This window comes from Caballeronia sp. AZ1_KS37, assembly GCF_023631165.1.
Classification (GTDB): domain Bacteria; phylum Pseudomonadota; class Gammaproteobacteria; order Burkholderiales; family Burkholderiaceae; genus Caballeronia; species Caballeronia zhejiangensis.
In genome coordinates this window covers 1-57671 of record NZ_JALQDP010000011.1, presented here as the reverse complement: position 1 = coordinate 57671, position 57671 = coordinate 1, and the positions used below count along the sequence as shown (strand labels likewise).

The 57671-nt window shown below is 64.0% G+C and carries 50 protein-coding genes, 1 other RNA gene and 1 pseudogene (1 of these 52 running past the window's edge); 39 read left to right on the top strand and 13 right to left on the bottom strand.

Going from position 1 to position 57671, the window contains the following annotated elements:
- The 7 genes and pseudogenes from NCS00_RS08205 to trxA form a co-directional block, all read right to left on the bottom strand.
- A pseudogene (locus tag NCS00_RS08205) lies at positions 1-1223 on the bottom strand (alpha-2-macroglobulin family protein); it reaches 4796 nt to the left of the window's first position.
- Positions 1224-1318: 95 nt separating this feature from the next.
- A complete protein-coding gene (locus tag NCS00_RS08200; protein ID WP_033536390.1) occupies positions 1319-2680 on the bottom strand; it encodes an MATE family efflux transporter in 1362 nt (453 codons plus the stop codon).
- A gap of 40 nt (positions 2681-2720) precedes the next feature.
- Positions 2721-4484, bottom strand: a complete 1764-nt coding sequence (locus NCS00_RS08195; protein ID WP_008349322.1) for an ArnT family glycosyltransferase — start codon at positions 4482-4484, stop codon at positions 2721-2723.
- A 235-nt stretch (positions 4485-4719) separates the two neighbouring features.
- Complete coding sequence (locus NCS00_RS08190) at positions 4720-4974, bottom strand: type B 50S ribosomal protein L31 (protein ID WP_008349325.1); 255 nt, start codon at positions 4972-4974, stop codon at positions 4720-4722.
- Between the two features lie 141 nt (positions 4975-5115).
- Positions 5116-5952, bottom strand: a complete 837-nt coding sequence (locus NCS00_RS08185; protein ID WP_250439836.1) for a M90 family metallopeptidase — start codon at positions 5950-5952, stop codon at positions 5116-5118.
- 111 nt (positions 5953-6063) lie between these two features.
- The gene (gene rho, locus NCS00_RS08180) at positions 6064-7329 is read right to left on the bottom strand and encodes a transcription termination factor Rho (protein WP_008349328.1); all 1266 of its coding nucleotides are present in this window, start codon (positions 7327-7329) and stop codon (positions 6064-6066) included.
- Between the two features lie 258 nt (positions 7330-7587).
- Positions 7588-7914 carry a thioredoxin TrxA gene (gene trxA / locus NCS00_RS08175; protein ID WP_008349330.1) on the bottom strand — a complete coding sequence of 109 codons (327 nt, stop codon included), beginning with the start codon at positions 7912-7914 and terminating at the stop codon, positions 7588-7590.
- 332 nt (positions 7915-8246) lie between these two features.
- Here trxA and ffs point away from each other — a divergent pair.
- The 10 genes from ffs (at position 8247) to NCS00_RS08125 (ending at position 17180) form a co-directional block, all read left to right on the top strand.
- Positions 8247-8345, top strand: an RNA gene (gene ffs / locus NCS00_RS08170) — signal recognition particle sRNA small type.
- A gap of 143 nt (positions 8346-8488) precedes the next feature.
- A complete protein-coding gene (dnaX, locus tag NCS00_RS08165; protein ID WP_250439835.1) occupies positions 8489-10738 on the top strand; it encodes a DNA polymerase III subunit gamma/tau in 2250 nt (749 codons plus the stop codon).
- 105 nt (positions 10739-10843) lie between these two features.
- Entirely contained in the window at positions 10844-11170 is a 327-nt protein-coding gene (locus tag NCS00_RS08160) for a YbaB/EbfC family nucleoid-associated protein (protein WP_008349334.1), read from the top strand.
- A 51-nt stretch (positions 11171-11221) separates the two neighbouring features.
- Positions 11222-11818, top strand: coding sequence for a recombination mediator RecR (gene recR, locus NCS00_RS08155; RefSeq protein ID WP_034473726.1), 597 nt, complete (start codon positions 11222-11224; stop codon positions 11816-11818).
- A gap of 14 nt (positions 11819-11832) precedes the next feature.
- Positions 11833-12057 carry a DUF1653 domain-containing protein gene (locus NCS00_RS08150; RefSeq protein WP_250439834.1) on the top strand — a complete coding sequence of 75 codons (225 nt, stop codon included), beginning with the start codon at positions 11833-11835 and terminating at the stop codon, positions 12055-12057.
- 25 nt (positions 12058-12082) lie between these two features.
- The gene (locus NCS00_RS08145; RefSeq protein ID WP_008349341.1) at positions 12083-13288 is read left to right on the top strand and encodes a CaiB/BaiF CoA transferase family protein; all 1206 of its coding nucleotides are present in this window, start codon (positions 12083-12085) and stop codon (positions 13286-13288) included.
- Positions 13289-13338: 50 nt separating this feature from the next.
- Positions 13339-14376 carry an ABC transporter substrate-binding protein gene (locus tag NCS00_RS08140; protein WP_034473728.1) on the top strand — a complete coding sequence of 346 codons (1038 nt, stop codon included), beginning with the start codon at positions 13339-13341 and terminating at the stop codon, positions 14374-14376.
- A gap of 3 nt (positions 14377-14379) precedes the next feature.
- A complete protein-coding gene (locus tag NCS00_RS08135; protein WP_008349347.1) occupies positions 14380-15210 on the top strand; it encodes an ABC transporter ATP-binding protein in 831 nt (276 codons plus the stop codon).
- Between the two features lie 12 nt (positions 15211-15222).
- Positions 15223-16047: an ABC transporter permease gene (locus tag NCS00_RS08130; RefSeq protein WP_034473729.1), complete on the top strand. Its 825-nt coding sequence runs from the start codon at positions 15223-15225 to the stop codon at positions 16045-16047.
- 149 nt (positions 16048-16196) lie between these two features.
- The gene (locus NCS00_RS08125; RefSeq protein WP_008349351.1) at positions 16197-17180 is read left to right on the top strand and encodes a glycosyltransferase family 9 protein; all 984 of its coding nucleotides are present in this window, start codon (positions 16197-16199) and stop codon (positions 17178-17180) included.
- Positions 17181-17190: 10 nt separating this feature from the next.
- Here NCS00_RS08125 and NCS00_RS08120 read toward each other — a convergent pair whose 3' ends face one another.
- Positions 17191-18177 carry a glycosyltransferase gene (locus NCS00_RS08120; RefSeq protein WP_250439833.1) on the bottom strand — a complete coding sequence of 329 codons (987 nt, stop codon included), beginning with the start codon at positions 18175-18177 and terminating at the stop codon, positions 17191-17193.
- 48 nt (positions 18178-18225) lie between these two features.
- Positions 18226-19200, bottom strand: a complete 975-nt coding sequence (locus NCS00_RS08115; protein ID WP_250439832.1) for an NADPH:quinone oxidoreductase family protein — start codon at positions 19198-19200, stop codon at positions 18226-18228.
- Between the two features lie 80 nt (positions 19201-19280).
- On the opposite strand from NCS00_RS08115, the gene surE reads away from it, so the two are divergent.
- The 6 genes from surE to rlmD are packed head-to-tail and all read left to right on the top strand — an operon-like array spanning position 19281 to position 25495.
- Positions 19281-20039 carry a 5'/3'-nucleotidase SurE gene (gene surE / locus NCS00_RS08110; protein WP_008349357.1) on the top strand — a complete coding sequence of 253 codons (759 nt, stop codon included), beginning with the start codon at positions 19281-19283 and terminating at the stop codon, positions 20037-20039.
- Positions 20036-21124, top strand: a complete 1089-nt coding sequence (locus NCS00_RS08105) for a protein-L-isoaspartate(D-aspartate) O-methyltransferase (protein ID WP_250439830.1) — start codon at positions 20036-20038, stop codon at positions 21122-21124. The genes surE and NCS00_RS08105 overlap by 4 nt, the downstream gene beginning before the upstream one ends.
- A gap of 5 nt (positions 21125-21129) precedes the next feature.
- Positions 21130-22086, top strand: coding sequence for a peptidoglycan DD-metalloendopeptidase family protein (locus NCS00_RS08100; protein ID WP_250439918.1), 957 nt, complete (start codon positions 21130-21132; stop codon positions 22084-22086).
- A gap of 12 nt (positions 22087-22098) precedes the next feature.
- Positions 22099-23196: an RNA polymerase sigma factor RpoS gene (rpoS, locus tag NCS00_RS08095; RefSeq protein WP_008349362.1), complete on the top strand. Its 1098-nt coding sequence runs from the start codon at positions 22099-22101 to the stop codon at positions 23194-23196.
- Positions 23197-23243: 47 nt separating this feature from the next.
- Positions 23244-24020: a 3'-5' exonuclease gene (locus NCS00_RS08090; RefSeq protein ID WP_008349363.1), complete on the top strand. Its 777-nt coding sequence runs from the start codon at positions 23244-23246 to the stop codon at positions 24018-24020.
- Positions 24021-24079: 59 nt separating this feature from the next.
- Positions 24080-25495, top strand: a complete 1416-nt coding sequence (gene rlmD / locus NCS00_RS08085; protein WP_250439829.1) for a 23S rRNA (uracil(1939)-C(5))-methyltransferase RlmD — start codon at positions 24080-24082, stop codon at positions 25493-25495.
- 76 nt (positions 25496-25571) lie between these two features.
- Here the strand turns inward: rlmD and NCS00_RS08080 are convergent, their stop codons facing one another.
- On the bottom strand, positions 25572-26270 hold the full coding sequence (locus tag NCS00_RS08080; RefSeq protein ID WP_008349366.1) for a Bax inhibitor-1/YccA family protein: 699 nt from the start codon (positions 26268-26270) through the stop codon (positions 25572-25574).
- Positions 26271-26600: 330 nt separating this feature from the next.
- On the opposite strand from NCS00_RS08080, the gene ndk reads away from it, so the two are divergent.
- The 17 genes from ndk to NCS00_RS07995 all read left to right on the top strand — a co-directional run bounded on the left by ndk (position 26601) and on the right by NCS00_RS07995 (position 46116).
- Positions 26601-27026: a nucleoside-diphosphate kinase gene (ndk, locus tag NCS00_RS08075; protein WP_008349368.1), complete on the top strand. Its 426-nt coding sequence runs from the start codon at positions 26601-26603 to the stop codon at positions 27024-27026.
- 147 nt (positions 27027-27173) lie between these two features.
- Positions 27174-28316 (top strand): dual-specificity RNA methyltransferase RlmN, encoded by a 1143-nt coding sequence (rlmN, locus tag NCS00_RS08070; RefSeq protein ID WP_008349370.1) that lies wholly within the window; start codon positions 27174-27176, stop codon positions 28314-28316.
- Between the two features lie 184 nt (positions 28317-28500).
- Positions 28501-29628: a helix-turn-helix domain-containing protein gene (locus NCS00_RS08065; protein WP_250439828.1), complete on the top strand. Its 1128-nt coding sequence runs from the start codon at positions 28501-28503 to the stop codon at positions 29626-29628.
- 131 nt (positions 29629-29759) lie between these two features.
- Positions 29760-31076, top strand: coding sequence for a flavodoxin-dependent (E)-4-hydroxy-3-methylbut-2-enyl-diphosphate synthase (gene ispG, locus NCS00_RS08060; protein WP_008349373.1), 1317 nt, complete (start codon positions 29760-29762; stop codon positions 31074-31076).
- 6 nt (positions 31077-31082) lie between these two features.
- Positions 31083-32432: a histidine--tRNA ligase gene (gene hisS, locus NCS00_RS08055; protein WP_008349374.1), complete on the top strand. Its 1350-nt coding sequence runs from the start codon at positions 31083-31085 to the stop codon at positions 32430-32432.
- Positions 32433-32534: 102 nt separating this feature from the next.
- Positions 32535-33164 (top strand): tetratricopeptide repeat protein, encoded by a 630-nt coding sequence (locus NCS00_RS08050; RefSeq protein ID WP_008349377.1) that lies wholly within the window; start codon positions 32535-32537, stop codon positions 33162-33164.
- 135 nt (positions 33165-33299) lie between these two features.
- Entirely contained in the window at positions 33300-34445 is a 1146-nt protein-coding gene (bamB, locus tag NCS00_RS08045) for an outer membrane protein assembly factor BamB (RefSeq protein WP_008349379.1), read from the top strand.
- A 392-nt stretch (positions 34446-34837) separates the two neighbouring features.
- Entirely contained in the window at positions 34838-36178 is a 1341-nt protein-coding gene (der, locus tag NCS00_RS08040) for a ribosome biogenesis GTPase Der (RefSeq protein WP_008349381.1), read from the top strand.
- A 161-nt stretch (positions 36179-36339) separates the two neighbouring features.
- Positions 36340-36576, top strand: a complete 237-nt coding sequence (gene hfq, locus NCS00_RS08035) for an RNA chaperone Hfq (RefSeq protein ID WP_008349383.1) — start codon at positions 36340-36342, stop codon at positions 36574-36576.
- An 87-nt stretch (positions 36577-36663) separates the two neighbouring features.
- Complete coding sequence (gene hflX, locus NCS00_RS08030) at positions 36664-37932, top strand: GTPase HflX (protein WP_250439827.1); 1269 nt, start codon at positions 36664-36666, stop codon at positions 37930-37932.
- Positions 37933-37992: 60 nt separating this feature from the next.
- Complete coding sequence (gene hflK, locus NCS00_RS08025; RefSeq protein ID WP_008349387.1) at positions 37993-39369, top strand: FtsH protease activity modulator HflK; 1377 nt, start codon at positions 37993-37995, stop codon at positions 39367-39369.
- 10 nt (positions 39370-39379) lie between these two features.
- Entirely contained in the window at positions 39380-40282 is a 903-nt protein-coding gene (gene hflC / locus NCS00_RS08020; protein WP_008349390.1) for a protease modulator HflC, read from the top strand.
- 57 nt (positions 40283-40339) lie between these two features.
- Positions 40340-40531 carry a DUF2065 domain-containing protein gene (locus NCS00_RS08015; protein ID WP_033536382.1) on the top strand — a complete coding sequence of 64 codons (192 nt, stop codon included), beginning with the start codon at positions 40340-40342 and terminating at the stop codon, positions 40529-40531.
- A 114-nt stretch (positions 40532-40645) separates the two neighbouring features.
- Positions 40646-41797: an ATP phosphoribosyltransferase regulatory subunit gene (locus NCS00_RS08010; protein WP_008349394.1), complete on the top strand. Its 1152-nt coding sequence runs from the start codon at positions 40646-40648 to the stop codon at positions 41795-41797.
- 155 nt (positions 41798-41952) lie between these two features.
- Positions 41953-43299: an adenylosuccinate synthase gene (locus tag NCS00_RS08005; protein WP_008349396.1), complete on the top strand. Its 1347-nt coding sequence runs from the start codon at positions 41953-41955 to the stop codon at positions 43297-43299.
- A 100-nt stretch (positions 43300-43399) separates the two neighbouring features.
- Positions 43400-43960: a phosphoribosyltransferase gene (locus tag NCS00_RS08000; protein WP_008349397.1), complete on the top strand. Its 561-nt coding sequence runs from the start codon at positions 43400-43402 to the stop codon at positions 43958-43960.
- A 263-nt stretch (positions 43961-44223) separates the two neighbouring features.
- A complete protein-coding gene (locus tag NCS00_RS07995; protein WP_250434818.1) occupies positions 44224-46116 on the top strand; it encodes a potassium transporter Kup in 1893 nt (630 codons plus the stop codon).
- A gap of 76 nt (positions 46117-46192) precedes the next feature.
- Here the strand turns inward: NCS00_RS07995 and NCS00_RS07990 are convergent, their stop codons facing one another.
- Positions 46193-48529: a Tex family protein gene (locus tag NCS00_RS07990; protein WP_008349400.1), complete on the bottom strand. Its 2337-nt coding sequence runs from the start codon at positions 48527-48529 to the stop codon at positions 46193-46195.
- Between the two features lie 213 nt (positions 48530-48742).
- Between NCS00_RS07990 and NCS00_RS07985 the strand changes: the two genes are divergently transcribed.
- The 3 genes from NCS00_RS07985 (at position 48743) to yoaA (ending at position 52178) form a co-directional block, all read left to right on the top strand.
- Entirely contained in the window at positions 48743-49579 is an 837-nt protein-coding gene (locus NCS00_RS07985; protein ID WP_051996708.1) for a flotillin family protein, read from the top strand.
- 101 nt (positions 49580-49680) lie between these two features.
- Entirely contained in the window at positions 49681-49866 is a 186-nt protein-coding gene (locus NCS00_RS07980) for a DUF465 domain-containing protein (RefSeq protein ID WP_008349403.1), read from the top strand.
- An 83-nt stretch (positions 49867-49949) separates the two neighbouring features.
- A complete protein-coding gene (yoaA, locus tag NCS00_RS07975) occupies positions 49950-52178 on the top strand; it encodes a DNA repair helicase YoaA (protein ID WP_250439826.1) in 2229 nt (742 codons plus the stop codon).
- 77 nt (positions 52179-52255) lie between these two features.
- Here yoaA and NCS00_RS07970 read toward each other — a convergent pair whose 3' ends face one another.
- The gene (locus NCS00_RS07970; protein ID WP_008349407.1) at positions 52256-53089 is read right to left on the bottom strand and encodes an outer membrane protein assembly factor BamD; all 834 of its coding nucleotides are present in this window, start codon (positions 53087-53089) and stop codon (positions 52256-52258) included.
- Between the two features lie 97 nt (positions 53090-53186).
- Here NCS00_RS07970 and NCS00_RS07965 point away from each other — a divergent pair, with 97 nt between their 5' ends.
- Positions 53187-54350: an RluA family pseudouridine synthase gene (locus tag NCS00_RS07965; protein ID WP_081851903.1), complete on the top strand. Its 1164-nt coding sequence runs from the start codon at positions 53187-53189 to the stop codon at positions 54348-54350.
- On the top strand, positions 54347-55183 hold the full coding sequence (pgeF, locus tag NCS00_RS07960; protein ID WP_250439825.1) for a peptidoglycan editing factor PgeF: 837 nt from the start codon (positions 54347-54349) through the stop codon (positions 55181-55183). Before NCS00_RS07965 ends, pgeF begins: the two co-directional genes overlap by 4 nt.
- 478 nt (positions 55184-55661) lie before the next feature.
- On the opposite strand, the gene NCS00_RS33470 is transcribed toward pgeF, so the two are convergent.
- Positions 55662-55832, bottom strand: a complete 171-nt coding sequence (locus tag NCS00_RS33470; RefSeq protein WP_326929444.1) for a hypothetical protein — start codon at positions 55830-55832, stop codon at positions 55662-55664.
- Between NCS00_RS33470 and phaC the strand changes: the two genes are divergently transcribed.
- Positions 55831-57519 (top strand): class I poly(R)-hydroxyalkanoic acid synthase, encoded by a 1689-nt coding sequence (gene phaC, locus NCS00_RS07955; RefSeq protein ID WP_239295303.1) that lies wholly within the window; start codon positions 55831-55833, stop codon positions 57517-57519. The genes NCS00_RS33470 and phaC overlap by 2 nt on opposite strands.
- The last annotated feature ends 152 nt before the right edge of the window (positions 57520-57671 follow it).

Sequence of the window (57671 nt, the reverse complement as noted above, 5' to 3'; positions counted from 1 at the left end):
GCGACGTGCCCGAATGGAGCCCTTGCACATGCAGGTCCGCTTCGACATGACGCAGCGTGACCGGCAGCATCGCCGGCATGCCGGGTTCCGCGAATCGCTCGATGATGCCGAACGTGCCCGACGAGAATTTCGCGAGCGGCGGCATCGCGGCGGTCGCGGTCTTGAGCGGGAAAAGGTCGGCGTTGGCGAGCGTGCGGCCGCTCACGTCTTTCAGATTCGCGGGCGCCTCGATGGTGAGACTGGCGCGCTCGGGCAGCGGCGCGGCGAACTCGATGCCGCTGACTTCCGCATCCTTGTCGCTAGGATTCGAAGTGAGGCGCGGCGCTTCCTTTCGGACCGCGCAGTGCGAACTTCTGCGCATCGGCGCGGCTGATCGGCGCGGAGAACGTGAGGCGCATCGGCCGCAGCGGCGTGCACGGTGCGTTGGCGTTTTCGCGCTCGCAGGAGAAACCGGCGGTGAAGGGCTTGCGCACGTCGAAGTTGAAGCGCTTCTCGACGTCATTGGCGATGCCGCTCGGTCCCGTCACGCCCGTGCCGTACACGAGCTGCATTTTCGTCGCGGACGGCAACGTTTGCTGGCACGCGAGCGTCAGTACGCGATCGCTCTCTTTCTCCAGGCGGAAGTGTTTGAGCAGCGCGGCGCGCGTGGCGTCGTCGACGGCGCGGACCGGAATGCGATTGCCGAGCGCGCTCGATTCGCACCAGACATGCTGCAGCACGGACGCCTGCGTCGCCGGGCCGTTCAGACGCAGCACGAAGGCCTGATTTTCTTCGATGTCGCCGTAGCCCGGCATGATGCGTGTGACGAACGGTCCGCCCGTCTGGAACGCGAAGTGGCGCGGGCCGGAAAGCGCGTTGCCGGCCGTGGATTTGAGGGTGTCCGAGAGATCGAGCGCGCAGCGCACGCCGGGCGGCAGATCGTGCTCGAAGTCGAAGGCCCAGGTCTGGGCGTCGATCCAGCGGCCCGAGCCCGCGGTAGCCGATGCGCCCGCGCCGCTACAGGCGATCTTGCCGGGCGCGGCGGCGGCCGCATTGCCGAAGGCGGTCATCGGTTCGTCGAACTTGGCGACGACCTGCCGCACTTGCGCGACCTTGCCTTGCGGCGACACGCTCGTGATGCGCGCGGCATCGGCCCGATGAAGCGCGGCGCTTAATCCCAACGCGGCGATCAGCGTGGTTGCGGCCAGAATCCATTTTTTTTGTGACGTTGTTATGCGGCTCATCCACTCGCTCCGAGTTTTCCTCGACGCGAAATTCTACTGGAGCCTTACGTCGATCTTTCGTCGGCTGCGCTCGGGCGACGCTTTTTAACGGAAGATCAATCTGCGTGCACGTTCGGCAGATGCCGCGAACTCACGCGCCGCCAATACACGAACAAGCCGACGCCCGCGACGCCGAGGCTCGCCGAATTCGCGATCCAGAAGCCGCGCGCGCCCTGCAGCCATTCGGGCACGCCGCCGCCGACATCGAAGCCGAGCAGATAACCGCCGCCAAGCCCGATGCCCCATAGCGCGATCGCGTAGATCACGGTCGGCACGAGCGTCACCTTGTATGCGCGCAGGATGAACGCGGTGGTGATCTGCAGCGCATCGCAGAAGTGATAGAAGAAGATGATGAGCACGAGCGGCATCGCGGCCGCGATCACGTTCGCATCGGGTGTGTACGCAGCGATCACGAGCGGACGCGCCGCGAGCAGGAGCACGCCGTACACGAGCGCGAGCACGCACGCCATGCCGATGCCGTGACGCGAGATCGAGCGGGCGTCGTCGTAGCGTTGCGCGCCGAGCGCCTGCGACACGAGCGTCGACGACGCGATGCCGATCGCGAGCGGCGTCATGTACAGCACCGCGCCGAGATTGCCCGCGATCTGATGACCGGCGAGCGTCGTCGTGCCGAAGCGCGAGATAAAGAGCGCCATGAACGTGTACGACGTGACTTCGATCAGATACGAGAGGCCCATCGGAATGCCGAGCCGCAGAAGCGCGAGCTGACGCCGCCAGACCGGCCAGCAGAAGTGCGAGAAGATGGCGAACGGGCGGAAGAACTCGACCTTGAGGAGCACCGTCATGCCGACCGCCGCCAGCACCCAGTTGATGAGCGTGCTCGCGAGCGCGCAACCCGGACCGCCCAGCGCCGGCACGCCGAATCCGCCGAAGATGAACCACGTGTTGAGCGGAAACTTGAGCAGCAGGCCGCCGACCTGCAGGAACATCACGAGGCGCGGCTTGCCGACCGCGTTCGTGAGCGAGCTATAGACGCGAAACGCGAGGCTCGCGGGCAGGCCGAACGACAGAATGCGCAGATAGTCGACGGTGCGGTCGTGCAGCGCGGGCGGCGTCTTGGCGAGCGACAGAAGCGGCTCGGGATGGAACAGCAGCACGAAGCCGATCACGGCGAGCGCGGCGGCGAGCCAGAACGCCTGACGCGTCTCTTCGCCGATTTCGCTTTCGCGGCCCGCGCCGAAGAGCTGGCCGGCAATCGGCTGCAGTGCGACGAGAATGCCCGTCAGGCCGATATACACCGAGATATAGACGGAACCGCCGAGACCGAGCGCGGCGAGATCGGTGGCGGAGAAGCGGCCGACCATCGCGGTGTCGATCACGCCGAACGCGATCACCGCGAGCTGGCCGATCAGCACCGGCCAGGCGAGCGCGGCGATCTTGCGCACATCGCTCAGCATGCCGGTCGTACTCGCGGAAGTCGGTATCGCGCGCATCGTATTACTGCGCGCGGCGCAGGCTCTTCGGGCGCAGCGGTTTCTTCGCCGGCGGCACGGGACGCTCGATGCGCACGTAGAGACGGAACCGCTCGTCGCGGTCGGCGACGCGCCGGCCTTCCCAGACGAGCTTCCACTGGAACGCCGACATCGACGACGGCTCGCCGTAATCGGCCGGATCCTGGCGCAGGATCACATCGCAATCCTCATCGAACGCGAAATGCATGCCGCCGAAATACGCGAAGGTGGCGATCTGCGCGTCGCCGAGGCGTACGGGCGAGATGCAGGTGTAGTCGGGCGGCAGATGATCGGCGATTTGCTCGGCCACGTCGCGATACGTCCGGCTGTAGTTCACGACCGGCAGCCACAGCGTCATGAGCAGGACCCACATGAGCGTGGTGCCCGCACTCGACAGCACGACGCTGCGCCACAGCACCTTCGGATGACGGGCGAGCCGCCAGCGCGCGAGCAGGAACCAGCAGACGGTCACGGCCACCGCGCACACAAAGGAAATCAGCTTGAACTCGGGATGGAAACCCGGAGCGAGACGCGCGAGATTGCGGGCCATCGCCGAGGGGAAGCCGAACATGCCGGCGGTCCACACGAGCCACACCAGCGAGCCGATGATCGTGAAACTCAGCATCGCGAACCAGTCGATCGCGTTGATCGCGCCGCGCTTGAGGGTAGGCAGCGCGAACGTCGCGAGCACCGAAAGCGGCGGCAGAAGCAGCATGAATAGCCGGTTGGTCTCGTGCGCCTGCAGCACGACCAGCACGAGCAGCGGCCCGATGATCGACAGCGGCACCCCGACGTGCGGCGAGCGGCGCAGCCCGCCCCAACTGACGAACGCCCACACCGCGAGCGGCCACGCGGGCCACGTGAAGAGCGGCAGGTTCTTGATCGCGTAGCCGAATATCGAACCGGGCGTGCCGGAGAAGAACGAGAAGCTGTTGCGCCACCATTGGCGCAGCCACCATTCGCCGTCATCCGGGAAGTAATGCAGTGTCGGCAGCACCCATGCGCCGATCAGCAGGATCGCGACCGGCAGCCCGAAGATCAGGAGCGGCGCGGAGCGGATTTGTTTGACGACGATCGTCATCGCGAGCGTGCAGAGCAACAGCGCGAAGACGAGCACCGGCGAGCTCGACAGGCCGACTACGCCAAGCGCCGCGCCCCACACGAGACCACCGTGGATCGGCTTGTCGAGGCTGCGCACGAGGCCGTAGAGGAGCATCGCGGTGCCGGCGAACTGCGCAAGCTGCGGCGTGGTCTCGTGGCCGCGCTCGGCGAGTCCGAAGCACGCGAGCAGAATCAGCAGTGCGCCATCGGCGAGCGTGCGGCCGTAGTCGCGCGGCTCCGGTTCGCCGCCGAACGCATATTTGAAGGGCTGGGCCTCGTCGCGCCGGCCGAGCAGATAGGCCGAATACCAGACGAACGCGCAGGCGAGACAGAAGAGCAGGCCCGTGACCACGCGCGATGCGTTGCTCGCATCGACCCACGGACTCAAAAGCCGAATCGCCGATGCGCCGAGCCAGTACATGAGCGGGCCGTCGGCGGTCGGCGCCTTGCCGACCAGGTTCGGCAGCAGCCAGTCGCGCGCGTCGCCATTGGCCATCGTCCACATGACGCCGAAGCCGCCCGCATCTTCGTTCTTCCACGGATCGCGGCCGAACAGCCCGAACGACGCATAGGTGATGCAGATGGCGAGCAGAAGCCAGCGCGGCAGGGCGCTGGTAGCGGAGGCGGTCAGACGAACGACAGATCGCATGCGTGAAGGCTTGATGGAGAGCGGCCCGCTGATTCGCGCTGGATGCGCGACGGGGCCAAAGCAACCGGCATTGTAGTCGCGCGGCGGCGTAAAGGGCGGTTCATCGAAGCTCGCCGTAACCCCGCGCAACAATGCATGCCGGATGCAGCAAGGGCGGTGCCGTGGCATGCGCCAAGCTGCCGGCGACAAAAAAGGGCAGCCGAAGCTGCCCTTTTCGCTGAAGCCGAAGCCCGACTTACTTCTTGGTGGAGAAGCGCGCGAACTTGTTGTTGAACTTCTCGACGCGGCCCGCCGTGTCCATGATCTTTTGCTGACCGGTGTAGAACGGGTGCGATTCCGACGACACTTCGATCTTCGCGAGCGGGTAGGTCTTGCCGTTGAATTCGGCGGTTTCGCGCGTCTGGATGGTCGAGCGGGTCACGAACTTGAAGTCGTTCGACATGTCGACGAACAGGACTTCGCGGTAATCCGGGTGAATGCCTTCTTTCATGGTCTTTCCTGGTATCTGGCGGTAGCCAACCCGTTGCACTCTTTTTTTAGTGCCGCGCGAGTCACTTGCCTAGGGTCGAAAAACGGCGATTATGCCAGAAAATCAGTCGGTTGACATCTTTTTCGGAGGCCGCGGCGCAACTCATGCAGCCGGCGCGACGAGCGCCCCAACGCCCGCCGGGTCTTGCCGGTAATAGCGCGCGAGCAGCCGGTAAAGCTCGGGATATTCGGCTTCGAACAGCTTCGGCGTCACGAAAAGCGCCTCGCTGCACACCGCGAAGAATTCCGACGGATGATCGGTCGCGTAAGGATCGATCAGCGAGTCGCGTTCGAACCGCGCCCAGCGGCGCTCCGGCACCGCATCGACGCGTGCGCAGAACTGGTCATAGGCGTTGTCGAAAATGTCGGACCACGTGGTCGAATCGAGCGGCGCGTGCCAGCGCCGGTAAAGCGGCGGATGACCGTCGGCCTCGCCCGTCACCATGTCGATCTTGTGCGCGAATTCGTGGATGACGACGTTGTAGGCGTCCGATCCGTCGGCCATCTGCGCGTCTTCCCACGACAGGACGACCGGGCCGCCTTCCCACGCTTCGCCGCTCGCATCGTGCTCGACTTCGTGCACGACGCCGTCTTCGTCCTCCACGGTTTTGCGGATGATGAACTCGCCCGGATACACGATCACACCGACCCAGCCGCGATACAAATCGAGATCGAGATTGAGCACCGGCAGACAGGCCTGCGCGGCGATCGATACGATCATCTGATCCGTCAGTTCGAGATCGTGCGCCGTCGAGAATTCCTTCTGCGCGATGAAAAGGCTCGCGGTTTCGCGCAGACGCGCGAGGTCGTTGGCGTCCAGATGGCCGAAGCACGGATACGTGTCGAGCGTGCGTTGCCAGAGCGCGTCGTCGATCGCGTATTTGCGCAGCGCGCGCTCGCGGCGTTGCGCGCCGAACCAGCGGGAGAAGAGGTTGGCCATGCGTTGAATGGGAAGACTGGACTAGTTGCGGATTGTACGCACGGCCCCAATAAAAAACCGCCTGACGATGCAGGCGGTTTTCTGTTCCGAAGCAGCGAAGCGGGACGGGGATCAGCCTCCGCCGCGGCGCATCATGTCGAAGAACTCGGCGTTGTTCTTCGTCTGACGGATCTTGTCGAGCAGGAATTCCATCGCTTCGACTTCGTCCATGTCGTGAATGAACTTGCGCAGCACCCAAACCTTCTGCAGCAGATCGGGCTTGATGAGCAATTCTTCGCGACGCGTGCCCGACTTGTTCAGATTGATCGACGGATAGACGCGCTTTTCCGCGAGGCGGCGCTCGAGGTGCACTTCCATGTTGCCGGTGCCCTTGAACTCTTCGTAGATCACGTCGTCCATGCGGCTGCCGGTTTCGATGAGCGCCGTGCCGATGATCGTGAGCGAGCCGCCTTCCTCGATGTTGCGCGCGGCGCCGAAGAAACGCTTCGGACGCTGCAGCGCGTTGGCGTCGACACCGCCCGTCAGCACCTTGCCCGATGCCGGCACGACCGTGTTGTAGGCGCGCGCGAGACGCGTGATCGAGTCGAGCAGAATCACGACGTCATGCTTCATTTCGACGAGACGCTTCGCCTTCTCGATGACCATTTCGGCCACTTGAACGTGACGCGCGGCCGGTTCGTCGAATGTCGATGCGATGACTTCGCCGCGCACCGAGCGCTGCATTTCAGTGACTTCTTCCGGGCGTTCGTCGATGAGCAGCACGAACAGGATGACGTCCGGATGATTCGCCTTCACCGCATGCGCGATGTGCTGCAGCATCACGGTTTTACCCGACTTCGGCGATGCGACGAGCAGGCCGCGCTGGCCCTTGCCGATCGGCGAGATCATGTCGATGATCCGGCCCGTGACGTTTTCCTCGCCGCGCATTTCGCGTTCGAGCGGCAGCGGCTTGTTCGGATGCAGCGGCGTGAGGTTCTCGAACATGATCTTGTGTTTCGAGGCCTCGGGCGGCTGCCCGTTGACTTTGTCCACCTTCACGAGCGCGAAATAGCGCTCGCCGTCCTTCGGCGTGCGGACTTCGCCTTCGATCGTGTCGCCGGTGTGCAGATTGAAGCGGCGGATTTGCGACGGGCTGATATAGATGTCGTCCGTGCTCGCGAGATACGACGTCTCGGGCGAGCGCAGAAAGCCGAAGCCGTCGGGCAGCACTTCGAGCGTGCCGTCGCCGAAAATCGTGTCGCCGCCCTTGGCGCGCTTTTTAAGAATCGCGAACATCAATTCCTGCTTGCGCAGGCGGTTCGCATTTTCGATTTCGAGGCCGTTGGCCATCTCGATCAGTGCGGAGACGTGCTGAGACTTGAGCTCGGATAAATGCATACGGATTTCCCGCCGGGGAGAGAGGTGCGACAGAAAGATTTGGGAGAAGAGGTGAGCGGAACCGCTCGAGACTTAATACTTCTTGAACTCTTGTGATTCTAGCATAGCACACGCCACAGCGGCCTCGGGTGGGCTTTGGGCGGGGCTCGTCGGCCGATGTTGTCGCGTGACAACATCGGCTGCATCGGCACCACGCCTTGGCGTGTCGTCGATGCAGACGCGAGCGACGGGAGATGCCGCCGCTCGCCGGTGATGCCGTTACAGGTTGCTGTCGAGGAACGCGGTCAGTTGCGACTTGGACAATGCGCCGACTTTCTGCGCGGCCACTGCGCCGTTCTTGAAGAGAATCAGCGTGGGAATGCCGCGCACGCCGAACTTCACGGGCGTCGACTGATGTTCGTCCACGTTGATCTTCGCGATCTGCAGGCGATCGCCGTAATCCTTCGCGACTTCGTCGAGGATCGGGGCAATCATCTTGCACGGACCGCACCACTCAGCCCAGAAATCGAGCAGGACAGGTTTATCCGACTTGACGACATCCTGTTCGAAAGAAGCGTCGCTGATGTGCTTGATTGATTCGCTCATTGTCTGAATACCTCTATTGAATCGAGGCCCGCGTTTGAATGCTCGCCACGATACACCAAAACCGAAAAAATTTTCGTCACCAACGGGCCGGACTTCGGCCCGCGCGCCGTGCGCCAGAATGAACCGCGAACGGCGGCGAATGATCCGCGGAAGGGCGAAATGCACCACTTCCAAGTAATTCACGTGTCATCTTAGCCTAATTCGCTATCCGTTGCCGGATGCTGATAGGGCGCATCTGAGGCCGAAAATACGAAGCACAAGAGGGGCTCGGAAGGGCGTGCGTTTCGCCGACGCCTTCCGGCTGCGCCCGACCCCGTGGTACAATTCAACGTGACGGGCCTCCTCGCATGGTGGCGCGGTCAACCTGGTCAGGTCGGGAACGAAGCAGCCACAGCCGCTTTCCACCAGTGCCGAGGGTCGGGCTCGTCACCTTCCGCTTTTCTTCCGTAGGTCTCCCTGCTGATTTTCCTGGCTTATTCGTGTTCCGCACGCCATGGCGCGTGGCGAGTTCGTGCGCCCGATCACCCCGCTGGAGCGGCGTTTGCGCAAGGTCGTTGCTGATACAATTTCGCGCATGACCTATCAAGTTCTCGCACGCAAATGGCGACCGAAATCATTCGAGTCGCTCGTCGGCCAGGAGCACGTCGTCCGTGCGCTCACGCACGCGCTCGACGGCGGCCGCCTGCATCACGCGTATCTTTTCACGGGCACGCGCGGCGTCGGCAAGACGACGCTCTCGCGCATCTTCGCGAAGGCGCTCAATTGTGAAACCGGCGTGACCTCGAAGCCGTGCGGCGTGTGCCGTGCGTGCCGGGAAATCGATGAAGGCCGCTTCGTCGATTACGTCGAGATGGATGCGGCGAGCAATCGCGGCGTCGACGAAATGGCGGCGCTGCTGGAGCGCGCCGTGTACGCACCCGTCGATGCCCGCTTCAAGGTCTACATGATCGACGAAGTGCACATGCTCACGAACCACGCCTTCAACGCAATGCTGAAGACGCTGGAAGAGCCGCCGCCGCACGTGAAGTTCATTCTCGCGACGACCGATCCGCAGAAGATTCCGGTCACCGTGCTCTCGCGTTGCCTCCAGTTCAATCTGAAGCAGATGCCGGCGGGGCACATCGTCTCGCATCTGGAGAACATTCTTCAGCAGGAGAACATCCCGTTCGAGCCGCAGGCACTGCGTCTCTTGTCGCGCGCGGCGGACGGCTCCATGCGCGACGCGCTTTCGCTGACCGATCAGGCCATCGCGTATTCGGCGAACGAAGTCACCGAGGATGCCGTGCGCGGCATGCTCGGCGCGCTCGATCAAAGCTACCTGATCCGTCTCATCGACGCGCTCGCCGGCGGCGACGGCCCCGGCGTGCTCGCGATCGCCGACGAAATGGCGCTGCGCAGCCTGTCGTTCTCGACGGCGCTGCAGGATCTGGCGAGTCTTCTGCATCGGATCGGATGGGCGCAGTTCGCACCGACGTCGGTGCTGGACGAATGGCCTGAAGCTGCGGACATCCGCCGCTTCGCCGAGATGCTGTCGGCCGAGGAGGTTCAGCTTTTCTATCAGATCGCCACGGTCGGGCGCAGCGAGCTCGGTCTCGCGCCGGACGAGTACGCCGGCTTCACGATGACGCTCCTGCGCATGCTCGCGTTCGAGCCGGCGGGCGGATCGGGCGGCGGCGTCGCCGTGGGTGCGCCTTCGGGCGCGAAGCCCGCGCGCAGCGCCGCGCTCGTGGGTGCGATGGCCGAGCGCTCCGTCGCGCCTGCGCCTGCGTCGGCGTCGGCGTCGGCGTCGGCGTCGGTTGCGAAAGCGCCGGCGCCCGCCGTCGAGACGGTGGTCGTGAAGGCGGTCGAAGAACCCGTCGTCGAAAAGAGCGAGCCCGTGCCGGTAAAAGCCGCGCCGATGCCGAGCGCCGCGCGACAGGCCGTCGATGAAGCCGCGCCTGCCGCGCCGAGCACGTCCGACGAAGCCGCGACTTCGCGCGCGGCAAGCGGCGCGAGCGCGGCGCTTGAAGTCTTGCGCAGCGCGGGCATGCGCCTGTCGTCCGATCGGGGCGCGCGTGGCGCGTCTGCGCAGACGGCGGCTCCCGCTGCGCCCAAGCCCGTCGCGAAACCGGCCGCGCAAGTTCCGGTGCCGACGCCGCGCCGCGCTCCGGCTGCCGCATCCGCCGCGCCCGAGCCGAAGCCCGAGCCGAAGCCCGCGGCCGGCAACGCGAGCAAGTCGAACGTCGTGCCGCCGTGGGAAGAGATGCCGCCCGACGACTACGCGCCGGCCGGATCCGAAGACGCTTATTTCATGCCGCCCGACGACGGCTTCGTGCCAGCCTTCGACAGCGGCCCGGACGACATGCGCTTCAACGCCGAGCCCGCCGCGAAACCGGCGCCCGTCATCGACACGGCGCCGTTGCCGCCCGCCGTGCCGCTCGATGCGCTCGGCGTGTCGATCGAATGGGCGGCGCTCGCCGTCGATCTTCCGCTGAAGGGCGTTGCGTATCAGCTTGCGTTCAACAGCGAGCTCACCGCCTGCGATGCGAATTCCGTGACGCTTGCGGTTCCGGTCCAGATGTACACCGACGCCACGCATGTCGGCAAACTCAAGGCCGCGCTCGCCGAAAAGCTCGGCCGCGCGATCGAAGTCAGCGTGAACGTCGCGCCCGCGCGGCGCACCGCTGCCGCGCTCGACGCCGCCGAACGCGCCCGCCGTCAGCAGGAAGCCGAGCAGGAGATCAAGCAGGATCCGTTCGTGCAATCGCTGATCCGCGATTTCGGCGCGAGCATCGTGCAGGGTTCGATCAAGCCGATTGCCGCATCGGGCGCGAATCCATCGTGAACTGAAGCGCGCGGCGCGGTTTTCGACTTCGCGCCGCCGCACCGAATATCGGGCGCGCGCATCGCGCGTGCTTTTGCCACACGTTTTCCAGTAAGGAGCCGAACCATGATGAAGAACCAACTCGCCGGGCTGATGAAACAGGCTCAGCAGATGCAGGAAAACATGAAGAAGATGCAGGATCAGCTCGCGCAGATCGAGGTCGAGGGCCAGTCCGGCGCCGGTCTCGTGAAGGTGACGATGACCTGCAAGAACGACGTTCGCCGCGTGCAGATCGACCCGAGCCTGCTCGCCGACGACAAGGACATGCTGGAAGACCTCGTCGCCGCCGCGTTCAACGACGCCGTGCGCAAGGCGGAAGCCACCACGCAAGAGAAGATGAGCGGCATGACCGCCGGCATGCCGATGCCGCCGGGTTTCAAGCTGCCGTTCTGATCGCGCGCGCCGGAGCGGATTCGGCGCGCTTCGATGTCAAATGAAGGACACATGAAACAACCTTCCGCCCTGTCGGCGCTCGTCGAAGCGCTGCGCGCGCTGCCCGGCGTCGGACCGAAGTCGGCGCAGCGCATGGCGTATCACCTGATGCAGCACGATCGCAAAGGCGCCGAAAAGCTCGGCAATTCGCTGCTGTTTGCCACCGAGAATCTGAAGCACTGCGAGAAGTGCAACACGTTCACGGAAAGCGATATCTGCGAAGTCTGCAGCGACGAAGAGCGCGATCCGGCTTTGCTGTGCGTCGTCGAGACGCCTGCCGACCAGATCATGCTCGAACAGACGCTCACGTATCGCGGGCTCTATTTCGTACTGATGGGACGGCTCAGCCCGCTCGACGGCATCGGTCCGAAGGAGATTCACTTCGAGCGGCTCATCAATCGCGCGCTCGACGGCGTTGTGCGGGAAGTGGTGCTGGCTACCAACTTCACCAACGAAGGCGAAGCGACCGCGCACTATCTCGCGCAAACGCTCAAGAGCAAAGGGCTCAAGGTGACGCGGCTCGCGCGCGGCGTGCCGGTCGGCGGCGAGCTCGAATATGTCGATGCCGGCACGATCGCGCGCGCGATGCTCGATCGCCGTTCCGTATGAAAGGACTCGAATCGATGACAGAAGCCGAAGCGCTCGCGCTCGCGACGCATCGTCACTACAAGGGCGGGCTGTATCGCGTGATCGGCGTCGCGCGGCACTCGGAAACCGAGGAAGCGATGATCGTCTACGAGCATCTGTGGCCGCATGAACGCGGCTTGTGGGTGCGCCCCGCGGCGATGTTCAACGAGACGCTCGCCGACGGCACGCCGCGCTTCAAGCCGCTCGATATTCCGCTCTGAGAAAACACACAAAGGAGACACGACCATGAGCGCAACGACGGGACCACTCGCGGGCGTGAAGGTACTGGAACTGGGCACGCTCATCGCCGGCCCGTTCGCCGCGCGCTTCATGGGCGAGTTCGGCGCCGACGTCATCAAGATCGAGGATCCGAACGGCGGCGACCCGCTGCGCAAGTGGCGCAAGCTCTATCCGGAAGTGGGCGGCACGTCGCTCTGGTGGGCCGTGCAGGCGCGCAACAAAAAATCCGTGACGATCAATCTCAAGGCCGACGAGGGCAAGGAGATCGTGCGGCGGCTCGCGAAGGAAGCCGATATCGTCGTCGAGAATTTCCGGCCCGGCTTGCTGGAGAAACTCGGGCTCGGTTACGAGGTGCTGTCCGCCGACAATCCCGGTCTCGTGATGGTGCGCCTTTCCGGTTACGGTCAGACCGGTCCGTATCGCGATCGTCCGGGCTTCGGCGCAATCGCGGAATCGATGGGCGGTTTGCGTCATATCACCGGTTATCCGGATTTGCCGCCGCCGCGCATCGGCATTTCGATCGGCGATTCGATCGCCGCGCTGCACGGCGTGATCGGCGCGCTGATGGCGCTGCATCATCGCCAAGTGAACGGCGGCAAAGGCCAGGTCGTCGACGTCGCGCTCTATGAAGCCGTCTTCAACATGATGGAAAGCGTCGTGCCGGAATACGGCGTGTACGGCATGGTGCGCGAGCGCACGGGCGCGTCGCTGCCGGGCATCGTGCCGTCGAACACGTATCCGTGCCGCGATGGCAGCATCGTGATCGGCGGCAACAGCGATCCGATCTTCAAGCGCCTGATGAACGCGATCGATCGCGCGGATCTCGCGGACGATCCCGCGCTCGCGTCGAACGACGGACGCGTGCCGCGCACGCAGGAAATCGACGACGCTATCGCCGCTTGGCTCTCGACGCGCAGCATCGACGAGGCGCTCGCTGTGTTGAACGCCGCCGACGTGCCGGCCGGGCGCATCTACAGCGTCGCCGACATGTTCACCGATCCGCAATACCTCGCGCGTCAGATGCTGCAGCGTTTCCCGTGGCAGGACGGCCGCGAGATCACGCTGCCGAACGTGACGCCGAAGCTCTCCGAAACGCCGGGGGAAACGCGCTGGCTCGGGCCGCAACTCGGTGAACACACGGATGAAGTACTTCAAACGCTCGGGTATGATGCCGACGATATTGCGCGGCTGCGCGCGGCCAAGGTGATCTGAGCCTCGAGCCGAACAGCGCCGACAACGATAAAACCAGGAGACAGACAACGATGAAACGCAGAACGTTCATCGCGAGCGGCGCCGCGCTCGCGGGCGGGGCAATGTCGGGCATGCCGCTCGCAATCGCACAGAACAAGCTGGAGCAGAGCAAGGTATCGGTCGCGGTCGGCGGCAAGAATCTCTTCTACTATCTGCCGCTCACGATCGCCGAGCGTCGCAACTACTTCAAGGACGAAGGGCTCGACGTCGAAATCGCCGATTTCGCGGGCGGCGCGAAGGCGCTTCAGGCGGCGGTCGGCGGCAGCGCGGATGTCGTATCCGGCGCGTTCGAGCACACGTTGCTGCTGCAGGCGAAGAATCAGTACTTCCGCGAATTCGTGCTGCAAGGGCGCGCGCCGCAGATCGTGCTCGCCGTGTCCAAGAAGGCGATGCCGAACTACAAGTCCGTCGCCGATTTGAAGGGCAAGAAAATCGGCGTGACGGCGCCGGGCTCGTCGACGGCGATCATGGCGAGCTTCGTGCTCGCGCAAGCGGGGCTGAAGGCGACCGACGTGTCGTTCATCGGCGTCGGCGCGGGCGCGGGCGCGATCGCCGCGCTGCAATCCGGCCAGATCGACGCCATCGCCAACCTCGATCCGGTGATGACCAAGCTCGATCGCGCGGGCGATATCCGCATCGTGTCGGACACGCGCACGCTCGCGGACACCGTCAAGGTGTTCGGCGGCAACATGCCGGCGGGTTGCCTGTACGCGTCGCAGAGCTTCATCACGAAGAATCCGAACACGACGCAGGCGCTCACCAACGCGATGGTACGCGCGCTGAAGTGGCTGCAGACGGCCTCGGGCAAGGATCTCATCTCGACGGTGCCGGAAAGCTATCTGCTCGGCGATCGCGCGCTGTATCTCGATTCGTGGCAGCACGTGAAGGAGGCGCTGTCGCCGGACGGCCTGATGCCCGCCGACGGTCCCGCGACCTCGCTCAAGACGCTGCAAGCCTTCGACGAAACCGTGAAGGGCAAGCCGATCGACCTGTCGAAGACCTGGACCAACGATTTCGTCAAGAAGGCCCTCGCAAGCGTCAAGGTCTGACCGATGTCGTCGCCATCGAACCATGCGCTCGCGCTCGAGGACGTCACCTGCACGTTCGCGTCGCGCGAGAGTCGCCGTGATCGCTACACGGCGGTCCGCGATACGAGCCTCGCGATCGCGCCAGGAGAATTCGTGTCCGTCGTCGGGCCGACCGGCTGCGGAAAATCGACATTGCTCAACGTGTCGGCGGGATTGCTGGAGCCTTCGTCGGGCACCGTGAGCGTGTTCGGCGAAAAGCTGAAGGGCATCAACCGGCGCGCGGGCTACATGTTCCAGGCCGATGCGCTGATGCCGTGGCGCTCCGCGCTCGACAACGTCACGGCCGGCCTCGCGTTTCAGGGCGTGCCGAAGGCCGAAGCCGACAAGCGCGGCGAGGAATGGCTGAAGCGCGTGGGCCTCGGCGGTTTCGGCGACCGTTATCCGCATCAGTTGTCGGGCGGCATGCGTAAGCGCGTCGCGATGGCGCAGACGCTCATCCTCGATCCCGACATCATCCTCATGGACGAGCCGTTCTCCGCGCTCGACATCCAGACGCGCCAGCTCATGGAAAACGAGTTGCTCGATCTGTGGGCCGCGAAACGCAAGGCCGTGCTTTTCATCACGCACGATCTGGACGAGGCGATCTCGATGTCCGATCGCGTCGTCGTGCTGGCGGCGGGGCCGGGCACGCATCCGATCGGCGAATTCGCGATCGATCTGCCGCGCCCGCGCGATGTCGCCGAGATCCGCTCGCATCCGCGCTTCGTCGAACTGCACGCGCAGATCTGGGGCGTGCTGCGCGAAGAAGTGCTGAAGGGTTATCAGCAGCAGCTGAAGCCCGCCGCCGCCGAATAAGACGATACGACCATGTGGAACAAGCTGCGCCCGAATCGGGCGAATCTCATCGTGTGGCAGTGGCTGTTGCTGCTCGCGTGCTTCGTGCTGTGGTACATGCTGACGAGCCCGACGCTCTTGCCGCCTTTCTATTTCGACGACGCGAACAAGGCCGCCTTTTTCTTCGGCGAGCCGCAGAAGGTGCTCATACGCATCTGGGAATGGTTCACGAGCGGCGAGATTTACATCCATCTGTGGGTGACGCTGATCGAAACGGTGCTGGCGTTCGTCATCGGCACGGTGACGGGACTCGGCGTCGGTCTCTGGCTCGCGCTCGCGCCGATGACGAGCGCGCTCCTCGATCCCTACATCAAGGCCGCCAATTCGATGCCGCGCGTGATCCTCGCGCCGATCTTCGCGGTGTGGTTCGGTCTCGGCATCTGGTCGAAGGTCGCGCTTGGCGTGACGCTCGTGTTCTTCATCGTGTTCTTCAACGTGTATCAGGGCGTGAAGGAAGTGAGCCCGGTCGTGCTCGCGAATGCGCGCATGCTCGGCGCGAATCGCAAGCAGTTGCTGCGGTATGTCTATCTGCCGAGCGCGACCAGCTGGGTGTTTTCGAGCCTGCACACGTCGGTGGGGCTCGCGTTCGTCGGCTCGGTGGTCGGCGAATATCTCGGCTCGGCGCGCGGTGTCGGTTATCTGATCCTGCAGGCCGAAGGCACCTTCGACATCAACACGGTGTTCGCGGGGATTCTCGTGCTGACCGCGTTCGCGCTGGTGCTCGACGGTCTCGTCGCGCTGGTCGAGCGCCGGCTCATGAAATGGCAGCCGAAGAGCGGAGAAACCGAGAAGCTTTGACGCCCCGGTTGTGCGCGTGCCAACACGCCGTCAACGAAGCCGACCGTTTTCGGAATGCCCGTCATGGCACGACACGGTCGACATCGCTATCATGCTGTCCTGGACAGGCCGTTGCACGACGTCCGTCGTGCGATCCCGCGGGACCAACAATGAAACTGCGAACTGACGGTTCGATTGCGGTGGTGTTGCCATCGCCGATCGGCGACAGCCTCATCGGGCTCGTTCTCGTCGACAATCTCATCCGCAACGGATATCGCCCCGTCGTGTTCGGCTGGGTCGTGGAGCAACTCGCCGACTGGTTTCCCCATGTGACGGTAGGGCGTCGCGACGCCTGGCAGGGCGCGTTCGACACCGTGATCGAGCTTCGCCCGACCGACTACGCATCGACGCTGAGCCGCTCGGGCCAGACCATCTGTCTCGCCACGCTGCCCGAATACGGCGGCTCGAAGCACATGGTCGACCGCATCGTCGATATCGCGAAGAACGTGCTCGGTCTCGCCGACGTGACGCGCGCGAACGGTCTCGTCGTGCCGTCCGGCGTCATGCGCGGGCGCTTCGCGAATCGCGTCGTCATTCATCCGACCGGCAGTCATCCTGAAAAGATGTGGGGCCGCGAGAAGTTTCTTGCGCTCTCGCGTGCGCTGACGCGGCGGAGATTGCGGCCGAGCTTTCTCGTCGCGCCTGCGGAGTTCGGCGTCTGGGGCGATATCGCTGAAGAAGGGTGCGAGGTCAATGCGCTGCCGCAACTGGGCGAAGTCGCGGCATGGATCGCCGAATCGTCGTGGTTCATCGGCAACGATTCGGGGCTCGGGCATCTCGCGTCCTGCATCGGCGTGCCGACGCTCTCTCTCTTTATGCGCCAGGGCCTTGCGCGCTCGTGGCGTCCGGGCTGGGGCCCGGGCGCGGTCGTGGTGCCGCCGTCCTTTCTGCCTTTCGGCGGGCTTCGCGAACGCTTGTGGCAACGCCTGCTCACCGTGCGTCGCGTGACATCCGCGTTCAGGACGTTGCACGGCAACCATGCGCGCGCGGCGCAACACTACGCGATGGCCGATTTCGCCGACGCCAAAGCGGCTCAGCCGACCCAAGCAACGCGCATCGGCATGCTGCCGCGCGCGCAATCGCGACGCCTATAAGCGGACGCCTTCACGCCGCGAAGCGCGAATAGACGCGCCAGCAGCGAAGCGCGCGCCACACTTCGCTCGCATTGGTCGCGCCCTTCAGCATCGCGCGAACATACCCCGACTGCAGAAACTGCCGCGCGAAAGGCTTGCGCAGTTCGTCGTCGGTCAGGCGCTTTCTGAGCACATGCAGGAGATGACCGCTTTCGCGGTTGGCTTGGCGTAGCAGAATCCGGCTGAGACTTCGGTCGGTTTGCGGATCGAGCGCGGCGGTCACGAGCGCGTCGATCACGCGCAGATAACCCGCCGCGCGGCGCGCGACAGCGGCCGGCGAGGGCGAGTTCGTGATCGATTCCGGATTGCGTCGATAGCCGTACAACGGTTCGCGCACGAAACCGACGCGCTGTGCGTGAAGCCCGAGCTGCAACGCCCAGATGATGTCCTCGTGCACCACGCCTTCCTCGAAACGCAGGCCGTGTCTCACGACGAGATCGCGCCGCACGCATTGCAGCCACACGCAGACGACCCAGTCGTCGTTCGGCACGGTCCGTTTCAGCCACGCCGTGCCGTCGCAGATGTCGCCCCACGGCTGGCCTTCGTACATCGGTCGAGGATCGGCGGGCGGCGGCAAGTCCTCGAAGCTGAATCCGTTGCCGATCACGACATCGAGCCGATGCCGGCGGCCGTGTTCGATCCACGTGCGCAACGCGCCGGGCTTCATCCAGTCGTCGCCGTCCGCGAACGCGATCCACTCGCCGCGCGCGAGCGTCAGCCCGACATTGCGCGTCGCCGATACGCCGCGATTTTCTTGCGCTACCACACGGATGCGTGCATCGGCCGCCGCCATCGTTTCGAGCATGGCGAGACTGTCGTCTGTCGCGCCGTCACAGATCGCGATGACTTCGAGATCGACGCCTTGCTGATCGAGCACCGAGCGCAGCAGCGCTTCGAGCCAGGCTTCGCAGTTGTAGACCGGCACGATGACGCTGACATCGGGGCATAGACTCGCCATGGCTCTTCGCGGAGTGCGTGAAAGCGCGCAATGGTAGCAGTGCGCGCGTTATGGCTCGATCACGATCTTGCCCGTCACGCGCCGGTTCATCATGTCGTCCAGCGCTTGCGGCGTTTCGTCGAGCGAGTAGCGTTTCGTGACGACAGGGCGCAGCTTGCCCGCTTTGATCCACTCGACCATCGTCGCGAATTCCCGATCGGCGAGCGCGTGTTCGCGCTGCATGTGACCGCCCCAGAACACGCCGACGATGCTCGCGCCTTTCAGCAGCGCCAGATTGAACGGCAGCTTCGGAATCTCGCCGTTCGCGAAGCCGACGACGAGATACCGTCCGCGCCAGCCGATGCTGCGAAACGCGGGTTCGGCATACGTTCCGCCGACCGGATCGAAGATCACATCCGGCCCGTTGCCGTCCGTCAGCGCCTTGATACGCTCGCGCAAGTCTTCGTGCGCGTAATCGATGACCTCGTCCGCGCCATGTTCGCGACAGAACGCGAGCTTCTCCGCGCTCGATGCCGCCGCGAGCACGCGCGCACCGACGATCTTGCCGATCTGGATCGCCGCGATGCCGACGCCGCCGGCCGCGCCCAGCACGAGCAGCGTGTCGCCGGCCTTGAGCTCGCCGCGATCGACGAGCGCGTGATACGACGTGCCGTAGGCGAGCGAGAACGCGGCGGCCTCGGCGAGATCGACGTCATCGGGCAAGACGATGCAATCGGCGGCTTTCGCGCGCGCCTGTTCGGCGAACGCGCCTTGCGCGGTGTAGGCGGCCACGCGCATGCCGGGCGCGAGATGCGTGACGCCCGCGCCGGCTTCGCGCACGATGCCCGCGAACTCCGCGCCGGGCGTGAACGGCAGCGGCGGCTTGAACTGGTATTTGTTCTGGATGATGAGCACGTCGGGAAAGTTCACGCTCGCCGCTTTCACGTCAATGACGACTTCGCCTGCTTCCGGATGCAGGTCGGGCAGCGTTTCGATCGAAAGCGTGTGGGGCAATCCGTGTTCGTTGCATCGTACGGCGCGCATGTTTTCTCCTGGTTGAACTGGGCTCAGTGTATGGCAGTTCGAGTCGTCGTCGCGCCACTTTCCTCGGTTACAATCGTCGGATGCGAATCCTACTCAGCAACGACGACGGTTATCTGGCGCGCGGCATCAATGTGCTGCACGATGTCCTGCAGCCGCTCGGCGAAGTGACGGTGATGGCGCCGGAGCAGAACTGCAGCGGCTCGTCCAACTCGCTTACGCTGTCGCGGCCCTTGAGCGTTCATCAGGCGCCGAACGGTTTCAACTTCGTGAACGGTACGCCGACCGATTCCGTGCACATCGCGCTCACGGGCATGCTCGACGAGCAGCCTGATCTCGTCGTGTCGGGCATCAACAACGGGCAGAACGTCGGCGAGGACACGCTGTACTCGGGCACCGTGGCGGCCGCCACCGAAGGCTTCATGTTCGGCATTCCGGCGATCGCATTCTCGCTCGTCGGCCGCGACTGGCTTCATCTCGACGACGCCGCGCGCGTGGCGGCCGAGATCGTCGCTCATTTCCTCGAACATCCGATGCCGGGTCATCCGTTGCTGAACGTGAACATTCCGAGCCTGCCTTACGATCAGTTGCGCGAATGGAAAGTGACGCGCCTCGGCAAGCGTCATCCTTCGCAGCCGGTGATCCGCCAGACCGATCCGCGCGGCAACCCCATCTACTGGATCGGCCCGTCAGGCGATGCGCTCGACGCGAGCGAAGGCACCGATTTCCACGCGGTCGCGAACGGCTTCGTGTCGATCACGCCGCTGCAACTCGATCTCACTCATACGAAGCTCATGGCGGAGACGCGCGAATGGGCGCGCGCCGGGAGCGCTCGCACATGAGCGACGAGCGCGCCAAGCGCTTTCCGCTGGCGCTCGCGGATCTTGTTCGCGAGCCGCGCAAACCCGCGGCCCGTCCGCAGGATTCGCGCGGCAAGCCAGCCGCCGCTTCCTCGCTGAAGCCGACGCCGACGCCGACGCAGCCGGCAAGGCCTGGACAATCGCGCGCGGCGAACGCGACGATGAAAAATCCCGCGACGGCAGCGGCGTCCGCGAAGCCGGCCACGTCCGTTTTTCCCGTGCGTTCGGGCGCGAAGACCGCAATTGGCGGGGCGAAACCGGTTCCGTCGGCGAGCAAGAGCGCGGCGCAGACGCATCATTCGGCTCATCCGGCGCGCGCGAATTCACTGCGTCCGGCGCCGCGGCCCGGCGAGCGCGACCTGAACGCCGCCGCGATCGCGACGAAAAAAGGCGCGCCCAATGTTGCGCTGGCAAGCACGCAGACACTCACATCGGAACGGGTGCGCGAGCGCATGGTCGAACGCCTGCGCTCGAACGGCGTGACCGATCCGCGCGTGCTCAATGCGATGTCGGTCGTGCCGCGCCACATGTTCGTCGATCCGGGGCTCGCGGCGCAGGCTTACGAAGACGCCGCGCTGCCGATCGGCCATCACCAGACCATCTCGAAGCCGTCGGTCGTCGCGCGCATGATCGAACTGGTCGCGACCGGGCGCGCGTTGAACAAGGTGCTGGAGATCGGCACCGGTTGCGGTTATCAGGCGGCCGTGCTGTCGCAAGTCGCCACTGAGGTTTATTCGATCGAACGCGTGCGTCCGTTGTCGGAGCGCGCGAAGCTCAATCTTCGGCCGTTGCGCGTGCCGAATATCCGGCTGCATTACGGCGATGGCCGCCTCGGCTTGCCCGCGGCCGCGCCGTTCGACGCGATCGTCATCGCGTGCGCCGGCCTCGACGTGCCGCAGGCCTTGCTCGATCAACTGGCGGTCGGCGGCAAGCTCGTCGCGCCGGTCGGATCGCAGGCCGCGCAGTCGCAGGTGCTGACGCTCGTCACGCGCGTGTCGGCAAGCCAATGGCGGGAAGAGCAGCTCGATCGCGTTTTCTTTGTACCCTTAAAATCCGGAGTGATTTGACACCGATGAGTATCCTGCGTGCTTTGCGAGAAGGAAGTGCGGACCAAGCCTTAAGCGCGGCGCAGCGCGGCGTGTGCGTGCTGGCGTTGTCCGCGCTGGCGGCGTGTTCGACGCGCATGGACATGGCGCCGGTCGTCGACAGAACGGGCGCGCCCATCGGCACGACGGCAGCGCAGACGCCGGACAACGGCCCGCCGCCGCCGGGCTATTACCGTGTGAAGCCGGGCGACACCCTATATCGGATCGCACTGGAAAACGGTCAGAATTATCACGACATCGCAGCGTGGAACAACCTGACCAACCCGAACCAGATCGAAGTCGGCCAGCTGATGCGCGTGGCGCCTCCGGGCGCGAATGTCGCGGCGGCGACGCCCGGTGTGGCGACCGCGCCGATCGTGGGCGGCGGCGTGCAGACGCAGCCGTTGAATGGCGCGAACGCGTACGCGAGCCCGCAGCCGGATGCGACCGCGCAGCCGCCGTATTACGGCGCCAACTCGGGTATGGGCGCGGCGCCGGGAACGGCCGGCGCGGCGGCGGGCATGGCATCGGCGCCTGGCGTGCCGGGCGCGGATGCGAACGCGGCGGCGCCAGCGGCCCAGCCGGCGTTCATCTGGCCGGCGCGCGGTCCGATTCTCGGCACATTCAACGAAGCGAGCAACAAAGGTTTGAACATTGGCGGTGCGGCGGGAGATCCGGTCAACGCGTCGGCGGATGGCCGAGTGGTTTACTCCGGAAATGGGCTGCGCGGCTACGGCAATCTCATTATCATCAAACACGACGCAACTTTTCTGACAGCGTACGCACATAACCGTGCTTTGATGGTAAAAGAGGGAGACGCGGTAACTAAAGGGCAGAAGATCGCTGAGATGGGGAACAGCGATTCGGACCGCGTGATGTTGCATTTCGAAGTTCGCCGGCAGGGAAAACCTGTTGACCCACTGAAGTATTTGCCGCCGCAATAAAGCGAAACCATCATGCCAAAAACGAAGCGCCGCCTGCCGCAAGCCGAGACTGAGACGATCAGCCGACCTTTGCAAGTGTCGGTGGAAGACGGTGCTTCGACTCAAGACGAGGACATCGACAATGTCGATGTCGACGTCGATTCGGACGAAGAAGGCAACAGCCGCGGAAAAAGCAGCGACGAAGCAGCGGAAGGCGCAAACGATTCCGCGCCCGACGCCGACGATTTCCGCTCGCTTTTGCAGGCCGAGCTCACCGCCGACACGATCCAGCATTACCTGAACCGCATCAGCGTGAAGCCGCTCCTGACCGTCGAGGAAGAGCAGCGCTATTCGCGACTCGCGAAAGCCGGCGAATTCGACGCGCGCCAGGTGATGATCGAGCGCAATCTGCGGCTCGTCGTCAGTATCGCGAAGGGATATCTCAATCGCGGCGTGCCGTTGCTCGACCTGATCGAGGAAGGCAATCTCGGCCTCATGCACGCAATCGAGAAATTCGATCCGACGCGCGGTTTCCGGTTTTCGACCTATGCCACTTGGTGGATCCGCCAGAGCATCGAGCGCGCGATCATGAACCAGGCGCGCACGGTGCGTCTGCCGGTTCACGTCATCCGCGAGTTGAACCAGGTGCTGCGCGCGAAGCGCCATCTGGAAAAAAATTCCGCCAATTCGAATGACAGCGTCGCGCCCGAACGCCGCGACGCGAGCATCGACGATATTGCGTATCTCACCGGCAAGACGCCCGAGGAAGTCACCGATATCCTCGCGCTCAACGAACACACGGCTTCGCTCGACGCGCCGCTCGACCTCGATCCGGGCAGCAGCCTGCTCGATCTCCTTTCCGACGATCAGAGCCAGTCGCCGGACGCGGAAGTGCAGCATCGCGAACTCGAATCGCTCACGCGGTTGTGGCTCTCGCGTCTGTCCGACAAACACCGGCACGTGATCGAACGGCGTTTCGGGCTGAACCACATCGAGCCCGCGACGCTCGAAGAACTCGCCGACGAAATGGGCCTCACGCGCGAGCGCGTGCGCCAGATCCAGCAAGAGGCGCTCGTGCGTCTCAAGCGCTTTTTCGCATCCAACGGCGTTCGCAAGGACGCCGTGCTTTAACGCTTCGGCGACGCCCTTCGGCTTGGGGCGTCGCGCTCCAGGATTCAATGACACCGATTCTCGTTTTCGACATCGAGACAATCCCCGATGTCGACGGCATTCGCCGTCTCGAAGATTTGCCCGACGATCTCTCCGACCGCGAGGTCGCCGAACATGCGTTCGAAGCGCGCCGCGAGCGCGTCGGCAATGATTTCTTGCCGCATCATCTGCAGCGTGTCGCGGCGATTTCGTGCGTGTTTCGCGACAACAACGGCTTTCGCGTGCGCTCGCTCGGCACGACGGCCGACGGCGAGGCCGCGCTCATCCAGTCGTTCTATCGCGTGATCGAGAAATACACGCCTCAGCTCGTGTCGTGGAACGGCGGCGGCTTCGATCTGCCCGTGCTCCACTACCGCGCGCTCGTGCACGGCATCGCCGCGCCGCGCTACTGGGATCTCGGTCAGGACGACCGCGAGTTCAAGTTCAACAACTACATCAGCCGCTATCACATGCGGCACATCGACCTGATGGACGTGCTCGCGATGTATCAGGCGCGCGCCAATGCGCCGCTCGATGCGCTCGCGAAGCTATGCGGCTTTCCCGGCAAGCTCGGCATGGACGGCGGCAAGGTCTGGGAAGCGTATTGCGACGGCCATATCGACGAAATCCGCAACTATTGCGAGACCGATGTCGTCAACACGTATCTGATGTACTGTCGTTTTCAGATGATGCGCGGCGGCTTCACGCCCGACGAGTACGCCGACGAAATCAACTTCGTCAAGAATGCGCTCGCGCAGGAGACTTCGCCGCACTGGGCGGAGTATCTGGCGGCGTTCGTCGAATGAGAGCGTGACGTTCGTCTACAATCTCGCCTTTGCCCCACGATAAGTCAGGAAGTACGCAGGTGTCCGAAGCCGCTCGAAAAACCCAGCATCGCCGCCGCGCCGCGCCGGCGAAATCCGTCACGCCCGATCCGAACTTCGTCGCGCCCGAAATCGAAATCGAGTCGCTCGACATGGAAGCGCGCGGCGTCGGTCGCACGGTCAACGAAAACGGAGAGCCGGGCAAGGTCATCTTCGTCGAAGGCGCGTTGCCTGGCGAACGTGTCAGCTATTCGAGCTACCGCAAAAAGCCGAGCTTCGAGCAGGCGCAAGTGGTGAGCGTGCTGCGCGAGAGCGTGATTCGCGCGAAGCCGAAGTGCCAGTTTTTCGGTATTTGCGGCGGCTGCTCGATGCAGCATCTGGATGTTCGCGCGCAAATCGCCGTGAAGCAGCGCGTGCTCGAAGACAACCTGCAACATCTGTCCAAACTGCGCGCCGAAACCATGTTCCGGCCGATTCACGGGCCGTCGTGGGGATATCGCTATCGCGCGCGCCTGACCGTGCGGCACGTCGAAAAGAAGGGCGGCGTGCTGGTCGGCTTTCACGAGCGCAAGAGCAGTTACGTCGCCGACATGACGAGCTGCGAAGTGCTGCCGCCGCATGTTTCCGCGATGCTCGTGCCGCTGCGCCATCTGGTGGCGGGCCTGTCGATTCGCGATCGCATGCCGCAGATCGAGCTCGCGGTCGGATCGGACGTCACGGCGCTCGTGCTGCGCATTCTGGAGCCGCTGACCGAAGCCGACGAAGGGCTGCTGCGCACTTTCGCCGATGCGCACGGCGTCCAATGGTGGCTCCAGCCGAAAGGACCGGACACGGTTTATCAGTTCTATCCGCTCGATAGCGAGCTCGCTTACACGCTGCCGGAATTCGATATCCGCATGCCGTTCAAGCCGACCGACTTCACGCAGGTGAATCACCAGATCAATCGCGTGCTGGTGAGCCGGGCGCTCAGCCTGCTTGCTCCGGAGAAGTCGGATCGCGTGCTCGACCTTTTTTGCGGCATCGGCAATTTCACGCTGCCGCTCGCGCGGGTGTCGCGTGCGGTTGTCGGGATCGAAGGCAGCGAAGCGCTGACGGCCCGCGCGTTGGAGAACGCGAAGGCGAATGGCGTCGATGGCCACACGTCGTTCGCGTGCCGAAATCTCTTCGAAGTGACCGCCGACGACCTGCGCGCGCTTGGCCGCTTCGACAAGTTTCTCATCGATCCGCCGCGCGAAGGCGCGCTCGCCGTGTCGAAGGCGCTCGCGGACATCGCCCAGAGCGGCGATGGACCGTTGCCCGAGCGCATCGTCTATGTGTCGTGCAATCCGGCGACGCTCGCGCGCGACGCCGGCCTGCTCGTGCACGAAGCGGGTTATCGGATGAAGGGCGCGGGCGTCGTGAACATGTTCCCGCACACGTCGCACGTCGAATCGATTGCGTTGTTCGAGCGCGACTGATCCGGCTGCGGCGCTTCGCAGGCACAAAAAAACCGGCCCGAAGGCCGGTTTTTCGTTTCTGCCGCGTTTGGCGCGCTTAGTTGCGGTTGCCGCCGAAGATGCCGAGCAGCGCCAGCAGGTTCGTGAACACGTTATACAGGTCGAGATAGATCGCGAGCGTCGCGCTGATGTAGTTCGTCTCGCCGCCGTTCACCACGCGCTGCACGTCGAACAGCATGTACGCCGAGAAGATCACGATGGCGAGCACGGAGATCGTCATCATGAGCGCGGGCAACTGCAGGAAGATGTTCGCGAACGCCGCCAGCAGAATGACGATCACGCCCATGAACAGGAACTTGCCGAGGCCCGAGAAATCGCGCTTGCTGACGGTCGCGATGGTCGCCATGGCCGCGAAGATCACGCCCGTGCCACCGAAGGCCATCATGATCAGTTGCGGTCCGTTCGAGAACCCGAGAATGAAGCTCAGGAGACGCGAGAGCATCAGGCCCATGAAGAACGTGAAGCCGAGCAGGACGACCACGCCCATGCCGCTGTTCTTGGTTTTCTCGATGGCGAACATGAAGCCGAACGCGATCGCGAGGAACGCGATGAAGCTCATTGCCGGGCTGGTAGCCGCGAACAGCGAGAAGCCCGTCGCGACGCCGACCCATGCGCCGAGCACCGTCGGCACCATCGAGAGCGCGAGCAGCCAGTAGGTGTTGCGCAGCACGCGGTTGCGCACCTCGACCGAGGTGACGCTGCCATTACGGCCAAAGCTGTAGGGTGATTCGTTCATGGTTTCTCCTTGCTCCAATTGTCTGTCGTTCGGTCTTCCCGCGACTTCGTCATATACGAATGATAAGGTGCGCGGACTTAAGCCAATATTAGAACCGCTTGGTGCCCGCGCCGCGTGGTTCCGGTTGCAATGCAGCGTTTTGTTCCAATATGGCCCCGGCGCGCGCCGAATTCAATAGCCCGAAAGGTCAGTTCGGCCGTCCGGACAGCCAAGTCCTCGCAGGGTTTGATCCTTACGATGCCGTAAGGTTTCAATCGCAATGATACATTGCTTCGTGCTACAATTGTCGATTCGTTTTAATCCGTAAACCGTTCATTTTTTGGAGTTTTTATGGCGATCGAGCGCACCCTGTCGATTATCAAGCCGGACGCAGTGGCAAAGAACGTTATCGGCCAGATCTACAGCCGTTTCGAGAACGCAGGTCTGAAGATCATTGCGTCGCGCATGGTTCATCTGTCGCGCGCCGACGCCGAGAAGTTCTACGCCGTGCACGCCGCACGTCCGTTCTTCAAGGATCTGGTCGAATTCATGATCTCGGGTCCGGTGATGATTCAAGTCTTGGAAGGCGAGAACGCCATCCTGAAGAATCGCGACCTGATGGGCGCGACCGACCCGAAGAAGGCGGACAAGGGCACGATCCGCGCCGACTTCGCCGACAGCATCGACGCGAACGCGGTTCACGGTTCGGACGCGCCGGAAACGGCAGCGCAAGAAGTTGCGTTCTTCTTCCCGCAAGTGAACGTCTACTCGCGTTAATTTTCGCGTTGAAAGCCGCGATGGCTGTTCGGTCATCGCGGGCATCGCGCCTCGACGCAATAAAAGCGGTACGAAAAGAAGCAGAAATTGGCGCGAACGGTCCCGGGAAGATACCGGGCTTCGCAATCTGAAATGGCAGAACTTGACATGACGAGCAGCACCACCGTCAATCTCCTCGATCTCGACGCCGCCGGGCTCACCGCGTACTGCGCGAGCCTGGGCGAAAAGCCGTTTCGCGCCAAGCAATTGCAGCGCTGGATCCACCAATATGGTGCCGAAGACTTCGACGGCATGACGGATCTCGCGAAATCGCTGCGCGAAAAACTCAAGGGCCGCGCCAACATGGCGATGCCCGACATCATCAGCGACCACGTTTCCGCCGACGGCACCCGCAAATGGCTGGTCGACGTCGGCAACGGCAACGCGGTCGAAACCGTGTTCATCCCCGAAGAGACGCGCGGCACGCTGTGCGTGTCGTCGCAGGCGGGTTGCGCGGTGAACTGCCGGTTCTGTTCCACCGGCAAGCAGGGTTTTTCCCGAAACCTGACGACGGGCGAGATCATCGGCCAGTTGCGCATGGCGGAGTTCGCGCTGCGCAAGTCGCTCGGGCGCGAAGTCGGCGGGCCGGGCAAGGGCGAGCGCGTCGTCACGAACGTCGTGATGATGGGCATGGGCGAGCCGATGCTCAATTACGACGCCGTCGTGCCGGCCATGCGCCTGATGCTCGACGACAACGCCTATGGCTTGTCGCGCCGTCGCGTGACCTTGTCGACCTCCGGCGTCGTGCCGATGATGGACCGCCTCGCGGCCGACCTGCCGGTGGCGCTCGCGGTATCGCTGCACGCGCCGAACGATCCGCTGCGCGACATGCTGGTCCCGCTGAACAAGAAGTACCCGCTGCGCGAATTGATGGCCGCGTGTCAGCGTTATCTGAAGGTCGCGCCGCGCGACTTCATCACGTTCGAATATTGCATGCTCGACGGCGTCAACGACACCGAAGCGCACGCGCGCGAATTGCTTGCGGTGACGCGCGACGTGCCGTGCAAGTTCAATCTGATCCCGTTCAATCCGTTTCCGGAGTCGGGGTTGACGCGCTCGAAGAACGAGCAGATCAAGCGGTTCGCGCAGGTGTTGATCGATGCGGGCGTCGTAACGACCGTGCGCAAGACGCGCGGCGACGATATCGACGCTGCGTGCGGTCAACTCGCGGGCGCGGTGCAGGACCGCACGCGTCTTGCCGAACGCATGGGCCGTGCAGGCAGCAAGACGATCGAGGTGCGGGCGGTCTGACCGGGCGTCCGCATCGAAAAAAGCCGCAGCGGAGGGCGCAGCAAGCGTCTGGATGCGGCGCTAAAAGCCGAACATTTTGTTATAAAGCGGTCTGCAATGGCGCTGCGGTTGTATCGTGCACGGGGTTTTTGGAACCGAACGACGCAACAGCGCTATATAGAAGAATCGATGCGAGGAATTTGGCATGAGTGAGCCGCAGCACCCGACGCCTTTCGGCAGTCATTCCGGCAACAACCGGTCCGGCAGTCAGTACGACGGCCTGGGCGACGCGGAAAGGGCGGCATCGAATGCGAGCCAGGCGGGGAATCTGGACTCGATACAGGCGGTCGGCGCGCGTCTCGCGCAACTTCGCCAGGCGAAAGCATGGTCGATCGACGACGTTTCCGCGCGTCTCAAGGTGTCGCCGCCGAAACTGCTCGCGCTCGAAGCGGGCGATATCAGCCAGTTGCCCGATCGCACGTTCGCGGCGGGCATCGTGCGCAGTTACGCGAAGATTCTCGGCGCCGATCCGGCGCCGTTCACGCAGGCGTTCCGGCGCAGCGGCGATGACATCGCGCAGAATCTGAAGGTGCCGGCGTCGGCGGGCGCGGGTCTGCCGCGCGGACGCGTGTCGGTGCCGCTCGGCAATTCGTCGGGCCGCAAGCGCTCGTGGATGTGGGGCGTGCTCGCCATCATCGTCGTGCTGGCCGTGCTCGTGATGTGGCACACCGGCGGCGATTCGAACAACTGGCTCGCGCGCCTCAAGGCGACGACGGGCATCGGTCTGTCGTCGACGTCCGCGCCTGCTTCGGCATCGAACGAAGCGTCGGGCACGACATCCGCGCCGACGCCCGACGAGGCCGCGGCCGCCAACACCGGCGAAGCGTCGCTGCCCGAAGTGGCGGCCGGCCCGGGCGAGCAGCCGATGCCGCGTCCGCTCGGCACGAACGCGCTGCCGGCTTCGTCGTCGACGCTGTCCGCGGTGCAGGGCGCGAGCGCGCCGGCTGCGGCGGCGCCCGCATCGGCCGCGAAGGCGGCTTCGGCTGTTGCGATGGCGGCGTCGGCTCCGGCCGTCGCGGGCAGCGGTTCGAGCGCGATCGAATTGAAAGTGAAGGAAGATAGCTGGTTCAGCGTGCGCGGCAAGGACGGCAAGGAACTGTATTCCGGACTCGTGCGCGCGGGCAACACCCAGCGCGTGGAAGGCGAGGCGCCGTTCAAGGTGACCGTCGGCAACGTGAAGGGCGTCGAGTCGCTGTCGGTCGATGACGAGCCCGTCGACGCCAAACGCTATTCGTCCGCACGCGGAAACGTCGCGCGTCTCTCGCTGCCTTGAGCTTGCGAGATCGATCTGTCCAGCGCGGCGGACAAGTCGAGGGCGTCACGGTGCAAGCCGTGACGCCCGTTTGAGGTTCCACACACGCGACCGGCGCCGTATCGGCGGCAAGGTTGCCAAAGGGTTTTTCGATGCAATCCGAAGCTCAATCCCTGATCAACAGCAAGATTTGTTCGACCGAGCCGGTCTTCGGCGGTCCGTTGACGCGCCGGTCATCGCATGCCGTCGATGTGCGCTGGGGTGGCCAGCTCGTGACGATCGGCGGCGATTCGCCGGTGCGCGTGCAGTCGATGACCAACACCGACACGGCGGACGCGATTGGCACGGCCATCCAGATCAAGGAACTGGCGCAGGCGGGCTCCGAGCTCGTCCGCATTACGGTGAATACGCCGGAAGCGGCGGCGGCCGTGCCGCATATCCGCGAGCAACTCGATCGCATGGGCGTGACGGTGCCGCTCGTCGGCGATTTCCACTACAACGGCCATCTGCTGCTGCGCGATCATCCCGCGTGCGCCGAGACGCTGTCGAAATACCGGATCAATCCGGGCAACGTCGGCCAGGGCGCGAAGCGCGACACGCAATTCGCGCAGATGATCGAAGCCGCGATCAAATACGACAAGCCGGTGCGTATCGGCGTGAACTGGGGCAGTCTCGATCAGGATCTGCTCGCGCGCATGATGGACGAAAACGCCGCGCGTTCGAATCCGTGGGAACTGCAAAGCGTGATGTACGAGGCGCTGATTCAATCCGCGGTCGGCTCGGCGGAGCGCGCCGTCGAACTGGGTCTCGGCCGCGACAAGATCATCCTGTCGTGCAAGGTCAGCGGCGTGCAGGATCTGATCGCCGTGTATCGCGAACTCGCGAAGCGTTGCAGCTTCGCGCTCCATCTCGGCCTGACCGAAGCGGGCATGGGCTCCAAGGGCATCGTTGCATCGACGGCGGCGCTTTCGGTGCTGCTGCAGGAAGGCATCGGCGACACCATTCGCATTTCGCTCACGCCGGAGCCGGGCGGCGCGCGCACCGGCGAAGTCGTCGTGGGCCAGGAAATCCTGCAGACGATGGGCCTGCGCTCCTTCACGCCGATGGTCATCGCGTGTCCCGGCTGCGGCCGCACGACGAGCACGCTGTTCCAGGAGTTGGCGTCGCAGATTCAAAGCTACTTGCGCAACTCGATGCCCACGTGGCGCGATCAGTACCCCGGCGTCGAGAAGATGCACGTCGCGGTGATGGGCTGCATCGTCAACGGGCCGGGCGAATCGAAGCACGCCAATATCGGCATCAGCTTGCCGGGTTCGGGCGAGAATCCGGCGGCGCCCGTGTTCATCGACGGCGTGAAGGTGAAGACGCTGCGCGGCGAGCGCATCGCCGAGGAATTCCAGCAAATCGTCAGCGACTATGTCGAGCGTACCTATGGGCAGCGCGTCGAGACGTCCGCGGCATCACTCTAAAGACAGATGACTGAACAGAAGAAACGGCTCGAGAAACTGAGCGGCGTGAAGGGCATGAACGACATCCTCCCGCAGGATGCCGCGTTGTGGGATTTCTTCGAAACCACCGTCAAGTCGATGCTGCGCGCATACGGCTATCAGAACATCCGCACGCCGATCGTCGAGCACACGCAGTTGTTCACGCGCGGCATCGGCGAAGTGACCGACATCGTCGAGAAGGAGATGTACAGCTTCACCGACGCGCTCAACGGCGAGCATCTGACGATGCGCCCGGAGAACACCGCGGCGGTCGTGCGCGCGACCATCGAGCACAACCTGTTGTACGACGGCCCGAAGCGTCTGTGGTACGTCGGTCCGATGTTCCGTCATGAGCGTCCGCAGCGCGGGCGTTATCGCCAGTTCCATCAGGTCGGCGTGGAGGCGCTTGGCTTCGCCGGGCCGGACACCGACGCCGAAATCATCATGATGTGCCAGCGTCTGTGGGACGACCTCGGACTCACCGGCATCCGCCTCGAACTGAATTCGCTCGGTCAGGCCGAAGAGCGCGCGGCGCATCGCAAGGAACTGATCGCGTATCTGGAAAAACACGTCGATTCCCTCGACGAGGAAGCGAAGCGCCGGCTCTACACGAACCCGCTGCGCGTGCTCGACACGAAGAATCCGGCGATGCAGGAGATCGCGCAGAACGCACCGAAGCTCGTCGACTTTCTCGGCGACGCATCGCGCAAGCACTTCGAGGGCGTGCAGCGGCTTTTGAAGGCGAACAACATTCCGTTTACGATCAACCCGCGTCTCGTGCGCGGTCTCGACTACTACAACCTGACCGTGTTCGAGTGGGTCACCGACAAGCTCGGCGCGCAGGGCACGGTCGCGGGCGGCGGTCGCTATGATCCGCTGATCGAACAGCTCGGCGGCAAGCCGACGGCCGCGTGCGGCTGGGCCATGGGCGTCGAGCGCATCCTCGAATTGCTGAAGGAAGAGCAGCTCGTGCCGGAAGCCGAAGGCACGGACGTCTATGTCGTGCATCAGGGCGAAGCGGCGGCGGAGCAGGCGTTCATCGTCGCCGAGCGGCTGCGCGACACGGGCCTCGACGTCATTCTGCATTGCAGCCCGGACGGCGCGTCCGCGAGCTTCAAGTCGCAGATGAAAAAGGCCGACGCGAGCGGCGCGGCGTTCGCCGTAGTGCTCGGAGAGGACGAACTCGCGCAAGGTATGATCGGCGTCAAGCCGCTGCGCCGCTCGATCGACGAAACGTCCGGCGGACAAAAGAACGAGCAAGTGAACGTTCGGGCGGAAGACTTGACCGAATACCTAATCAATGCGATGGTTGCAACCGCCGATGACGAGGGTGCCTGAGATTCAGGCGCATTGCCGCGCGCGTGGGCCTGATCGGGGCGATCCGGCATCGTGCGCGGAACTCGTTGAGGGAATTGAAACGCAGGAAGGAATAGCTGGACGATGAGCTATCACGACGAACAAGAATCACTTGAAAGCGTAAAGGCCTGGTGGGCCAAATGGGGTAACACCACGACGTGGGTTGTGCTCGTGGCGCTCGTCATTGCGGCCGGGTACAACGGATGGAATTTCTGGCAGCGCCGTCAGGCCGCCGAGGCGTCGGTGCTTTACGACCATCTGCAGCAGGCAGTGGACGGAAACAATCAGGCGTTGGTCCAGCGCGTCGCGACGGACATGGAAGACAAGTTCGGCGGCACCGGCTACGCGCAGATGACCGCGCTCGCGGCCGCGAAATCGCTCTACATGGCGGGCAACACGGCTGGCGCGAAGGCGCAACTGCAATGGGCCATCGACCACGCGAAGGACGAAGAGTACAAGCAGATCGCGAAGCTGCGTCTGGCGCTCGTGCTGCTCGACGAGAAGAACTACGACGCGGGCCTGAAACTGCTAGCCGAGCAGCCTCTCGAAGCGTTCAAAGGCGTGATCGCGGACCGCCGTGGCGACCTGCTCGCAGCTCAAGGCAAACGCGACGACGCGCGCGCGGCCTACAAGGTCGCGCTGACGGCGCTGCCCGAGAACGACACGTCCGCCCGTCAGCTGATTCAGTTCAAGCTCGACGCGCTCGGCGGCTGATCCGGCTGGTTTCCAATCGGTTCGTCTTCGATCCCTGCCATCAGTCAATCAAGCCGCCCGCCACGGTGTCGCCATGAAGCGACGCGGCGGGCAGCGCCGATCAACCCAATTCACCAATTCATGTTGCGTCCACCGATGACATTTTTGAAACGCTACGCCGTGCCGCTCGCTTGCGCGATGACCGTCTTGTTGACCGCTTGCTCGTCGACCAAGGATGAACGCCGCGTGCCGGTACCGCTCGCGGAGTTCAAGCCGGTGCTGAACGTCAACCAGGCGTGGAAGGCAAGCGTCGGCAAGGCTGGCCGTTATCTGTTCTCGCCGGTCGCGGTCGGCGATTACGTTTATGCCGCGGGCGCGAACGGCTCCGTCGCCAAGATCGACGCGAAGACCGGTCAGGACGTCTGGCGCGTCAAACTGAAGGACGATCTGTCCGCGGGCGTCGGCAGCGACGGCAATCTCACGGCCGTAGGCGGTCTGAAGGGGCAGGTCGACGTGCTCGGCCCCGACGGCAAGCTGCTGTGGACAGCAACCGCGCCGGGCGAGATCGTTTCGCCGCCGCTGGTCGGCAACGATCTCGTGATCGTGCGTACGATCGACGGCAAGGTCATCGCGTTCAACGCGCAGACCGGCGAGCAGAAGTGGATCTTCCAGTTGCGCGCGGTGCCACTGAATCTGCGCGTCGCGGCCGGCATGACGTTCGCGGCCAATCAGGCTGTGCTCGCGGGCTTCCCCGGCGGCACGTTCGCGGCGATCAACCTGCAATCGGGCGATGCCTTCTGGCAAGCGCCGGTGTCGTATCCGAAGGGCGTGACCGAAGTCGAGCGCATCAACGACGTGACCGGCGCGCCGGGACTCGTCGGCGCGCAGACTTGCGCGGTGACGTTCCAGGGCCGTATCGGCTGCTTCGATGCAAATTCGGGCCGCCCGGTTTGGGAAAAGAACTTTTCGAGCGACAGCGGCCTGGCTCAGGACGAGCAGATCGTGGCCGCCGGCGACGACTGGTCGGTCGTCAATGCGTTCCGCGCGTCGGATGGCACGCCGCTCTGGAAGACGGACGTGCTGAAGAACCGCAGTGTCAGCGTGCCGTACATTCTCGGCCGCGCGGTCGTCGTGGGCGATTACAAGGGCTTCGTGCACTTCCTGAACGTGGAAAACGGCGAACTGATCGGCCGCGCGCCGACCGATGGCAGCGCGATCACCGCTGCGCCCGTGATGGCGGGCAACACGCTCGTCGTGCAGACGCATGACGGCGATCTCTACGGTTTCCGTCCGAGCAACTGATCGCAGCCGGACCGCGAGCGAGTCAGGCTTGCTCGCGGTCCTGAATAGCAAGCGCGCCGTCGATGTTGCGCGGCGCGGCAGGCTCGCCACGGCGAGCCGCACGAGAAAGAAGCGCTGCGTCATGCGCGCATCGCGATAAAACCCGCATGCAAAAGCAGGGTCGCAAGAACGAAGCGCGACGCGCGAAGGCGTCGTGCAAGAAGAGCCTCGAACGAGGCGGAACCGGCGAACGACCGCCGACGATCCGGCCGACCAGCGCGCCTCGCGTGCGGCAGGCCGAATCCATGCTAATTTTCGACAAGCGCAGCCATTGCGCGGCGTAGCGGAACGCAACGAGACGGTTGTACCGCCCGTTCCGCGTTCGCCTTGCGTTCAACCTTGAACAAAATCAGATGAAACCCGTGATTGCCCTCGTCGGGCGCCCCAATGTTGGGAAATCGACTCTTTTCAACCGGCTGACGCGCTCGCGCGACGCGCTCGTCGCGGATTTGCCGGGCCTGACGCGCGACCGTCATTACGGCGAAGGCCGTGTGGGCGGCGAACGCCCGTATCTCGTGGTGGACACGGGCGGCTTTGAGCCGGTGGCGAAGGACGGCATTCTGCACGAGATGGCGCGGCAGACGCGCCAGGCGGTGGAAGAGGCCGATATCGTCGTGTTCATCGTCGATGGACGCAATGGGCTCGCGCCGCAGGACAAGGCGATCGCCGACTATCTGCGCAAGACGGGCCGGCCGCTCTTTCTCGTCGTCAACAAGGCCGAAGGCATGAAGTACTCGGCGGTCGCGGCGGACTTCTACGAGCTCGGTCTCGGCGATCCGCGCGCGATCTCGGCGGCGCACGGCGACGGCGTCGTCGAAATGATCAACGACGCGCTGGATATCGCGTACAAGGATCAGCCGGAAGAGTCGGAAGACGAGAAGGCGAAACATGGCGTCAAGATTGCGATCGTCGGGCGTCCGAACGTCGGCAAGTCGACGCTCGTGAACACGCTGATCGGCGAAGAGCGGGTGATCGCATTCGACATGCCGGGCACCACGCGCGATTCGATTTATGTTGATTTCGAGCGACAAGGCCGCAAATACACATTGATCGACACGGCCGGCCTGCGTCGGCGCGGCAAGGTGTTCGAAGCGATCGAAAAGTTTTCGGTCGTGAAGACGCTGCAGTCGATCGCGGATGCCAACGTCGTCATTCTTCTCCTCGATGCGCAGCAGGACATCTCGGAACAGGACGCGCATATCGCCGGTTTCGTGGTCGAGCAGGGCCGTGCGCTCGTGGTGGGCGTGAACAAGTGGGACGGTCTCGATTCGCATGTGCGTGAGCGCACGAAGTCGGACCTGACGCGCAAGCTCAAGTTTTTGGACTTTGCTAAATTCCACTACGTTTCGGCGCTGGAGAAGACGGGCATCGGCGCGTTGATGAAATCGGTCGACGACGCCTACGCCGCCGCGATGGCCAAGCTGCCGACGCCGAAGCTGACGCGCGCGCTCATCGAGGCGGTGGAATTCCAGCAGCCGCGCCGGCGTGGCCCGGTGCGTCCGAAGCTGCGCTACGCGCATCAGGGCGGGCAAAATCCGCCGATCATCGTCGTGCACGGCAACGCGCTCGACGCGATCACGGACACGTACAAGCGATATCTGGAAGGGCGCTTTCGCGAAACTTTTGGGCTCGCCGGCACTCCACTTCGCATAGAGTTTCGATCGAGTCGAAACCCTTACGCGGACAAGGAGTAAGAGCCGCGTGAAGCCTTACGCTTCGGTGCCGCTGGCCATTTGGCCGATCCGGCTACTGAAACGTAAAACAGCGAAAATCAGCTATAGTGTAGCGATTGTCGGCGGATCTCTTTTTCTTCGTCCACAATACTTCCAACCTGCAAAAAAACACGGAGTTTGCTATGAGCAACAAAGGGCAATTGTTACAAGACCCGTTTTTGAACGCACTGCGTAAAGAGCACGTGCCGGTCTCGATCTATCTGGTCAACGGCATCAAGCTCCAAGGGAACATTGAATCGTTCGACCAGTACGTCGTGTTGCTCCGAAATACGGTCACCCAGATGGTCTATAAGCACGCCATTTCGACGGTCGTGCCCGCTCGCCCGGTGAACTTCCACCCGGACGCTGAACCGTCCTAAACCTCGTCGCGGCCGGCGCGAAATTGCCACTTCTAATGCGAACATTAAGCAACTCGCCGGTCGCTTCAAATACTTAAACATATTAATTTGATTAACGCAGCGCTCGTCGGCATCGACTTCGGCAAGATCGATTTCGAAGCCAGTCTCGAAGAACTCAGTCTGCTCGCACAAAGTGCGGGCGCCCATCCCGCCGTCACGCTCACCGCCCGCCGTCAGAGTCCCGATGCCAAGATGTTCATCGGTAGCGGCAAGGTCGAGGAACTGCGTCTGCAGTGCGAAGCGAACGACGTCGAGCTCGTCATCTTCAATCACGCGCTCGCGCCCGCGCAGCAGCGCAATCTCGAAGTCGCGCTGAATCGCCGCGTGGTCGATCGCACGAGCCTCATTCTCGATATCTTCGCGCAGCGCGCCCGCAGTCACGAAGGCAAGCTGCAGGTCGAACTCGCGCAACTGCAATATCTGTCGACGCGCCTCATTCGCGCGTGGACTCACCTCGAACGGCAGAAGGGCGGCATCGGCCTGCGCGGTCCGGGCGAAACGCAGCTCGAAACCGACCGGCGTCTGATCGGCGAGCGCATCAAGGCGCTCAAGTCGCGTCTCGAGAAACTGCGCCGCCAGCACGGCACGCAGCGACGTCAGCGCGCGCGCAATCGCACGATGTCCGTGTCGCTCGTCGGCTATACGAACGCGGGCAAGTCCACCTTGTTCAACGCGCTCACGAAAGCGCAGGCGTACGCGGCGGACCAGCTCTTCGCCACCCTCGATACGACTTCGCGCCGCGTGTTCCTCGGCGAGGAAGCGGGCCATGTCGTCGTGTCGGATACCGTCGGGTTCATCCGCGAATTGCCGCACCAACTGGTCGCCGCATTCCGCGCCACGCTCGAAGAAACCATTCATGCGGACGTGCTGCTGCACGTCGTCGATGCATCGAGCGCGGTGCGCCTCGATCAGATCGATCAGGTGAACGAGGTGTTGCGCGGCATCGGCGCGGACAACATTCGACAGATTCTCGTCTTCAACAAGATCGATGCGGTGCCCGAGCTCGCGGCCCGTGGCGAAGCGGTTGAAAGGGACGAGTATGGTAATATTTCGCGCGTTTTCTTGAGCGCACGCACGGGTCAGGGGCTCGATGCGCTGCGCGCTGCCATCGCCGAAATAGCCACGGCGGAATCCGAAGAAACCGATGCGGGCCTACCCAGCGTGCTCGCCGAATTTCCGGGGCCGCACGAGGCGTCCGAAGCAACGCAATCCACGCAGTCCGGGTCAAACGCCATACACGACACGAACGCGCAGCCGGATGACCATCGGCCGGCCGTCGAGCGTGACAATCAAAAGGTTCCCGAGCACGGACACTGAGTGCCTTCGGAATTGCATCGACCCGGCGTCGACCCCGGCTGTCTAATGGTGAATCACCGAGTGAACGACTACAAAGAGCGGACTAACCGGCAAGCTGAGCCTGCCGTCTTTTCGATCAACGATCCGCGCTGGGGGCGGGGCGACGGCAATGGCGTGAAGAACGACTCGAAGCGTCCGCAGGACGGCAAGCGTCCGAACGGCAAGGACGAAGGTCCGCCCGATCTCGACGAGATGTGGCGCGAATTCAACCGCCGCATCGCGGGCGTGTTCGGCCGGAAGCCCGGCAACGGCGCGCCGCGCGAGAATGGCCGCGGCACGAAGATCGGGCTCGGCATCGTTATCGGCGTGCTTATCGCCATCTATCTCGGCAGCGGTGTGTTCGTCGTGCAGGACGGCCATGTCGGCGTCGTCTCCCAGTTCGGACAATATCGTCAGACGGTCGCGCAAGGCATCCACTGGCGTCTGCCGTATCCGTTCCAGTCGAGCGAAATCGTCGATACGTCGCAGATCCGCTCCGTCGAAGTCGGGCGCGGCACCGCGCTGTCGCAAGGCAACGTGCGCGACGCGTCGCTGCTGACGAACGACGCGGATATCGTCGACGTGCGCTTCGCCGTTCAATACCAGATCAAGTCGCCCACCGATTTCCTGTTCCGCAGCATCAACGCCGACGACAGCGTCACGCAAGCGGCGCAGTCGGCGATCCGCGAGATCGCCGGCAGTCTTTCGACGGACGACATGCTCTACAAGGATCGCGAAGCGCTCCGCGCGCGCCTCATCGAAACGATCCAGCGCTCGCTCGATACCTATCGCACCGGTCTGCAAGTGACGGGCGTCGCCGTGCAAAGCGTGCAGGTGCCGCAACAGGTGCAGTCGGCGTTCGAGGAAGCGGCGCGCGTGCGTCAGGACAACGAGCGCGCCCGCGATACGGCGCAAGCCTACGCGGATCAATTGTTGCCGCGCGCGAAGGCCGATGCCGCCAAGCTGATCGACGAGGCGAGGGCGTACAGCAATCGCGAAGTCACGCAGGCGCAGGGCGACGCGGAGCGCTTCAAAGAGGTGTACGCGGAATATTCGAAGGCGCCCGCGGTCATTCGTCAACGCATGTACCTGGACACGATGCAGCAGATCTACTCGCGCACGACGAAGGTGTTCGTCGATAGCAAGGCCGGCAATAACGTGGTGTATCTGCCGCTCGACAAGCTCGTCGAGGCCAATCGACAGCAGGTGAAGGAATCGGCGGATGCCGCCAGCGGCGCGGTGGCGTCGGGCGCGTCCGAAGCGCCTCAGGCGCGCGCGCAGGGCGCGGCGAGCGCATCGGCGCCGGCCGCGGTTGCGCCGGCCAGCGCGGCCAGCGGCGCGAGCGCCAATGCCGGCGGCGATCCGCTGCGTTCGCGCGATGCGTTCCGCTCCCGCAGTCGTCAAGACGACCTGCAATAAGGAGCGCGACATGAATCGAATTTTTGCGCTCATCGTCGCTGTCGTGATCGTGCTGTTCATCGGATCGTCGATGATCTTCACCGTCGACGAACGGCATGCCGCCGTCGTCGCCGCGCATGGCGAAGGCAATCCGCGTCTCGAAGGCCCGGGGCTGCATTTCAAGCTGCCGCCGCCGTTCCAGACGCTCACGCTCATCGACACGCGTACGCTCACCATCGACGAATCCGGCGCCGATCGTTTCTCGACATCGGACAAGAACGAAGTGCTGGTGAACACGGTGATCAAGTATCGCGTCGCCGATCCCTTGAAGCTCTTCGAAAGCAACGAGAAGAACACGCAGACGGCCGAGGAACGCATCACCGCGCTCACGCGCACCGCGCTCGCGAGCGGCTTCGCGAAGCGCTCGCTGACGGACGCGCTCGGCAATCAGCAGGCCATCGAAACCGACGCGCAAAAGAGCGTGGAAGGCGCGGCCGCGGCATTCGGCGTGCAAATGGTCGATTTGCAGATGACGCGCATCGACTTCCCGCCGGCCGTAGCGGATGCGGTCTACAAGCGCATGATCGCGGCGCGCCAGCAGGCGGCGGCGAACGAGCGCGCGAAGGGCACGGCGGAGGCGGACAAGATCAAGGCCGACGCCGAGCGCACGCAGCAGGCGATTCTCGCCGACGCGTACAGCCAGGCGCAGTCGATCAAGGGCGAAGGAGACAGCAAGGCGGCGGCCATAGCGGCCGATGCGTACGGACGCGATCCGCAGTTCTACCAGTTCTATCAGAGCCTCGAAGCGTATAAGAAGACGTTCAAGCCGGGCGACGTCATCGTCGTCGATCCGAGCAGCGATTTCTTCCGCTTCATGAAGAGCCCGACCGGCGGCGCGGCTGACACGCCGGCTCCGGCCACGGTAAAGCGCTGATCCCGTGCGCGCGCCGCGCGGCCAGCCTGTGCTGGCTGCGTGGCCTATAAAAATCCCTTGGACATGGCCGAGACGTTACTGCTCGCTCTTGCGTTGATGCTGATCATCGAAGGTATGTTTCCCTTCGTTTTTCCGACCGCGTGGCGCGACACTTTTCGCCGCATCGCGGAGCGGCCGACGCACCACATCCGCATCGGCGGGCTGGTCGCGATGGTGCTCGGCCTGATACTGCTCCTGATCGCGACGTGAGCCGCGCCCGGCAGCATCGCACCGTTTCGCCTATCTTGTTTCTATCTTTTCGTCCCTGACCGACGAGCGCCACGCACGAAGCGTCGAGCCTCGCGTCCCGTAGGAATCGCATCGATGTCCACCTGGTTACTTCCCGAGAATATCGCCGACGTTCTGCCGTCGGAAGCCCGCAAGATCGAAGAGTTGCGCCGCCGTCTGCTCGACCGTTTCCGGTCCTACGGCTACGAACTCGTCATGCCGCCGATGCTCGAGTATCTCGAATCGCTGCTGACGAGCGGCGGAAGCGACCTGAATTTGCGCACCTTCAAGCTCGTCGATCAGCTGTCCGGGCGCACGCTCGGCCTGCGCGCGGACATCACGCCGCAGGTGTCGCGCATCGACGCGCATCTGCTGAATCGTCAGGGCGTGACGCGTCTGTGCTACGCGGGCGTCGTGCTGCATACGCGTCCGCGCGGGCTGCACGCCACGCGCGAGCAGATTCAGATCGGCGCGGAAATCTACGGTCACGCGGGACTGGAAGCGGATCTCGAGATCCAGCAATTGATGCTCGACTCGCTGCATCTCGCAGGTCTGACGAAAGTGCGTCTCGATCTGTGTCACGCGGGTGTGCTTGCCGCGTTGCTGGAACTCGAGCCGGCCGCGGCGTCGCTCGGCGAGGCGCTCTACGACGCGCTCGCGAGCAAGGACGTGCCGCGCCTCCACGAACTGACCGCGCATCTCGGACAGGTACCGCGCGAGGCGCTGCGCGCGCTGCCGTCGCTGTACGGCGATGCGTCGGTGCTGCAGATCGCGCGTGGCCGTCTGCCGAATCTGCCGGTGATCGCGCGCGCGCTCGACGATCTCGCGTTTCTCGCGGGGCAAGTCGAAGGCGCGGAACTGATGATCGATCTCGCGGACTTGCGCGGCTATGCGTATCACAGCGGCGTGATGTTCTCGGCTTACGTCGATGGCGTGCCGAACGCGGTCGCGCGCGGCGGCCGGTACGACGACGTCGGTCTGGCCTACGGCCGTGCGCGGCCCGCGACGGGCTTTTCGCTCGATCTGCGCGAAGTGGCGCGCATTTCCCCGGTCGACGCGCGCGGTAGCGCGATCCTCGCACCGTGGAAGCACGACGAGCCGCTGCGCGCGGCGATTCTCGCGCTCCGCGACGCGGGCGAAGTGGTGATCCAGGCGCTGCCCGGCCATGAACACGATCTGGACGAATTCGCGTTCGATCGCGTGCTCGTCGAACGTGACGGCAAGTGGACGGTCGAAACCCGCCCCTGAAGCGGCCAGCGCATACAGTCGCTTGATCGGCAAGGGATTTTGCTTAGCCGATTCCAATCGCGCGAGCGTGACGAAATCGCGAAACGCGTCCCGAAAAACTCGGAACCTTTCGCGAACATAGGTAAAATACGTTTTTAACCAGCTAACGAATCAACATGTCTGCCAGTGCAGTGAATGTGAACCCGGGGCGCAACGTCGTCGTGGTGGGCACCCAGTGGGGTGATGAGGGCAAGGGCAAGATCGTCGACTGGCTGACGGACCACGCCCAAGGCGTCGTGCGCTTCCAGGGCGGTCACAACGCCGGCCATACGCTCATCATCGGCGGCAAGAAGACCATTCTGCGCCTCATTCCGTCGGGCATCATGCGCGCGGGCACGGCCTGTTACATCGGCAATGGCGTCGTGTTGTCGCCGGAAGCGCTGTTCAAGGAAATCGACGAACTGGAAGCGGCTGGCATCGACGTCCAGAAGCGCCTCTTCATTTCCGAAGCCGCCACGCTCGTTCTGCCGTACCACGTTGCCATCGACCAGGCGCGCGAAGCCAAGCGCGGCGCCGGCAAGATCGGCACGACCGGCCGCGGCATCGGCCCGGCGTACGAAGACAAGGTCGCGCGTCGCGGCTTGCGCGTGCAGGATCTCTTCGACCGTGCGGTGTTCGAGGAACGCCTGCGCGAAGCGCTCGACTTCCACAACTTCGTGCTGACGCAATACCTCGGCGCGAAAGCCGTCGATTTCCAGGAAACGCTCGACACGATGCTCGGCTATGCCGACCGTCTCGCGCCCATGGTCACGGACGTCTCCCGCCGCCTCTACGACGCGAACCACACCGGCAGCAATCTGCTGTTCGAAGGCGCGCAAGGCACGCTGCTCGATATCGACCACGGCACGTATCCGTTCGTCACGTCGAGCAACTGCGTCGCGGGCGCGGCAACGGCCGGCGCGGGCATCGGGCCGCAGCGTCTGAACTACATTCTCGGCATCACGAAGGCGTATTGCACGCGCGTCGGCTCGGGCCCGTTCCCGAGCGAGCTGTATGATGCCGACAATCCGCAACGCCAGGAAAAGGTCGGCCTGGATCTCGCGACCGTCGGCAAGGAATTCGGTTCGGTCACGGGCCGTCCGCGCCGCACCGGCTGGCTCGACGCCGCCGCGCTGCGCCGTGCGATCCAGATCAACGGCGTCTCGGGCTTGTGCATCACGAAGCTCGACGTGCTCGACGGCCTCGATGAAGTCAAGCTCTGCACCGGCTACACGCTCGACGGCAAGCCGGTCGATATCCTGCCGCGCGGCGCATCGGAAGTCGCGCGTTGCGAGCCGGTATACGAAACGTTCGGCGGCTGGAAGGAAAGCACCATCGGCATCACGCAATGGGACGGCCTGCCGGAGAACGCGCGCGCCTATCTCACGCGCGTGCAGGAAGTCGCGGGCGTGCCGATCGACATGGTGTCGACCGGTCCGGACCGTGACGAAACCATCCTGCTCCGTCATCCGTTCAAGGTCTGAGCGCGACAAGCGCCTCGACCGCAACCGGACGCTGTAAAGAATGTGGCCGCATCTGCGGCCACATTTCGTATATAACCTAAGCATTTGAAAGAGCCTCACCATGATCGCGATGACGGACCCGCGCAACGACGACAAGAACCTCTGGGTCGGCTGGGATGAATACCACCGGCTGATCGAACTGCTCGCACTGAAGGTGCACGAGTCGGGCTGGAAGTTCGACAAGATCCTATGCCTCGCGCGCGGCGGCCTGCGCGTGGGCGACCAGCTCTCGCGCATCTACGACCTGCCGCTCGCCATTCTCGCAACGAGCTCGTACCGCGAGGCGGCGGGCACGGAGCAGGGCGATCTCGACATCGCGCAATACATCACGATGACGCGCGGCGATCTGTCCGGCAACGTGCTGCTCGTCGACGATCTGGTCGATTCGGGCGTCACGCTCGCACGCGTGCAGGAGCATCTGAAGGAACGTTATCCGGCGATCACGGCCGTGCGCTCCGCGGTGCTCTGGTACAAGGCATGCTCCAAGGTCAAGCCCGACTATCACGTTCAGCATCTTGAAACGAATCCGTGGATTCATCAGCCGTTCGAGGAGTGGGACACGGTCCGTCCGCACAACCTCGGCGCATGGATCAAGCGCGGCACGCAAAACGGCCGCGGCTGAGCGCCACGGCCTGACCGTTCGCGCCGATAACGCCGTTCGCCTGGCACCAAGCCGGGCGCAACGGCGTTTTTCATTGGCTGCAGCGAACAGCGAAGCGCGAAGGATTGTGTCCGACGCGCTTGCCGACGCGTGCGAGGCGCGATGCTACACTCTCAATCGCGTCTCTCGTGGCGCTGCAGCAACACGCGAGACGGCATCTTGGCGTGCGACGTTAGATAGAATGGCGTTCGTTTCTTTCCGCTCTGGACGGATATCTCGCTTTTATGACTAACACGACTCACGCGCACGAGCATAAACAACCATTGCCCTCGCTTGCGCTCGCGGCCATCGGCGTCGTTTTCGGCGACATCGGCACGAGTCCTCTCTACTCATTGAAGGAAGCCTTTAGCCCGTCGCACGGCATCGGCCTGTCCGAGGCGTCGATTCTCGGCGTCATCTCATTGCTCTTCTGGGCGATCGTCATGGTCGTCGCCGTCAAGTACGTGCTCTTCGTCATGCGCGCCGACAACAACGGCGAAGGCGGCGTGTTCGCAATGACGACGCTCGCGCTGCGCAGCGTGAAAGAGGCCGGCAAGGTCTCCGGCGTGCTCATGATGCTCGGCATCTTCGGCGCATGCATGTTCTATGGCGATGCGGTCATCACGCCCGCGATGTCGGTGCTCTCGGCAGTCGAAGGTCTGGAGATCGCGGCGCCCAAGCTCACGCCCTACGTGCTGCCGATCACGATCGTCATCCTGATCCTGCTCTTCTGGATTCAGCGCCACGGCACGGCGGTGGTCGGCAAGCTCTTCGGCCCGATCATGGTCGTGTGGTTCGCGACGCTCGCTGTGCTCGGCGCCGCGCATATCGTGATCGAGCCGCGCATTATCGTCGCGCTCAATCCGTACTACGCGATTTCCTTCATGGCGCAGCACGTATTGCAGGCGTATATCGTGCTCGGGTCGGTCGTGCTGGTCCTGACCGGCGCGGAAGCGCTGTACGCGGACATGGGTCACTTCGGCGTGAAGCCGATCCGTTACGGCTGGTATGGCTTCGTGATGCCGTCGCTGCTGCTGAACTATTTCGGCCAGGGCGCGTTGCTGATGCACGATCCGAAGGCAATAGAGAATCCGTTCTTCCTGCTCGCGCCCGACTGGGCTTTGCTGCCGCTCGTGATCCTGTCGACGGTCGCGACCGTGATCGCATCGCAGGCGGTCATTTCCGGCGCGTATTCGCTGACGAGCCAGGCGATCCAGCTCGGCTACGTGCCGCGCATGAAGATCCTGCATACCTCGGAGCTCGCGATCGGCCAGATCTACATTCCGCTCGTCAACTGGATGCTGCTTTTCATCATCCTGTGCATCGTCATCGGCTTCAAAAGCTCGGAGAATCTTGCCGCCGCGTACGGTCTGGCCGTCACCGCGACGATGTTGACGACCACGATCCTCGTGTCGGTCGTGATGGTGAATCTGTGGGGCTGGAACCGCTGGCTCGTCGGCGGGATGATCACCGTGTTCCTGATGATCGACATTGGCTTTTTCGGCGCGAGCCTGCTGAAAGTCGAGCAGGGCGGCTGGCTGCCGCTGTGCATCGGCGGGGCGCTCTTCTTCCTGCTGATGACCTGGTACAAGGGTCGCATGATCGTGAAGGACCGCACCGCCGCGGACGGCATTCCGCTGATGCCGTTTCTGCAGGGCCTGCTCGCGCATCCGCCGCATCGCGTGTCGGGCACGGCGATCTATCTCACCGGCAGCGATTCGCTCGTGCCCGTGAGCCTGCTGCACAATCTCAAGCACAACAAGGTGCTGCACGAGCGCACCATTTTCATGAACTTCACGACGCGTGACATTCCTTATGTCGACGACGCGCATCGTCTCGAAGTGAAGGACATCGGCGGCGGGCTGTTCCTCGTGAAGGCGGCGTACGGTTTCAACGAGACGCCGGACGTGAAGGCCGTGCTCGAACAGATCACGCGCACCCACGCAATGACCTTCGAGCTGATGGACACGTCGTTCTTCATGGCGCGCGAGACAGTCGTGCCGACGGAACTGCCGGGCATGTCGGTGTGGCGCGAGCGCGTGTTCGCGTGGATGCATCAGAACGCGGCGAAGCCCACCGATTTCTTTAGCATTCCCGCAAATCGCGTGGTGGAACTGGGCACGAAGATCGAAATCTGACGCTGCATCGTTGCGAAGCGCAAAAAGAAAACCCCACGTCGCAAGACGTGGGGTTTTTTGCTGACGCCGTGAGGCTTTATCGTTTCAGTTTTGCGAACGCCGCTGCCATCGCGCCGGCCGGTTCCGGCTCGCGACGCTGTTGCGGACGCTGACCCGACCGACGATCCTGACCGCCGCCGCGCTGCGAACCCGCGCCGCCGCCCGCGCCCGATGAAGCCGGAGCGAAGTCGTCGTCCAGACGCATGGTGAGGGCGATGCGCTGGCGCTTCACGTCTACCTCCAGCACTTTCACCTTCACGACCTGACCGGCCTTCACGACTTCGTGCGGATCCTTGATGAACTTCGTCGACATCGCCGAAACGTGCACGAGGCCGTCCTGATGCACGCCGATATCCACGAACGCGCCGAACGCCGCCACGTTCGTCACTACGCCTTCGAGGATCATGCCCGGCACGAGATCCGAAATCTTCTCGATGCCTTCCTTGAACGTCGCCGTCTTGAACTCGGGGCGCGGATCGCGGCCCGGCTTTTCAAGCTCGGCGAGAATGTCGCGCACGGTCGGCAGGCCGAAACGATCGTCGACGAATTCGGTCGGCGAGAGACCGGTCAACGCTTCGCGCTTGCCGAGCACATCGCCGATATGCTTCTTGATCTTCGCGAGAATGCGCTCGACGACGGGATACGCTTCCGGGTGCACCGACGAGCGATCGAGCGGATTCTCGCCGTTGTTGATGCGCAGAAAACCGGCTGCCTGCTCGAAGGTCTTGTCGCCCAAACGCGGCACCTTCTTCAGATGCTCGCGCGACGGGAACGGCCCGTTGGCATCGCGAAAATCGACGATATTGCGCGCGAGCGTCGCGTTCAGTCCCGACACGCGCGCGAGCAGCGCGACGGAGGCCGTGTTCGCGTCGACGCCGACCGCGTTCACGCAATCCTCGACGACAGCATCGAGCGAACGCGCGAGTTCGCGCTGATTCACGTCGTGCTGATACTGGCCGACGCCGATCGCCTTGGGTTCGATCTTGACGAGCTCCGCGAGCGGATCCTGCAGACGCCGCGCGATGGAAACCGCGCCGCGCAACGAGACGTCGAGTTCCGGAAACTCCTTCGCGGCGAGTTCGGACGCCGAATACACCGACGCGCCCGCTTCCGACACGACGATCTTCTGCAGCTTCAGTTCCGGATGCTTCGCGATGAGTTCGCTCGCGAGCTTGTCGGTTTCGCGCGAGGCCGTGCCGTTACCGATCGAGATGAGTTCCGCTTGCGTGGCTTGCGCGATGCGCGCGAGCTTCGCGAGGGAGCCGTCCCAGTCGCGGCGCGGCTCGTGCGGATAGATGGTGTCGGTCGCGAGCAGCTTGCCGGTGCGATCGACGACCGCCACCTTCACGCCCGTACGCAGGCCCGGATCGAGGCCGATCACGGCCTTCGGACCCGCGGGCGCGGCGAGCAGCAAGTCCTTCAGGTTGCGCGCGAACACGCGAATGGCTTCGTGCTCGGCTTCTTCGCGCAATTGCGTGAGCAGTTCGGTTTCGATATGCGGCTGAACCTTCACGCGCCAGCACCAGCGGCAGACGTCGGCGAGCCATTTGTCGGCAGCGCGTGAGCGGTTCACGATGCCGAAGTGGCCCGCGATCATCGCTTCGCACGGATGCGGAATCTGCGCGTCGAGTTCTTCGCCCAAGCCCAGCTTGACGCTCAGCACGCCTGCGTTGCGGCCACGGAACAGCGCGAGCGCGCGGTGCGACGGCACGGTGCGGATCGTTTCGCTGTAGTCGTAGTAGTCGCGGAATTTTTCGCCTTCCTCGCCTTCCTTGCCGTCCACCACCTTCGACATGACGAGTCCCTGATTGAACAGATGCTCGCGCAGCTTGCCGAGGATCTCGGCGGTTTCGCCGAACTGCTCGGAGAGGATGTCGCGCGCGCCGTCGAGCGCGGCTTTGGTATCGGCGACGCCTTTTTCCGCATCGACGAATTTCGCGGCTTCCGTTTGAGGATCGAGCGTGGGATCGGCGAGGAGCGCCTGCGCGAGCGGCTCGAGACCGGCTTCGCGGGCGATTTGCGCGCGCGTGCGCCGCTTGGGCTTGTACGGCAGATAGAGGTCTTCCAGCACCTGCTTGCTGTCGGCGCTTTCGATGGCGCCGCGCAGTTCGTCGGTGAGCTTGCCTTGCTCGTCGATGCTTTGCAGGATCGCCGCGCGGCGATCTTCGAGTTCGCGCAAGTAGAGCAGGCGCTCTTCGAGCGTGCGCAGTTGCGTGTCGTCGAGATTGCCGGTGACTTCCTTGCGATACCGGGCGATGAACGGGACAGTCGAGCCTTCGTCGAGAAGCTGCACGGCGGCGGCGACCTGGCGCGGCTGCACGGTGAGTTCGGTGGCAATGCGCTGTACGATCTTGAGTGCTACGGTTTCCGTCATGATTCTGCGCTGTCTGCGGCTCGCCGGCGAGATCCGCGCCGTGTGCGCGGCTTCGCGAAAGCGAGGCGCCGCGGGCGGGTGACGCTGTGACGAGCCAGGTTCGGACCGGGTTGCTGAAGCGGGGGATTTTGCCATAAATGGCGAAGCGCTCCGGCGTGCGGTGATAGAATTTGGGCATCGCACGAGCCGTTTTGCGCCTGATTCTTTATCACGTTGCCGTCCATCCATTTGCCCAACTTTCGCCTTCCAAACGTGCCGGTTGCCGCGGCGGTTTTGCTGCTTTGCGCAGCGGGCGCATTCGCGCCGCAGCGCGCGCTCGCTCAAGCCGCCAAGCCCGTCGATCCGGACACGTCCGTGAGTGCTCGTGCCCCGGACGCAGCGGCTCAGCCAAGCGCCGATGATTCCCTCCAAGCCGATTTCGCCCAGCGCCAGAAGGTGCTCGACCGGCGCACCGAGGAAAACAACTACCGCTACGGCGTGAAAGAGCACGACTGCTATAGCAAGTTCTTCGTGAATCATTGTCTGGACAACGCGCGCAACGAGATGCGCGAGACGCGCCAGCAAATCCGCCAGGAACAGCTCGCGCTCGACGACGAGCAGCGCGCCGAGCGGGCGAAGCAACGCGATCAGCAGAAGGCGATCAAGCGGGCGCAATACGAGGCCGAAGCGCCGCAGCGCGCGGCGAACGAGAAAGCGAGCCAGCAGGCCTACGAGGACAGGCAACGTCAGAACGCGCTGGCCGCCGCCCAGCGCGAAGCCGAAGCGCCGCAACGCGCGGCCAACCAGGCGGCGTACGACCGCAAGCAGGCGGACTACCAGAAGCAACTCGACGAAGCGCGCGCGCGCGGCGTGCAGGACGCGCAGGACCGCGAGCAAAAGGCGCAGCGCTACGAGCAGAAGCAGCAGGAAGCCGCGCAGCATCGCGCGGAAGTCGAAGCGCGTCAGAAAGAAGCCGCGAGAAAAGCGCAGGAAAAGGCGCAGCAGCAAGAGCAGCAGCGCCAGGAGCAATTGAAACTGCAGCAGCAGCAACAACAGCAGCAAGGTAAATAGGGCAGTCGGGCTCGTCGAACGGGCCCGCGCCAAGTGGATGAAAGGAGGCGAGCATGCAGCAGCGCTTTAGTGAATCCCCGCGCGCACCCCGACAACCCGCCATGGATGCCGCCCTGCTGCGCGATCGCATCGCGCAGTTGCAGGACGAGCATCACAGTCTGGACACGCTGATCGACAAGATGTCCGGCATCGACGACCTCGAGCTGAGGCGCCTGAAAAAGCGCAAGCTCAAGGTGAAAGACACCATACTCCTGCTGCAATTGCAGCTTGACTCGGACGCGCACTGAACGCCGCGTGCCCGCCGCGAGCGCGTGCTGCGACGGCGCCTCGCGTGCGCGGCCGCGTCGAAACCCGCAGGATTTAGCACGCCTTGAACTCACCCGCACAACACAGTGATGACGCGAACGCGCCGCTCGCGCTGACCGATAAACGCGGCGTCGAGCTGGACGCCATCTTTTCCGCGCAAGGTCTGCTCGCACGCGCGATCGACGGTTATCGGCCGCGTGCATCGCAGATCGAAATGGCGCGTTCCGTCGCCGCCGCGATGGAAGCGTCCGGCCGCGCAATGCCCGAGCCCGCGATGTTCGAGGCGCAGCGCCGCCCCGCGCGCAAGCTCGGCCCGTCCGACAAACCCTATGCGCCCGACGAGCAGCCGGCCGATGACATCGGCATCGCGACGGCGAAGGCGGCTATCGACGGCGGCGAGAACACGCTCATCGTCGAGGCGGGCACGGGCACCGGCAAGACCTACGCGTATCTCGTGCCGGCGATGCTGTGGGGCGGCAAGGTCATCGTGTCGACGGGCACGAAGCATCTGCAGGATCAGCTTTTTCAGCGCGACATTCCGACCGTGCGCGACGCGCTCGCCGTCCCGGTTTCGGTCGCGATGCTCAAAGGCCGCGCCAACTATCTGTGTCACTACTATCTGGAGCGCACCGCGGACAACGGCCGTCTGCCGACGCGCCAGGACACGTCGCATCTGCAGGAGATCGTCCGTTTCGCGAAGATCACGCGCACCGGCGACAAGGCCGAACTCGCGAGCGTGCCGGAGAATTCACCCGTCTGGCCGATGGTCACGTCCACGCGCGACAACTGTCTCGGTCAGGAATGCCCGCACTACAAGGAATGCTTCGTGATGCAGGCGCGCAAGGAGGCGCAGCAGGCGGACATCGTCGTGGTGAATCACCATCTGTTCTTCGCCGATGTGATGCTGCGCGACACCGGCATGGCCGAGCTTCTGCCGACGGCGAACACGATCATCTTCGACGAAGCGCATCAGTTGCCCGAAACCGCGACACTCTTCTTCGGCGAGACGCTTTCGACGACGCAACTGCTCGAACTCGCCCGCGATACCGTCGCCGAAGGTCTGTCGCACGCGCGTGACGCCGCCGACTGGACCAAGCTCGGCGCGGCGCTGGAGCGCGCCGCGCGCGACGTGCGGCTCGCGTTCAAGGAAGATTCGGTGCGTCTGTCGCTCGGCCAGTTGCCGGACGACCATCCGATCTTCGAGGCGCTCGACACGCTCGAGACGCATCTTTCGGCGCTTGCCGCGGCGCTGTCCTCGCATGCGGAACGTGCCGAATCGTTGCAGGCGCTGGTGCGCCGCGCGCGCGAGTTGCAGGATCTGCTCGCGGGCTGGACGACGCCGCCGACATCGCTCGAACGCGCCGTCGTCGCGGATGAGGATGTCGCGAAAGAGGCCGCGAAGGAAGAGCCGAACGAAATGGTGCGCTGGATCGAGGTGTTTTCGCACACGGTGCAGTTGCACGAAACGCCGCTTTCGGTCGCGCCGATCTTCGCGAAGCAGCGCGCAGGCGTGCCGCGCGCGTGGATTTTCACGTCCGCGACGCTCTCGGTGCGCGGCGACTTCACGCATTACGCGGCGCAGATGGGCCTCAACGCGCGCCGTTCGATGACGCTGCCGAGCCCGTTCGATTATCCGTCGCAAGGGCTTTTGTACGTGCCGCGCAATCTGCCGCAACCGTCGTCGCCGCAATTCACCGATGCCGTCTTCGATGCCGCGCTGCCGGTGATCGAATCGGCGGGCGGCGGCGTGTTCGTGCTGTGCACGACGCTGCGCGCGGTCGACCGCATCGCCAATCGCATGCGCGATGTGATCGAGCGGCGCGGCTGGGACAATCCGCTGCTCGTGCAGGGCGATGCGAGCCGCACCGAACTGCTCGACCGTTTCCGCGCCTATGGCAACGCGATTCTGGTGGGCAGCCAGAGCTTCTGGGAAGGCGTCGATGTGCGCGGCGATGCGTTGTCGCTCGTCGTCATCGACAAGCTGCCGTTCGCGCCCCCCGACGATCCGGTGCTGGCCGCGCGCCTCGACGCGCTGACGAAGAAAGGTTTGAGCCCGTTCGCTGTGCATCAGTTGCCGCAGGCGGTCATCACGCTCAAGCAGGGCGCGGGGCGGCTGATTCGCGCGGAGACGGATCGCGGCGTGCTGATGATCTGCGACACGCGGCTCGTCGACAAGCCTTACGGCCGGCGCATCTGGCAAAGCCTGCCGCCGTTCAAGCGCACGCGCGAGCTGGACGTGGTGCGCGAGTTTTTCAGCGATGCCGCGAAGTGGAAGACGGAACTGGCCGAATAAGCATCGGGTTCGCAATTCTCGTCGACATGAAAAAACGGCCGGTGATCAACCGGCCGTTTCGCTTTTTGCTTTCTGGACTACCAGATCTGATACCACGGCTTGTCAGCGCCCGCGCGCCGCTTGCCGGTGACATACGGGCTGTCCGGGAACGTCGCTGCGAGCACGCGCTTGGTGTCGTCGGCGAGTTGCGGCTGATCGAGACGCTCGTACGACAGCATCATGATGTGCAGCGCGTCTTCGGTTGCCGGCGCGTTCTTGTACTCGCGAATGGCGAGCTGCGCGCGATTGATCGCGGCCACATACGCGCCACGGCGATAGTAATAATCGGCGGCGTGCACTTCATGCGATGCGAGCGCGTTCACGATATAGCGCATGCGCTGCGCGGCATCGGGCGCGTACTTGCTTTGCGGATACTTGTCGACGACGACCTTGAACGCGTCGTAGGACTCGCGCAGCGACTTCGGATCGCGCTCGCTCATGTCCTGACCCGAGAAGCGGCCGAAGAGGCCCAAGTCGTCGTTGAAGTGGATCATGCCCTTGAGATAGTACGCATACGCGATTTCGGGATGATCCGGGTGCAGCTTGATGAAACGGTCGATGGCCTGGTCGGCGTTGGCGGTTTCGCCGTCCTTCCAGTTGCAGTACGCGACGTTGATCTGCGCCTGCTGCGCGAAATGGCCGAACGGATCGCGGCCTTCGAGCCCTTCGAAATACTTCGCGCACTTTCCCCAGTCGCTGCCGGATAGCGCGTCCTGGGCCTCCGTATATAATTTGTTGTTATTCCATGTTGCCGTTTCGTCGGTCTTCTCGGGCAGGCCGTGACAGGCCGTGACGATGGCGACGCTCGCGGCCAGCGCCAGATACTTGATCGATTGACGCATCGAGAGATGAATGGTGTTGAAGGCTCGCATCAGTGCTTGCTGTTCCTGGCTGAATCTAGTTGATTCTTCGCTGTTCTAGCTGTTTTTCCGGCGCGGCTGTTCTTCCATGCCGCCGAATCTCGTTCAAATGACCCGCTCAAGTACTCGTCGTACCAAAGACCAACTCAAAGATTATAGCCCATGCGCTACCCCCGACGACGCAGCGCAGGCCGATTCGGGCGGCGGCGCGGCTCGCGAAGCGCCCCGCACGGCCCGCGTGCCCGACGAGCTCGCGGGCGACCGGCTCGACAAGGTGCTCGCGAAAATCTTCCCCGAGTTCTCGCGCAGCCGGTTGCAGGGCTGGATCGAGGAAGGGCGCGTGCTGGTCGACGGCGCGGGCGCGAAAGTGCGCCAGCCCGTCCCGCTCGGCGCGACGATCACGCTCGTCCCCGACCTTCTGCCCGAGCAGCTCGCGTTCGCGCCGGAGCCGGTGCCGCTGCATATCGTCTATGAGGACGAGGCGCTCGTCGTCATCAACAAGCCCGCGGGCATGGTCGTGCATCCGGCCGCGGGCAACTGGAGCGGCACGCTGCTCAACGGCCTGCTGCATCGTTACGGCGATGCCGCCGCCGGGCTGCCGCGCGCGGGCATCGTGCATCGGCTGGACAAGGAAACGTCCGGGCTGATGGTCGTCGCGCGCACGCTCGAGGCGCAAACCGACCTCGTGCGGCAGTTGCAGGCGCGCACGGTGAAACGCCGCTACGTCGCGTTCGTGTGGGGCAACATGCCCGACGAAGGCACGATCGACGCGCCCATCGGCCGCGATCCGCGCGAGCGCACGCGCATGGCGGTGGTAAAGACCGCGTCGGGAAAGCCCGCGCGCACGCATTTCCGCACCATCGACCGCACGACGTGGCACGGCCAGCCCGTCAGCGCCATCCATTGCGATCTGGAAACCGGCCGGACGCATCAGATTCGCGTGCATTGCGCGCATATCCAGCATCCGCTGCTGGGCGACCCGGTGTACGGGCACGCGCGCGGCAAGCGGTCGGTCAAGCCGCTGCCCAACGAATTCGCGCGACAGGCGCTGCACGCGTGGCGCCTCGGCTTGATCCATCCCGCGACGGGCAAGGAAGTGCACTGGCGCGCGGACGTTCCCGAAGACATCGCGACGCTCGCCGCGGAGCTCGGCTTCGGACAGGACGAAGAAGTCGAGTTCGATGAGGACGACGATTTCGCCGAAGTCTATGAAATGGGCGAAGGCGAAGAAGGCGACTGGGACGACGAAGATTACGAGGACGACGAAGCATGACGCGCGACGCTGCGAATTTGCCATCGAAAGACTGTCTCTGGCCGCAATGGAGCGTGTCGCCGCGCGTGCGGGCATTCGTCACGACGCGTAATGGCGGCGTGAGCGATGCGCCTTATGGCGGCGGCGAGCCCGGCGCGGGCGGCCTCAATCTCGGTTTTTCCACGGGCGATGCGCCTGACGCGGTGAAGGAAAATCGCCGCCGCGCGCTCGCGTTGACGGGTTCGCGCGAAGCCGCGTGGCTCGAGCAGATCCACGGCACGGAAGTCGTGGAGGCGGGCGCCGTCATCGAGCGCCTCGCACAGGGCGAGCGCACGCGCGCCGACGCCAGCGTGACGGATCGCGCGGGCGTCGTGTGCGTCGTGATGACGGCCGATTGTCTCCCGGTGCTGTTTTGCGACGACGACGGCCGCGCGGTCGGCGCCGCGCACGCGGGCTGGCGCGGTCTCGCGGGCGGCATCATCGAAAAGACGGGCGAGCGCGTCGCGTCGCTCGCGGGCGTGCCGGCCTCGTCGCTCAACGCGTTTCTCGGGCCGGCCATCGGGCCGCAGGCGTTCGAAGTGGGCGAAGACGTGCTCGACGCCTTCATCGCGGCGTCGCAAGAGGATCGCCGCGACGCGACGAGCGCCGCGTTCCGTCCCGTCGGCGGCGCACCGGCCAAGTATTTCGCCGATATCTACGCGCTCGCGCGTATGCGTCTTGCCGATCTAGGCATCGATGCCGCGCGCGTTCACGGCGGCACGCATTGCACCGTCACGGAAAAAGAGCGCTTTTATTCATATCGACGCGATCACGTGACGGGCCGCATGGCCGCAATGATCTGGCTCAATGAATGACCATTGTCATTAGTGTTGGAACATACCCAACTATCGTTTCTTGCCTATGACGAAACCCCTTGCGAACGCAACATTTCGCATGGGGGAAAACGATAATTAAAAAAATATCGCACTGCGGCAAAATCGGGACGAAGCATTGACATGCCTGACATCCTAGAGCAAGAATGTTCCTGGAATTCAATCAATCGGGCACGGCGTAGCAAGGCTCAGACTTGCCACGCGCATAAGGCGCACCAACACTTGCGCGCTGGTCGAGGAAAGCCCGGCGATGCCTGCATCAGCAATCCAAGTCTTCCGAGACTCACAGGTCAATAGCGGGTATGGCTTCCAAATCTACTTCCTCATCTTCCCGCTCCCGTACCGCCGACAGCACCTCGGCAGAAGCATCCGCCGAAACGACAGGCGTACAGCAGGCGTTCGATCAATGGCTGAACGCGTGGCGCAGCGTCGCCGATCCCGCGCAGTGGTCGAAATTCACTCAGCAGACGAATGGCGCGAATGATGCGGCCGCGGCGGCGGCATCGCCGTTCGCTGCTTTCAGTGCATTCGCCAACGGATTTCCGAACGGATTTCCGTCGACGGCATTCCCGTCGTTTCCGATGTCCGGCGCCATGCCGCAGATGCCCGATTTCACGAAGATGAACGGCATGGCGGAATTCGCCAAGCTCGCGAGCAGCATGCCGGGCTTCGGCGCGGCGATGCAGGGGTTGCCCACGTTGCCGAAGATTCCGACCGCCGCGATCGCGCCCGAGCGTCTGCACGAGTTGCAGAGCAACTATTCGCGCGATGCCGCCGAGTTGCTCAAGCAGGCGGGCGCGCAGAGCATCGATCCGTCGGCGCTGAAGGATCGTCGCTTCACCGACACCGCATGGCAATCCACGCCGGCATATGCGTTCACCGCCGCGTGGTATCTGCTGAACGCGCGCTATCTGCAGGAACTCGCCGACGCCGTGCAGAGCGATCCGAAGACGCGCGAGCGCATCCGCTTCACGGTGCAGCAGTGGGCGGCCGCGGCCGCGCCGAGCAACTTCCTCGCGCTCAATCCCGACGCGCAGAAGACGCTCATCGAAAGCAAGGGCGAGAGCCTGCGCCAGGGCATGTTGAACCTGCTCGCCGACATGCAGCGCGGCAAGATCTCGCAGTCGGACGAATCGCGCTTTCTCGTCGGCAAGAACATCGCATCGACGGAAGGCTCGGTCGTGTACGAGAACGAACTCGTGCAACTGATCCAGTACAAGCCGCTCGCGCCGAAGGTGTATGCGCGCCCGCTTCTGATCGTGCCGCCTTGCATCAACAAGTTCTACATTCTCGATCTGTCGCCGGAAAGCTCGCTCGTGCGCTATGCACTCGAAGAAGGGCATCAGGTGTTCATCCTGTCGTGGCGCAACGCGGATCAGTCGATCGCGCACAAGACGTGGGACGACTACGTCGAACAAGGCGTGCTGGAGACGATCGGCGTCGTGCAGGAGATCACGGGCGAAGACAAGATCAACACGCTCGGTTTCTGCATCGGCGGGACGCTTCTCGCGACCGCGCTCGCGGTGGCGGCGGCGCGCGGCGAGGAACCGGCCGCATCGATGACATTGCTCACCTCGATGCTCGACTTCTCGGATACCGGCGTGCTCGACGTGTTCGTCGACGAGGCGCACGTGCAGATGCGCGAGCAGGCGATCGGCGGCAAGAACGGCGCGCCAGCCGGTCTCATGCGCGGCATCGAGTTCGCGAATACGTTCTCGTATCTGCGACCGAACGATCTGGTGTGGAATTACGTCGTCGATAACTATCTCAAGGGCCGCACGCCGCAAGCGTTCGATCTGCTCTTCTGGAACAGCGATTCGACGAACCTGCCCGGCCCGATGTGCGTCTGGTATCTGCGCAACACGTATCTCGAGAACAAGCTGAAGACGCCGAATGCGCTGAAGGTGTGCGGCGAGCCGGTCGACCTGTCGCGTCTCACGGTGCCGACCTTCATCTACGGCTCGCGCGAAGATCACATCGTGCCGTGGAAATCGGCCTATGCCTCCGCGCCGATTCTCTCCGGACCGCAGACCTTCGTGCTCGGCGCGTCGGGGCATATCGCGGGCGTGATCAATCCGCCGTCGAAGAACAAGCGCAGCTTCTGGATGATCGACAGCAACGACGGGCATCTGCCCGAGAACCCCGACGCGTGGTTCGATGCCGCCGCCGAGCATCCCGGAAGCTGGTGGCCGACCTGGTCGAAGTGGCTCGCCGCGAACGCGGGCGAGCAGGTCAAGGCGGGCGCGGCGCAGGGATCGAAGACTTACCCGGTGATCGAGGCCGCCCCCGGCCGTTACGTGCTGGAACGCGACTTCTGAGCGGCGCGTGACCGTGCGCGCGAGCGCATGGAACCGTTCGTAGCCGCATTAACATTCGATGCCAAGAGGAAACTGAAATGACTGACGTAGTGATCGTATCGGCCGCGCGTACGGCGGTAGGCAAATTCGGCGGCTCGCTCGCGAAAATCGCG

What these genes read in the sequence shown, in the direction of transcription:
- NCS00_RS08200 (WP_033536390.1), bottom strand. Translation starts at nt 2,680, where the DNA reads ATGCTGAGCGATGTGCGCAAGATCGCCGCGCTCGCCTGGCCGGTGCTG.
- NCS00_RS08195 (WP_008349322.1), bottom strand. Translation starts at nt 4,484, where the DNA reads ATGCGATCTGTCGTTCGTCTGACCGCCTCCGCTACCAGCGCCCTGCCG.
- NCS00_RS08190 (WP_008349325.1), bottom strand. Translation starts at nt 4,974, where the DNA reads ATGAAAGAAGGCATTCACCCGGATTACCGCGAAGTCCTGTTCGTCGAC.
- NCS00_RS08185 (WP_250439836.1), bottom strand. Translation starts at nt 5,952, where the DNA reads ATGGCCAACCTCTTCTCCCGCTGGTTCGGCGCGCAACGCCGCGAGCGC.
- rho (WP_008349328.1), bottom strand. Translation starts at nt 7,329, where the DNA reads ATGCATTTATCCGAGCTCAAGTCTCAGCACGTCTCCGCACTGATCGAG.
- trxA (WP_008349330.1), bottom strand. Translation starts at nt 7,914, where the DNA reads ATGAGCGAATCAATCAAGCACATCAGCGACGCTTCTTTCGAACAGGAT.
- dnaX (WP_250439835.1), top strand. Translation starts at nt 8,489, where the DNA reads ATGACCTATCAAGTTCTCGCACGCAAATGGCGACCGAAATCATTCGAG.
- NCS00_RS08160 (WP_008349334.1), top strand. Translation starts at nt 10,844, where the DNA reads ATGATGAAGAACCAACTCGCCGGGCTGATGAAACAGGCTCAGCAGATG.
- recR (WP_034473726.1), top strand. Translation starts at nt 11,222, where the DNA reads ATGAAACAACCTTCCGCCCTGTCGGCGCTCGTCGAAGCGCTGCGCGCG.
- NCS00_RS08150 (WP_250439834.1), top strand. Translation starts at nt 11,833, where the DNA reads ATGACAGAAGCCGAAGCGCTCGCGCTCGCGACGCATCGTCACTACAAG.
- NCS00_RS08145 (WP_008349341.1), top strand. Translation starts at nt 12,083, where the DNA reads ATGAGCGCAACGACGGGACCACTCGCGGGCGTGAAGGTACTGGAACTG.
- NCS00_RS08140 (WP_034473728.1), top strand. Translation starts at nt 13,339, where the DNA reads ATGAAACGCAGAACGTTCATCGCGAGCGGCGCCGCGCTCGCGGGCGGG.
- NCS00_RS08135 (WP_008349347.1), top strand. Translation starts at nt 14,380, where the DNA reads ATGTCGTCGCCATCGAACCATGCGCTCGCGCTCGAGGACGTCACCTGC.
- NCS00_RS08130 (WP_034473729.1), top strand. Translation starts at nt 15,223, where the DNA reads ATGTGGAACAAGCTGCGCCCGAATCGGGCGAATCTCATCGTGTGGCAG.
- NCS00_RS08125 (WP_008349351.1), top strand. Translation starts at nt 16,197, where the DNA reads ATGAAACTGCGAACTGACGGTTCGATTGCGGTGGTGTTGCCATCGCCG.
- NCS00_RS08120 (WP_250439833.1), bottom strand. Translation starts at nt 18,177, where the DNA reads ATGGCGAGTCTATGCCCCGATGTCAGCGTCATCGTGCCGGTCTACAAC.
- NCS00_RS08115 (WP_250439832.1), bottom strand. Translation starts at nt 19,200, where the DNA reads ATGCGCGCCGTACGATGCAACGAACACGGATTGCCCCACACGCTTTCG.
- surE (WP_008349357.1), top strand. Translation starts at nt 19,281, where the DNA reads ATGCGAATCCTACTCAGCAACGACGACGGTTATCTGGCGCGCGGCATC.
- NCS00_RS08105 (WP_250439830.1), top strand. Translation starts at nt 20,036, where the DNA reads ATGAGCGACGAGCGCGCCAAGCGCTTTCCGCTGGCGCTCGCGGATCTT.
- NCS00_RS08100 (WP_250439918.1), top strand. Translation starts at nt 21,130, where the DNA reads ATGAGTATCCTGCGTGCTTTGCGAGAAGGAAGTGCGGACCAAGCCTTA.
- rpoS (WP_008349362.1), top strand. Translation starts at nt 22,099, where the DNA reads ATGCCAAAAACGAAGCGCCGCCTGCCGCAAGCCGAGACTGAGACGATC.
- NCS00_RS08090 (WP_008349363.1), top strand. Translation starts at nt 23,244, where the DNA reads ATGACACCGATTCTCGTTTTCGACATCGAGACAATCCCCGATGTCGAC.
- NCS00_RS08080 (WP_008349366.1), bottom strand. Translation starts at nt 26,270, where the DNA reads ATGAACGAATCACCCTACAGCTTTGGCCGTAATGGCAGCGTCACCTCG.
- ndk (WP_008349368.1), top strand. Translation starts at nt 26,601, where the DNA reads ATGGCGATCGAGCGCACCCTGTCGATTATCAAGCCGGACGCAGTGGCA.
- rlmN (WP_008349370.1), top strand. Translation starts at nt 27,174, where the DNA reads ATGACGAGCAGCACCACCGTCAATCTCCTCGATCTCGACGCCGCCGGG.
- NCS00_RS08065 (WP_250439828.1), top strand. Translation starts at nt 28,501, where the DNA reads ATGAGTGAGCCGCAGCACCCGACGCCTTTCGGCAGTCATTCCGGCAAC.
- ispG (WP_008349373.1), top strand. Translation starts at nt 29,760, where the DNA reads ATGCAATCCGAAGCTCAATCCCTGATCAACAGCAAGATTTGTTCGACC.
- hisS (WP_008349374.1), top strand. Translation starts at nt 31,083, where the DNA reads ATGACTGAACAGAAGAAACGGCTCGAGAAACTGAGCGGCGTGAAGGGC.
- NCS00_RS08050 (WP_008349377.1), top strand. Translation starts at nt 32,535, where the DNA reads ATGAGCTATCACGACGAACAAGAATCACTTGAAAGCGTAAAGGCCTGG.
- bamB (WP_008349379.1), top strand. Translation starts at nt 33,300, where the DNA reads ATGACATTTTTGAAACGCTACGCCGTGCCGCTCGCTTGCGCGATGACC.
- der (WP_008349381.1), top strand. Translation starts at nt 34,838, where the DNA reads ATGAAACCCGTGATTGCCCTCGTCGGGCGCCCCAATGTTGGGAAATCG.
- hfq (WP_008349383.1), top strand. Translation starts at nt 36,340, where the DNA reads ATGAGCAACAAAGGGCAATTGTTACAAGACCCGTTTTTGAACGCACTG.
- hflC (WP_008349390.1), top strand. Translation starts at nt 39,380, where the DNA reads ATGAATCGAATTTTTGCGCTCATCGTCGCTGTCGTGATCGTGCTGTTC.
- NCS00_RS08010 (WP_008349394.1), top strand. Translation starts at nt 40,646, where the DNA reads ATGTCCACCTGGTTACTTCCCGAGAATATCGCCGACGTTCTGCCGTCG.
- NCS00_RS08005 (WP_008349396.1), top strand. Translation starts at nt 41,953, where the DNA reads ATGTCTGCCAGTGCAGTGAATGTGAACCCGGGGCGCAACGTCGTCGTG.
- NCS00_RS08000 (WP_008349397.1), top strand. Translation starts at nt 43,400, where the DNA reads ATGATCGCGATGACGGACCCGCGCAACGACGACAAGAACCTCTGGGTC.
- NCS00_RS07995 (WP_250434818.1), top strand. Translation starts at nt 44,224, where the DNA reads ATGACTAACACGACTCACGCGCACGAGCATAAACAACCATTGCCCTCG.
- NCS00_RS07990 (WP_008349400.1), bottom strand. Translation starts at nt 48,529, where the DNA reads ATGACGGAAACCGTAGCACTCAAGATCGTACAGCGCATTGCCACCGAA.
- NCS00_RS07980 (WP_008349403.1), top strand. Translation starts at nt 49,681, where the DNA reads ATGGATGCCGCCCTGCTGCGCGATCGCATCGCGCAGTTGCAGGACGAG.
- NCS00_RS07970 (WP_008349407.1), bottom strand. Translation starts at nt 53,089, where the DNA reads ATGCGAGCCTTCAACACCATTCATCTCTCGATGCGTCAATCGATCAAG.
- NCS00_RS07965 (WP_081851903.1), top strand. Translation starts at nt 53,187, where the DNA reads ATGACCCGCTCAAGTACTCGTCGTACCAAAGACCAACTCAAAGATTAT.
- pgeF (WP_250439825.1), top strand. Translation starts at nt 54,347, where the DNA reads ATGACGCGCGACGCTGCGAATTTGCCATCGAAAGACTGTCTCTGGCCG.
- phaC (WP_239295303.1), top strand. Translation starts at nt 55,831, where the DNA reads ATGGCGGAATTCGCCAAGCTCGCGAGCAGCATGCCGGGCTTCGGCGCG.
- NCS00_RS33470 (WP_326929444.1), bottom strand. Translation starts at nt 55,832, where the DNA reads ATGCCGTTCATCTTCGTGAAATCGGGCATCTGCGGCATGGCGCCGGAC.